At 62.2% G+C, this 40,650-nt stretch carries 37 protein-coding genes and 1 tRNA gene; 22 read left to right on the forward strand and 16 right to left on the reverse strand.

Translation table 11 applies throughout. The annotated features are described in order from the left end of the window. Together RUW20_RS13790 and RUW20_RS13795 are read right to left on the reverse strand one after the other, a co-directional pair. Positions 1–646, reverse strand: a 646-nt coding sequence (locus RUW20_RS13790) for a TonB family protein (protein ID WP_313952842.1), incomplete at its 3' end; no start/stop codon positions are given. Between the two features lie 280 nt (positions 647–926). Further along, positions 927–1,331, reverse strand: coding sequence for a DUF4332 domain-containing protein (locus RUW20_RS13795; RefSeq protein WP_313952809.1), 405 nt, complete (start codon positions 1,329–1,331; stop codon positions 927–929). 284 nt (positions 1,332–1,615) lie between these two features. On the opposite strand from RUW20_RS13795, the gene thpR reads away from it, so the two are divergent. The 5 genes from thpR to RUW20_RS13820 all read left to right on the forward strand — a co-directional run bounded on the left by thpR (position 1,616) and on the right by RUW20_RS13820 (position 5,109). Continuing rightward, positions 1,616–2,107 (forward strand): RNA 2',3'-cyclic phosphodiesterase, encoded by a 492-nt coding sequence (gene thpR / locus RUW20_RS13800; RefSeq protein WP_313952843.1) that lies wholly within the window; start codon positions 1,616–1,618, stop codon positions 2,105–2,107. Positions 2,108–2,275: 168 nt separating this feature from the next. Further along, positions 2,276–3,211, forward strand: coding sequence for a DMT family transporter (locus RUW20_RS13805; protein ID WP_313952810.1), 936 nt, complete (start codon positions 2,276–2,278; stop codon positions 3,209–3,211). Between the two features lie 294 nt (positions 3,212–3,505). Further along, the gene (locus RUW20_RS13810; protein WP_313951496.1) at positions 3,506–4,087 is read left to right on the forward strand and encodes an SCO family protein; all 582 of its coding nucleotides are present in this window, start codon (positions 3,506–3,508) and stop codon (positions 4,085–4,087) included. 17 nt (positions 4,088–4,104) lie between these two features. Continuing rightward, on the forward strand, positions 4,105–4,527 hold the full coding sequence (locus RUW20_RS13815) for a DUF1318 domain-containing protein (RefSeq protein WP_313952811.1): 423 nt from the start codon (positions 4,105–4,107) through the stop codon (positions 4,525–4,527). A gap of 132 nt (positions 4,528–4,659) precedes the next feature. Further along, entirely contained in the window at positions 4,660–5,109 is a 450-nt protein-coding gene (locus RUW20_RS13820) for a copper chaperone PCu(A)C (protein WP_313952844.1), read from the forward strand. Between the two features lie 45 nt (positions 5,110–5,154). Here the strand turns inward: RUW20_RS13820 and RUW20_RS13825 are convergent, their stop codons facing one another. From RUW20_RS13825 to RUW20_RS13835, 3 genes are all read right to left on the reverse strand, one after another. After that, positions 5,155–6,075: a COX15/CtaA family protein gene (locus RUW20_RS13825; protein WP_313952812.1), complete on the reverse strand. Its 921-nt coding sequence runs from the start codon at positions 6,073–6,075 to the stop codon at positions 5,155–5,157. Beyond that, positions 6,075–7,124, reverse strand: a complete 1,050-nt coding sequence (locus RUW20_RS13830; RefSeq protein WP_313951499.1) for a COX15/CtaA family protein — start codon at positions 7,122–7,124, stop codon at positions 6,075–6,077. Before RUW20_RS13830 ends, RUW20_RS13825 begins: the two co-directional genes overlap by 1 nt. A 188-nt stretch (positions 7,125–7,312) precedes the next feature. Further along, positions 7,313–8,326, reverse strand: a complete 1,014-nt coding sequence (locus RUW20_RS13835; RefSeq protein WP_313952813.1) for a TRAP transporter substrate-binding protein — start codon at positions 8,324–8,326, stop codon at positions 7,313–7,315. 86 nt (positions 8,327–8,412) lie between these two features. Between RUW20_RS13835 and RUW20_RS13840 the strand changes: the two genes are divergently transcribed. Both RUW20_RS13840 and RUW20_RS13845 read left to right on the forward strand, forming a co-directional pair. Then, positions 8,413–10,521 (forward strand): PAS domain S-box protein, encoded by a 2,109-nt coding sequence (locus tag RUW20_RS13840; protein WP_313952814.1) that lies wholly within the window; start codon positions 8,413–8,415, stop codon positions 10,519–10,521. Next, a complete protein-coding gene (locus RUW20_RS13845) occupies positions 10,518–11,117 on the forward strand; it encodes a response regulator transcription factor (protein ID WP_313951502.1) in 600 nt (199 codons plus the stop codon). Before RUW20_RS13840 ends, RUW20_RS13845 begins: the two co-directional genes overlap by 4 nt. Before the next feature lie 6 nt (positions 11,118–11,123). On the opposite strand, the gene tilS is transcribed toward RUW20_RS13845, so the two are convergent. From tilS to RUW20_RS13870, 5 genes are all read right to left on the reverse strand, one after another. After that, complete coding sequence (tilS, locus tag RUW20_RS13850; RefSeq protein ID WP_409559369.1) at positions 11,124–12,473, reverse strand: tRNA lysidine(34) synthetase TilS; 1,350 nt, start codon at positions 12,471–12,473, stop codon at positions 11,124–11,126. A gap of 67 nt (positions 12,474–12,540) precedes the next feature. Then, positions 12,541–13,509, reverse strand: coding sequence for an acetyl-CoA carboxylase carboxyltransferase subunit alpha (locus tag RUW20_RS13855; protein WP_313952816.1), 969 nt, complete (start codon positions 13,507–13,509; stop codon positions 12,541–12,543). A gap of 288 nt (positions 13,510–13,797) precedes the next feature. Further along, positions 13,798–15,408: a TRAP transporter large permease gene (locus RUW20_RS13860; protein ID WP_313952817.1), complete on the reverse strand. Its 1,611-nt coding sequence runs from the start codon at positions 15,406–15,408 to the stop codon at positions 13,798–13,800. Between the two features lie 18 nt (positions 15,409–15,426). After that, positions 15,427–16,107: a TRAP transporter small permease gene (locus tag RUW20_RS13865; protein ID WP_313952818.1), complete on the reverse strand. Its 681-nt coding sequence runs from the start codon at positions 16,105–16,107 to the stop codon at positions 15,427–15,429. A 180-nt stretch (positions 16,108–16,287) separates the two neighbouring features. Further along, entirely contained in the window at positions 16,288–17,277 is a 990-nt protein-coding gene (locus RUW20_RS13870) for a DctP family TRAP transporter solute-binding subunit (protein ID WP_313952845.1), read from the reverse strand. A gap of 1,067 nt (positions 17,278–18,344) precedes the next feature. On the opposite strand from RUW20_RS13870, the gene pyk reads away from it, so the two are divergent. The 3 genes from pyk (at position 18,345) to RUW20_RS13885 (ending at position 21,605) form a co-directional block, all read left to right on the forward strand. Further along, complete coding sequence (pyk, locus tag RUW20_RS13875; protein ID WP_313952819.1) at positions 18,345–19,757, forward strand: pyruvate kinase; 1,413 nt, start codon at positions 18,345–18,347, stop codon at positions 19,755–19,757. 180 nt (positions 19,758–19,937) lie between these two features. Beyond that, on the forward strand, positions 19,938–21,101 hold the full coding sequence (locus RUW20_RS13880; protein ID WP_313952820.1) for a fatty acid desaturase: 1,164 nt from the start codon (positions 19,938–19,940) through the stop codon (positions 21,099–21,101). A 12-nt stretch (positions 21,102–21,113) separates the two neighbouring features. Beyond that, positions 21,114–21,605 (forward strand): disulfide bond formation protein B, encoded by a 492-nt coding sequence (locus RUW20_RS13885; RefSeq protein ID WP_313952821.1) that lies wholly within the window; start codon positions 21,114–21,116, stop codon positions 21,603–21,605. A 12-nt stretch (positions 21,606–21,617) separates the two neighbouring features. Here the strand turns inward: RUW20_RS13885 and dut are convergent, their stop codons facing one another. Both dut and coaBC read right to left on the reverse strand, forming a co-directional pair. Further along, a complete protein-coding gene (dut, locus tag RUW20_RS13890) occupies positions 21,618–22,079 on the reverse strand; it encodes a dUTP diphosphatase (protein ID WP_313952822.1) in 462 nt (153 codons plus the stop codon). After that, the gene (coaBC, locus tag RUW20_RS13895) at positions 22,079–23,272 is read right to left on the reverse strand and encodes a bifunctional phosphopantothenoylcysteine decarboxylase/phosphopantothenate--cysteine ligase CoaBC (RefSeq protein ID WP_313952823.1); all 1,194 of its coding nucleotides are present in this window, start codon (positions 23,270–23,272) and stop codon (positions 22,079–22,081) included. The genes dut and coaBC overlap by 1 nt, the downstream gene beginning before the upstream one ends. Positions 23,273–23,515: 243 nt before the next feature. Between coaBC and RUW20_RS13900 the strand changes: the two genes are divergently transcribed. The 3 genes from RUW20_RS13900 (at position 23,516) to miaA (ending at position 27,865) form a co-directional block, all read left to right on the forward strand. Then, positions 23,516–24,970, forward strand: coding sequence for a catalase (locus RUW20_RS13900; protein ID WP_313952824.1), 1,455 nt, complete (start codon positions 23,516–23,518; stop codon positions 24,968–24,970). Positions 24,971–25,109: 139 nt separating this feature from the next. Further along, the gene (gene mutL, locus RUW20_RS13905; RefSeq protein ID WP_313952825.1) at positions 25,110–26,915 is read left to right on the forward strand and encodes a DNA mismatch repair endonuclease MutL; all 1,806 of its coding nucleotides are present in this window, start codon (positions 25,110–25,112) and stop codon (positions 26,913–26,915) included. Then, positions 26,912–27,865 carry a tRNA (adenosine(37)-N6)-dimethylallyltransferase MiaA gene (miaA, locus tag RUW20_RS13910; RefSeq protein WP_313952826.1) on the forward strand — a complete coding sequence of 318 codons (954 nt, stop codon included), beginning with the start codon at positions 26,912–26,914 and terminating at the stop codon, positions 27,863–27,865. The genes mutL and miaA overlap by 4 nt, the downstream gene beginning before the upstream one ends. Positions 27,866–27,907: 42 nt before the next feature. On the opposite strand, the gene RUW20_RS13915 is transcribed toward miaA, so the two are convergent. The 4 genes from RUW20_RS13915 to mutM form a co-directional block, all read right to left on the reverse strand. Further along, positions 27,908–29,137, reverse strand: a complete 1,230-nt coding sequence (locus RUW20_RS13915; protein WP_313952827.1) for a glycosyltransferase — start codon at positions 29,135–29,137, stop codon at positions 27,908–27,910. 62 nt (positions 29,138–29,199) lie between these two features. Beyond that, on the reverse strand, positions 29,200–30,111 hold the full coding sequence (locus tag RUW20_RS13920; RefSeq protein WP_313952828.1) for a PEP-CTERM sorting domain-containing protein: 912 nt from the start codon (positions 30,109–30,111) through the stop codon (positions 29,200–29,202). A gap of 312 nt (positions 30,112–30,423) precedes the next feature. After that, the gene (locus RUW20_RS13925; RefSeq protein WP_313952829.1) at positions 30,424–32,379 is read right to left on the reverse strand and encodes a dynamin family protein; all 1,956 of its coding nucleotides are present in this window, start codon (positions 32,377–32,379) and stop codon (positions 30,424–30,426) included. Between the two features lie 90 nt (positions 32,380–32,469). Then, positions 32,470–33,297 carry a bifunctional DNA-formamidopyrimidine glycosylase/DNA-(apurinic or apyrimidinic site) lyase gene (mutM, locus tag RUW20_RS13930; protein WP_313952830.1) on the reverse strand — a complete coding sequence of 276 codons (828 nt, stop codon included), beginning with the start codon at positions 33,295–33,297 and terminating at the stop codon, positions 32,470–32,472. A gap of 98 nt (positions 33,298–33,395) precedes the next feature. Between mutM and RUW20_RS13935 the strand changes: the two genes are divergently transcribed. The 9 genes from RUW20_RS13935 to RUW20_RS13975 all read left to right on the forward strand — a co-directional run. After that, complete coding sequence (locus RUW20_RS13935; protein ID WP_313952831.1) at positions 33,396–35,162, forward strand: tetratricopeptide repeat protein; 1,767 nt, start codon at positions 33,396–33,398, stop codon at positions 35,160–35,162. Between the two features lie 47 nt (positions 35,163–35,209). Further along, positions 35,210–35,794 carry a lipoprotein insertase outer membrane protein LolB gene (gene lolB, locus RUW20_RS13940; RefSeq protein WP_313952832.1) on the forward strand — a complete coding sequence of 195 codons (585 nt, stop codon included), beginning with the start codon at positions 35,210–35,212 and terminating at the stop codon, positions 35,792–35,794. After that, positions 35,791–36,648, forward strand: coding sequence for a 4-(cytidine 5'-diphospho)-2-C-methyl-D-erythritol kinase (gene ispE / locus RUW20_RS13945; protein WP_313952833.1), 858 nt, complete (start codon positions 35,791–35,793; stop codon positions 36,646–36,648). Before lolB ends, ispE begins: the two co-directional genes overlap by 4 nt. Before the next feature lie 106 nt (positions 36,649–36,754). Continuing rightward, positions 36,755–36,831 (forward strand) — tRNA-Gln (locus RUW20_RS13950). Positions 36,832–36,921: 90 nt separating this feature from the next. Continuing rightward, positions 36,922–37,872 (forward strand): ribose-phosphate pyrophosphokinase, encoded by a 951-nt coding sequence (locus tag RUW20_RS13955; protein ID WP_313952834.1) that lies wholly within the window; start codon positions 36,922–36,924, stop codon positions 37,870–37,872. 79 nt (positions 37,873–37,951) lie between these two features. Continuing rightward, on the forward strand, positions 37,952–38,596 hold the full coding sequence (locus tag RUW20_RS13960) for a 50S ribosomal protein L25/general stress protein Ctc (protein WP_313952835.1): 645 nt from the start codon (positions 37,952–37,954) through the stop codon (positions 38,594–38,596). A gap of 90 nt (positions 38,597–38,686) precedes the next feature. Beyond that, positions 38,687–39,262, forward strand: coding sequence for an aminoacyl-tRNA hydrolase (pth, locus tag RUW20_RS13965; RefSeq protein WP_313952836.1), 576 nt, complete (start codon positions 38,687–38,689; stop codon positions 39,260–39,262). 10 nt (positions 39,263–39,272) lie between these two features. Further along, complete coding sequence (gene ychF, locus RUW20_RS13970; protein ID WP_313952837.1) at positions 39,273–40,364, forward strand: redox-regulated ATPase YchF; 1,092 nt, start codon at positions 39,273–39,275, stop codon at positions 40,362–40,364. A 130-nt stretch (positions 40,365–40,494) separates the two neighbouring features. Continuing rightward, on the forward strand, positions 40,495–40,650 hold a 156-nt coding region (locus RUW20_RS13975; RefSeq protein ID WP_313952846.1), incomplete at its 3' end, for a type II toxin-antitoxin system CcdA family antitoxin.

Consider the following 40,650-nt stretch of genomic DNA (forward strand, 5'->3'; position numbering starts at 1 on the left):
GGGCGGCTTCGTCCAGACGCCGGAAACCACTCGACTGCTTGATCTCGACGCTCGTCGGCAAACCCTGCGCGCTGACCCTGATCCGCAGCAGCACGCGCCCTTCCTCACCCAGTCGCCGTGAGGATTCCGGATAGACCGGCGGAGGATTGCGCAGGTAATCGACGTCGAAACGGGCCGCGACCACCACCGGCGCCGGCACGGCAGGCGAGTCTGCCGGTCCCGCTGCGGGTTGTGGCTCGACAGTGAAGGCAGTCGTCGCTGGCGCGGTGGCGGTTGCCGCCAATATCGGCGGGGGTGTTGGCGACGCTTTCTCCACTGGTACTGCGGACGCCCGAGAAGGCTTGGCTCGCCGGATCTTTTTTTCTGGCCGCTCGACCCTTGGTGTGGGATCGACCTTTGGCGGCAACTCGACTACCTGGGGCTTTGCGACTTCTGGCCGCCGCGCGACAAGCTCAAGCACACGCACGGTAAGTACCGGCAGGGCTTCCGCCGGCGCGCTGCGCCCAACCGTCCCGAAGGCCAGGAAAAGGCCGAGCAAATGTACCCCCAGCACCACCAAGACGCACAACGCCAGCCGCCAGACGGGCTGCCTGTGTTCGCCCGGAAGCTCGAAGTAGGTGGAAACGGCGTGCGCCTGACCCGACATTTCGCTCAACTCTGTCCTGTTTCAGCTAGCACCAAAGTGTGCGCGAAAGGGCGCTATTGTATGTCGCCCCGCCCGTCTCCGGATGCGGCATTTCGTCTCATTGGACCGGCCCACCGGCTGCGCGGTGAAGTCGCGCGCCAACATCACCTGCTTTGATCCAGGTCGGTAAGCAAGTAGCCGTGGCCGCTCCTGCAGCATCACCTAAAACAGCCCCGTCGGGGCTGTTTTCACGTCGTGCGCAACACGGTAGAAATCAGAACCGGTTCCTGGCTTCGCCGCCCTAATGCGTAACGACCCGAGGCAATTCCTTGGCCCGCGCCACCCAGTCTTGCACTTGCGCCGCCGTTGGAAGCTTGCGAACCAGGTCCTTTTCCCCGTTCAACTCGGCCATTTTTGCGTGCAGATTCTCCGCGTTTCTCTGCGCCAATTCAGGAACGGTATCGACACCCGCACACTCCAGCAGATCTGCATACTGCGTGCTGACACCCGTGATTCGCGACAGGTCGGCGCGATTCACCCAATTGAGAATCAGCTTTTCGCTGATTCCCGATTTCTCGGCAATTTCCTTGCGGCCACTCTTCTGGCAACATGTTTTCAAGAGGCTTTCCAGAGAACCGACGCCCGCCTCTTCGAGTTTGGCTGCGTAAGCTTGCCCAATGCCTTCGATTTCAGACAGTTTCGCCATATTTGTCTCCTCGGTCTGTTTTGATGAACGGCACGGATGCCACTACCTGCCCTTCTTTCCTCGCCAGCGGGGCCCGTCGACTGCGACGATGGCGTTCAAGAAATGCAAAGCGCTTGGCGTCTCGACAAAGGCCGCCGGATCGCAGCGGCACCGTGACCGTACCATTGGCATTGTAAAGTGAGGGCTTCGCTTGTCAAACCGCCGGGCAGACGCCAACAAAGGTAGCCGCTATCGCCAATCCACCATCCGTCTCCACGCTGCCCGAACTGCCCGGTCAGGCGCGGCTGTTTCTCGCACTGTGGCCAGCGCCAGACGAACGCGCACAGCTCGTCCATTATCTGCAGCAATGGACGTGGCCCAGGGAATCGTCCCCGATCACAGCCGATCGGCTCCATCTCACCCTGCACTTCCTCGGTACGGTGGCGCGCGAACGCGTGGCGGAGCTGGCCGCCCGACTGCAGGTGCCGACTACCGCTTTCGAACTGTGCCTGACGCGTGCCGAAATCTGGCCGCGCGGTCTCGCGGTGCTGCAGACGAGCGAGCCCTCCGCAGCGTTGATTGAGCTCCATGTCCGCCTTGCGGAAGCGCTACGAGCCATTGATCTGTCGGTGGAAGCACGTCGGTTTCGCCCACACGTGACGCTGGCGCGACGGGCGGCGGGAGCCAGCCCCCCGGCCGAACCAGCCCGACTGCACTGGCGGATAAGCAGCTACTGCCTGGTCGAGTCGGTCTTGGGCGCCGGCGGTGGCTATCACGTCGCACAGCACTACGGCTAAACAGCCCCGCGGATTCGACGGCCTTTTTGCCCCCCAACGCGCACTGGGACACGCGGCTCAAACGGCAGAGCGGTCCTTTCGCGCAAACCGGTTCAAACGACCGAAAATGCTGCACAATGGCGGCCTTTTCTCGCGCCGCATGCGTCTTGGCGGCAGGAAGTTACCGAAATGTCGCACCGTCGCGCGGTCGCCCTGATGGTATTGGTCACCCTGCTGTGGAGCATGGCCGGCGTAGTCTCCCGCCATCTGGACACGGCCGGGAGCTTCGAGGTCACTTTCTGGCGCAGCCTGTTCAGCGCGCTGGCGCTGAGTATTGCGCTGACCCTGATGCGCGGACCACGACTGTGGCGTGACCTGCTGCACGCACCTTGGCCAGTGTGGTTCTCGGGTGTCTGCTGGTCGGTGATGGCGACCGCCTTCATGCTGGCCATCACCCTGACCACCGTTGCCAACGTGCTGGTGATGATGGCCATCGGACCATTGATCACCGCCCTGTCAGCGCGTGTTTTCCTGCAGCACCAGCTGCCGATCAGAACCTGGGTGGCTATCGCAATGGCCGGTGTGGGCATCGGCTGGATGTTCGGGCAGGAGGCTCGGACGGGGCTGTCGCTCACCGGGACGCTGGTCGCACTGGCCATTCCCCTGGCCGCCGCACTCAACTTCACGATACTGCAGCACGTCGGCCATGGCCGCACTGACCCGGCAAAGCCCGGCCACCAGGACATGTTGCCGGCATTGCTGATCGGTGCCGTACTGTCGTCGCTGTATACCGTGCCGTTCGCCTATCCCTTCCAGGCATCGGCTCACGACCTCGCACTGTTGGCCCTGCTGGGCTCCGTTCAGCTGGCCCTACCCTGTATGCTGCTGGTCCGTCTGTCACGCGAACTGCCGGCGCCGGAGATTGCCCTGCTCGGTCTGCTCGAAGTGGTGTTTGGGGTCAGCTGGGCGTGGCTCGGCGCCGGCGAAAATCCGGGACCCAATACGCTGACCGGCGGCGCGCTGGTTCTTGGCGCGCTGGTCGCCAACGAGGCCCTGGCGATGAGGGCGACCAGAGTGAAGCGACAGCCAGACCCGGAAAGCGTAGGCCACCGATCAGAACGATGATCCTTCGACTGAGCCGTGTCCGTACGAAACTCCCGAGCAGTCGCCAATCGGGGGTATCCTTGGGCTGCCGCAGCAGAATGGTGGACAAGGATTAACCTGTATCAAGGCGAGCGGCCGTCGGCGAGCCGACAATGCCAGGCGACATGCACCGCGGCAGACGCCGGCAGTCGCCGACCCGTCCCTCGGGCAGGAACGCTTGCTCCCAATTCGCTCTGACCGCTTCCCGAGCAAGGCATGGGCCCACCTTCCCGGGCATGCCAACGCGCCAGTTTTCGCTGCAAACGATCGACGACCATGAAAATACTCTCGACCCTGATCCTGTCCTTCACCCTGCTGCTCGCAGCCTGTTCACAGCCGGTGGTTTTCAGGTCGACCGACATTACCGGCGTCGACTGGGGAAAGAACCTCGCCCTCACCGACCACAACGGCCAGCCACGTCAGCTGGCCGACTTCAAGGGCAAGGCGATCATCGTCTTTTTCGGATACACGCAGTGTCCGGACGTATGCCCGACCACGTTGCTGGCAATGCGCGAGGCACTGAGCCGTCTCGGCGAAGATGCCAAACGCGTGCAAGTGCTGTTTGTGACGCTCGACCCGACGCGTGACACCGCTCAGCTATTGTCCGAATACGTCACCGCCTTCGACCCCGGCTTCATCGGCCTGCACGGCGACCAAGCCGCCATCGCTGCAGCCGCGAAGGAGTTCAAGGTCTTCTACGCGAAACAGGCAGGCAGTACACCAGACAGCTATACCATCGACCATTCCACCGGCAGCTTCGTTTTCGATCCGCAGGGGCGGCTACGGCTTCTCGTTCGCCACGGCGAGAGCCCCGACAGCGTTGCCTCCGATCTGAAGCTGCTGCTGGCCGGCAATTGACTACCAGGAAACATGACATGAAACGCTTCCTCTTGCTGTTCGCCTTTCTTTCCCTGCCCGTCGCCGCCGCTCCGACCAGCGCGCAGATCAATCTGGATATCGGCACCCCGCCGGTGATCATCGTCAAGCACACCCTGGCGCAGAGGACCTCGCGGCTGGTCCGTTTTTACGACGTCGGGATCATCGGGCTGGGTAACGATGGCATGATCAAGATTCATGACGGTAGCCACCTCAACCTGGCGCAACGACAGATCGCCGAAAAACTCATCGACCAGGAAAACCCCGATCGTAACTCGCTGATCTACGCCATCGCCGAAGCACACGGTGGCCAGGACGCCGAACCGGTGGTCCGCGAGGCTCAGATCAAGCGATGGCAAGCGCAGTTCCATTCCGGCTGGTGGATCGAAGACGCTCAAGGCAACTGGATGCAGAAGCCGTAAGCCCGCCGTTGGCCTCCCTGCCCTGGCGAGTGCGGCATCTTGTCGCACAAGGCGGCACGGGCCGCCGTTTATAATCTAGCCCCCTGAACGACCAAGGAGTACGGATTGAAAGCAACGCGAACCCAACTGGCGATGGCCTTCGTGCTCGGCCTGTCTTCGGCGGCCGCACTCGCCGCCGATATCGAGATCAAGGATGCATGGGTACGAGGCACGGTGACCGGCCAACAGGCTACCGGGGCTTTCCTGGAAATCACCAGCAAGTCAGGCGCGACGCTGGTCGGCGCGGCCAGTCCGGCTGCGGACATCGCCGAGATCCACGAAATGAAGATGGACGGCGGGATGATGAAGATGCGCGCCGTCGAACGCCTTGAGCTGCCTGCCGGCAAGCCGGTGCAACTGGCACCTGGCGGCTACCACGTGATGCTGATGAAGCTCAAGCAGCCGCTGAAGAAGGGTGATTCGGTGACGCTGACGCTGCAGATCGAGGGTCCGGACAAGAAGGTCGAAGCCGTGCCGATCAAGGCCGAGGTGCGTGACCTGACCGCGGCGGCATCCCCGGCCAGCGAACACAACAAACACTGAGCAGCGAAGGCTGGCGCGTGGCAGCGAGCACGCGCCAACGAGTATCTACCGGCGCTGCAGCAGCGAGCTCGATGTCGCTAGCAGTGCCGCGGTACAGACACCATGGCCGACTGCCAGCCACAGATTGAAACCGCTGCTCACCGTCAGCCCCCCGAGAGCGACTTCGGCGGCCAGCAGAAGCAGCAGCGTCACCGCCGCCTTGCGCGTCTCCTCGTCACCAAGCGCCTGCAGCGACGCCGCACCAAGCAGCAAGAGGGTGCCAAGCGCAGCCCAACGGTGCAGCAGATGCAGGCCAATCCCGCCAGCGTCGCCCGCCGGTGGCACAGCTGCCAGCGTGGTGAACGGCGTCAGCGCTGCCCAGATGGTCGCGGCCGGCCACCACCGCCCGCCGCAATCAGGCAAGGAAACGCAAGTCAGCGCGGCGTACCCGGCGCCAATCAGCGCGCCGAAGACAACCGTCAGCGACAGCATCGCCACCCCGAGACGCAGCACCGGGGCTGGCGCGCGCTCGGACCGATATTCGGGTCGGCTGGCCAGCACCACTCGCCACGAAAAGGTCACCAGACCAAAACCACCGATGATGTTGAGGAAGCCGACCAGCACCAGCCTCGGATCCGAACTCCAGAATCCGAGCGCCGAGAGCACCAGAACCAGCAGCACCAGCAGCGTCGCTGGAAGCGCGGCTGGTCGGATGGACGGGCGCCGCAGGCACAACCAGAGCAGGTAACACGCCAGTAACAGGAATACCGAGGCCGTGGCGCGATGCAATAGCCGCAGAGGAGAGAACGGCTGTGCCTGGGGTTCGCCGCTCAGCAGCCGCCCGTAGCAGGCCGGCCAATCGGCACAACCCAGCCCGGCCCCGTCAAGACGAAGGTAGGCGCTGAGCAACACCACCAACAGCGACAGCGCGGTCAGCAGCAGTGCTGTCCGGCGAATTTGCCGCAGCCGCAAACCCTGGCCAGTCATCAAGTAGCGAGGCTCGCGACACGCTCCACGCGAAGTTCATGATTCACCCACAGCAGAAGGCCGAGAACGACCATCGCGCCTCCCTGATGCGCGGCACCGAGGCCAACCGGAACAGCCAGCAGCAGAGTCGTAATACCGAGCGTGATCTGTACGAACAGCACCACCATCAGCAGTGTCGCGGCCTGACGTGCGCCGGTTGAAACGGCAGCCGTCCTGATCTTCCACCAGAACCACGGCACCAGAAAGGCCAGCAGCCATGCCCCCAGGCGATGGTCGAACTGGACCAGCGCCATATTGTTGAAGAAGTTGAGGTACCACGGATCGATGATGAAACTTTCCGGTGGCAGGATGTGCCCGTTCATCAACGGAAAAGTATTGTAGGCCTTGCCGGCGCGGATGCCGGCGACAAACCCGCCACTGACGACCATGTAGGCAACCAGCATCAGCAGCCAGAAACCGATGCGTTGCAGGCCCTTGAGCGTCGCATCGGTGGTCGCACGGGCGCGCTCGGCGAGCAGCCCGAGGGCCAGCCAGAACATCGCCACGAAGATCAGGAAAGCCAGAGACAGATGCGCGGTCAGCCGATAGTGACTGACCCGCGGGTCATCGACCAGCCCGCTCTTGACCATGTACCAGCCCATCGCCCCTTGCATGCCACCGAGCAGGAAGATCCCCAGCAGCTTCGGCAGCAGCGACCGTTTCACCTTGCCTCGCCAGCAGAACCAGATGAACGGCAAGAGGAAGACGACGCCGATCAGGCGTCCGAGGACGCGGTGCCAGTACTCCCAGAAGAAAATGCCCTTGAACTCGTCGAGCGACATCTGATGGTTCACCTGCTGATACTCCGGCGTCTTCTTGTATTTGTCGAAGGTTTCGTCCCACTCGGCCTGATTGAGCGGCGGGACGACACCGACGATCGGCTGCCACTCGACGATCGACAGACCGGAATGGGTCAGGCGAGTGACGCCACCGACCACCAGAATCGAAAAGACCATCGCGCTGCAGATCAGCAACCACAGCGCGACTTGACGACGAGCGACGATATCCATACCAGAAACCCGGATCAGAGAGAAAGGACGAAGCGCGAATTATAGGCTCTTTGATCGGGTCCTCGACCGGTACAGACGCTGCTCTCAGGGCAAGCGCATCGACCTACAATACCCTTGTCATGGCCCGGACGATCCGTCCGGAATCATCGGGAGATCGAGAACCGCGGCCAACAGAGACCGGCCCTGGCTTATAGCCTGGCCGGATCGAAACCGGTCTCCCGATACACCGATTGCAGGAGATCCTTGCCGATACGCGACTCCATCTCCTTGTGTACCGGTATCAATGCCTTCTTGAAGGCCTGGCGCTGCTCGGCGGTCGGCACATGGACCTGCATTTTGCCGCTCTTTCTCACCGCCTCGAGATCCTTGTCGTTCTGCTCCTTGGCGATATCGTTGGCGTATCTGGTCGACTCCTTCATCGCCGTTTCCAGCTGGTCACGAACATCCGCCGGCAGACTATCCCAGAACCGCTTGTTGACCACCACCGCGTAACCCAGATAGCCATGTTCGGTCAATGCCAAATACTTCTGGACTTCAAACATCTTCTGCGTGTACAGATTGGAAATCGGGTTCTCGGTGCCATCGACAATACCGGTCTTGAGCGCCTGATAGACTTCCGAGAAGGCCAGCATCCGGGGTATCGCCTTGAGCGCCCGCATCTGCGCGTCAAGTACGCTTGAGGGCTGTATGCGCATCTTCTTTCCCTGCAGGTCATCCGGTATCAAGATCGGCGTGTTTGCCGAAAACGACTTGAACCCGTTGTCCCAGTACGCCAGGCCGATGATTCCCTTGGGCTCAAGCTTCTTGAACAGACCCTGCCCGATCGAACCCTTGGTCACCTTGTGCAGTTCGGCGTAGCTGTCGAAGATGTACGGCAGATCGAAGACTTCGAAGTCCCTTACGCCCAGCGGCGCGAACTTGGCCAGCGAGGGAGCAAGCATCTGCACGACACCGAGTTGCAAGGCTTCCATTTCCTCCTTGTCCTTGTACAAGGTCGAGTTCGCGTACACCTCGACCCTGACCTTGCCCCGGGTCAGTTCTCCCGCTCGCTTGGCAAAGAACTCGGCGGCGAGTCCCTTGGGAGTATCGACCGCCACGACGTGGTTGAACTTGATGACGATAGGGTTCTGCGCAAGGGCCACGAAAGGCATCGCGGCGAGAGCGGAGGCGACCAGGCCGAATAGCAGATGGATAACTTTCACGTTGCCTCCTCGATCGAGAACTGTTGACCACCGTCGCTGGACATCAAGCGATGCTCTGCCTGCGTGCATGAACAGGGCAGAAACCGATGCTGACTAGTATCGTGGAAATGTGCAATCTGCTGCAAATGGAGGGCGCCGCGCTGGCCCGTTCTGACGGACAATGCCCCCTCGCGTCGTCATTTTGGGTACCATCGGCCGCCATGAAAGAGGCATCGCTCCCCTACCAGCATGACCGCCGACGACCCGTTTCGCCGAACTGGTCGCACTGGTACCTCTCGATCCTCAAAATGGCCGTCGGTCTGCTGCTGATCCTGCTGATCGCCCTGCTCTGGCTGTTGCGTCAGAACGAGATCGATGAACAGCGCTCGACCCTGATTGCCGACGTCCTCTGGCTTGAGCAAAGCGTCCGCTTTCAGCTTGAGGGACAGTTGGAACAGCTGCGCCAACTCGCTCTCGACCTGAACCGGACGGACGACCAGAACGCCCTGTTCGCCCTTCGCGCCGGCCACATCCTGGAGCACAGCCCGGAGCTCCAGAAGTTGCTCTGGCTGGATGCCTCGGCCCGACCGGTCCGCGGCATCCCGACGCCGATCCTGCCACGCAGCGGGGAGGACATGTCTGGCGATGTTCATCTCAAACGCGCAATAGAACTTGTCCGCCTGGGTAACCCCGTCTACAGCGAGGCTTATCGGACGCCGGAGCAGGCCCAGTTCGAAATCTATGTGCCGATCTTCGACGGCGGCGAGTATCGCGGTACGCTGCTCGGTGTCTATTCGCTCGATGGGCTGCTCAAGCAACAGGTACCCTGGTGGTTCGCCGAGAAATACCAGGTGCGTGTTCTTGACAATAGCGGTGACTCGCTCGCCAGCAAGTCGAAGATCGACGCTGCATCGACCACACTGAGCTACCCGGTCAGCTTTGACCCACCCGGCTACGGCATGGTGCTTCAGGTCACCGCCTACCGCGGCGCCGATAATCTGGCGCAAACGCTGATTGCTGCGCTGATCATCATTCTCGCCGCGGCGGTATTCTGGAGCTTGTGGGCCGTACGCGGACTGATCCAGCGACGCCTCTTCGCCGAGCAGGCACTACGTTCGGAGTACGCGTTCCGCAAGGCCATGGAAGACTCGCTGACGGTCGGCATGCGCGCGCGCGACTTGAACGGTCGCGTGACCTACGTCAACCCCGCATTCCTGGAGATGGTCGGCTTTGACGCCGACGAGCTGATCGGCAGAGAGCCGCCAATGCCTTACTGGGCGCCGGAGGAAATGGAGAGAACCCTGCTGCTGCATCAAAGCGTGCTCGAGGGCAAGCCCCCCCTGGAGGGTTTCGAGATCCGTCTGATGCGCAAGGACGGCAGCCGTTTTGACGCGCTGGTCTACGAAGCGCCACTGATCGAAGTAGATGGCACGCAGACCGGCTGGATGGCGTCGATCATTGACGTCACCGCGCGCAAGCACGCCGAGGAGCTCGCCCAGCAACAACAGGAGAAACTGCAGGTCACCTCGCGCCTGGTGACCATGGGCGAGATGGCTTCGACGCTGGCCCACGAACTGAACCAGCCGCTGGCCGCGATCACCAGCTACAACGCCGGTTGCCTGAACAAGCTCGAATCCGGTGACTTCACTACCGCGCAGCTGAAGGAGGCGCTTGGCAAGCTGGCGGTACAGGCGCAGCGCGCCGGTCTGATCATCCGCCGGGTACACGATTTCGTCCGCAAGAGTGAACCCAAGCGCGCGCCCTGCGATCTTGCCGAAGTCGTTGACGACAGCATTGGCTTCATCGAAGGGGCTGCCAAAGCGCGCGGCGTCCGCATTGTGCGCGAGATTCAGGGCATGCGACCCGAACTGATGGCTGATCAGGTAATGCTCGAGCAGGTGTTGCTGAACCTGATGCGCAACGGTATCGAGGCCATGCGGCACACGCCGGCGGAGCTACGGCGGCTGACGATCAAGCTCAGCCAGCTGGACAACCATCAGATGGAGATCAGGGTCATCGACCATGGCCCGGGAATCCCCCCGGAGGTCGAAGAGAAGCTGTTCACCCCCTTATTCTCGACCAAGGCCGAGGGCATGGGTATGGGACTGAATATCTGCCGCTCGATCATCGAGTTCCACCACGGCCGCCTGTGGGTCGAAGCCAACCCGGAAGGCGGCTCGATTTTTGTCATCACTCTGCCGATTGGTCTGCAATGAACCCACACGCCTACCTTGTCGACGACGACGACGCAATCCGCGATTCACTCGGCTGGTTGCTCGAGTCACGCGGTGTCGCTTGCCTGAGCTACCCGTCTGCCGAAGATTTCCTGGCTGCCTGGAACCCCTCGCTCACCGGCTGCGTCCTGCTCGACATCCGCATGGACGGCATGAGCGGACCGGAGCTTTTTAACCTGCTATGCGAGCGCGGCAGCACGCTGCCGGTGATCTTCCTGACCGGTCACGGCGACGTCCCGATGGCCGTCTCGGCACTCAAGCAGGGAGCTTTCGATTTCGTCGAAAAGCCGTGCAACGATAACGAACTGGTCAATCGCGTCATCGAAGCCCTGAAGCTCGATGCAAACCAGCGCCTCGCAGCGTCGGACGCCGATTCGGTGAACGCCTCGACCAGCCGGCTGACGACGCGCGAGCGGCAGGTGATGGAGCGGGTTCTGGCGGGCACCCTGAACAAGGTGATTGCCGATGAACTTCAGATCAGTATGCGCACGGTCGAGGTCCATCGCGCCAATCTCTTCGAAAAAATGGGCGTCAGAACAGCCGTCGAACTCGCACAACTGCTGGCTGGCAAACGCTGACTGCGATCACCCCTCGCTGCTGCGGCAGCCGCCACTACCACCGTCGACGCAACGCCCGGTGTGAGCGAAGACGGCTGGCGGGCCATCGACTTTCTCCCAGGCCGGCACTATCCCCTCCTCGCCCGGCGGGCAGGCAAACGCGACATCGACCCCCAGCCCGCCCACCCAGGCTAGCCGCTCGCCACACCACAGCAACGGCAGGCGGGCCCGCTCCCAAGGCGGCACGGCGGCTTCCTGTAACAACTTGCGCAATGGCTTTCCCGGCCGCCGCGGATCGGCTTGCAAACGCTCGCCACCCCGCCGTGACTGCAGGCAAACGCGAGCCGCGGCGAGCAGACAACGACTGACTCCCGCACCCGTCGTGCGCACGAACGACACCCGGTCGCCACCCCACGGCAAAGCCTCTTCGCCATGCCAGGATAGCGCGGACGCCGGAACCGCTGGGGGATGTGCAAGGATATGCAACTCTCCCCGGTAGACATGCATCGCCCCGTCCGGGTTGGCAACACAGGTTTGCGAGTCGGCAGAGACCGTTGCCAGCTGCCGCAGGGCCTCATCGAGCCAACGCGCCTCGGGAGCGCGAAAGCCGGCCGCCAGTAACTCGAAACGCAAGAGGTTTCGCGCTCGCGGCGGACTCAGCGCATTGAAGCGCGCGACGTCGATGCGCCCGCTGATACTGGCCGCTGCCTCCCGATCGACCGTCGCCAGCTCCTCAAGCAGCGCTGCCGCCTCGGCAAAATGACGCGCAGCCCGAGCCAGTGACAGCGCAGCTCCGGGAAAGTGCTCTTCGATTCGCGGCATCACTTCGCGCCGCAAGTGGTTGCGGCGATAGTGTGCATTGGCGTTGCTTTCGTCCTCGGTCCACTGTAGCGAATGCTTTTCAGCATAATGTGCGATTGCCGAACGAGGCAAGGCAAGCAGTGGACGAATCAGGCGTGGGCCGCTCGCCTGAGGCCGCTCGGCCGGCATCCCGGCGGCACCGCTGACGCCCGCCCCGCGCAACAACCTGAACAGGACGGTCTCAGCCTGGTCATCGCGATGGTGCGCCAGGGCCAGCCAGTCGGCGGGGCGGCCAGCAAACACCGCATGACGCAGCCGCCGGGCAGCCGCCTCAAGCCCCTCACCACTGGCACGAGGCACCTCCACCCGAACGACCTCGAGTGCGACGTCCAGGCGTCGGCAGAAGTCGGCACAAAATTCTGCCCAAGCGTCGGCATTGACACTCAGACCATGGTGGACATGAACCGCCGACAGCTCAAACAGGAGCCCCGCACGGCGCTGGCGCGCGAGCGCGTGCAGCAGCACGACAGAGTCGAGACCACCGGAGAGACCAACGCAAAGCCGCGCGCGCGGCAACAGGCGGGCTTCAAGAAACGCCGAAAGCGTCTGCGGGATTCGCTCCGCGCTTCCCGCCCGGGTGACCTCAGCGTCCCGTCTGCTCTTTGACCCGGCCATAGGCCATCAGGCGGTCAAGGCGTCCAGCGAGCAGGTCGCGAGTCGGCATCGGGGCAAGCCTCTTCAGTGCCTCCTGCAAGGCCTGTTTCAGGCTTTGCCCTGTCGCTGGATAATCACGATGCGCACCGCCAACCGGCTCATTGACGATCCTGTCGATCAAACCCAGGGATTTCAGGCGTGGCGCGGTAATGCCCATGATCTCTGCGGCCTCGCTCGCCTTTTCGGCACTCTTCCAGAGAATCGTCGCGCAGCCCTCGGGAGAAATCACCGAATAGGTCGAATACTGCAGCATCTGCACCTCGTCGCCAACACCAATGGCCAAGGCGCCGCCCGACCCACCCTCGCCGATGACCGTGACGATGATCGGCACCTTCAATTCAGCCATCACGTAGAGATTGTGGCCGATCGCCTCGGACTGGCCACGTTCTTCGGCGTCGATACCCGGGTAGGCACCGGGCGTATCGATGAATGTCAGTACCGGAATACGGAACTTCTCGGCCAGTCGCATCAGGCGCAGCGCCTTGCGATAACCTTCCGGGCGCGGCATGCCGAAGTTGCGAAAGATCTTGTCCTTGGTATCACGCCCCTTCTGGTGGCCGATAACCATGACCGGTTCACCGTTGAATCGGGCTAGTCCACCAACGATCGCGTGATCGTCGGCAAACGCACGGTCACCGTGCAACTCCTCGAAATCGGTAAAGATCAGCGACAGGTAGTCCAGCGTATAAGGCCGTTGCGGGTGGCGCGCCACTTGCGAAACCTGCCAGGCGGAGAGCCTGGCGTAAGTGTCCTTGGTCAGGCTCTGGCTCTTCTTCTCCAGGCGGCTGATCTCGTCGGAAATATCGACGGCCGAATCGTCCTGCGCGAAGCGCAACGCTTCAATTTTGCCTTCGAGATCGGCAATCGGTTGTTCGAAGTCGAGGAAACTGGTTTTCATCAAGCCCAACCGTAGGTGACAGTATGCTGATAATTCGAGCGCGGTATTCTAACCTGAAAGCCAGCGCCTGTTTTTGTTTGGCTGACCGCACGCTCGGTAGATCAGTAGTCAACAGGGATGGAATCGTCGCGCCCCAGGTCGGTCGAAGCCTGCCGCCAAGAGGAAGGAGTCATGCCAGATCCTACCGATGACCGCTGCCGCCAAGCTAGAAACCATGCCGCCGCCGACCCATTGCAGGTCGGCGGCGGACAAGTGCTGCGTGCGGACGGCGCGAAGCCGCCGAACTACCTACTTGATTACCAGTTCCGGTCCCATCAGGGCATACGGCAACGCTGTCGAGAGCCAAGGCACGTAGGTCACCAGGACCAGGAAGATCATCAAGACCCCGACGAAAGGCATTGCTGCCTTCACCACCGTTGCCAGGCTCATGTTGGTGATACCCGAGGTCACGAACAGGTTCAAGCCGATCGGCGGCGTGATCATGCCGATTTCCATGTTCACCACCATGATGATGCCCAGGTGAATCGGGTCAACGCCCAGCTCCATGGCGATCGGAAAGACCACTGGCGCGACGATCACCAGCAAACCGGACGGCTCCATGAACTGGCCTCCGATGAGCAGCAGAATGTTCACTGCAATCAGGAAGGTGAACCAGGTGAACCCGGCTTGCAGCATCCACGCCGTGATCTCCTGCGGAATTTGTTCCGCCGACAGGGTATGGGCAAACAACATGGCGTTGGCGATGATGAACATCAGCATCACCGTGGTACGGGTACCGTGCAGCATGGTCGCACGCGATTCGCTGCCAAACAGCGCCGGAAAGAAATTCCTGGCCAGCAAACCCAGGTTTCGACCCCAGATGCCCAGCCCACCCGTAAAACACGCCGCTATCGAGCCATGCGCACCGCCAACCTTGACCAGATAGCCGACAAAGATGGTGAGCGACATGCCCAGCCCCCAGATGGCCCGGATTTTCCCGGTTGCTTCCATGCCGTCGGTGGCGAAGAAAGAGAGGATCATCCAGACCATGAAGAAGGACACCGCGTAGACGCCGGCATTGAAACCGACGCGTGCCGCCTGGCTGTCCGACTTGGCCACCCATGGCGTCTCCTTCAGCGGACCCATGTCACGATAGACGAACAGCGCGACAAGAATGGAGTAAACGGCGGCGACGACGGCGGCTTCTGTCGGCGTGAATACGCCGCCATAGATCCCCCCCATGATTATCACCACCAGAAACAGACCCCATCCCGCTTCCTTGGCGCCATCCAGGATCGCGCCGAAACCGCGCCATTCTTCCTTGGGCAGGCCCTTGACCCGGGCAACGATGTAGATGGCCCCCATCAGCATCAGACCTGCCACCAATCCCGGAATGACGCCGGCCAGGAACATCCGGCCGACGGAAACGTCGGTTGCCGCCGCGTAGACCACCATGACGATTGACGGCGGAATCAGGATGCCCAGCGTACCGGCGTTACAGATGATGCCCGCCGCAAACTCCTTCGAATAACCCACCTGACGCATGCCGGCAATGGCGATGGTACCGATCGCCACCACCGTCGCAGGCGATGAACCGGACAACGCGGCAAACATCATGCAGGCCAGCACCGACGCCATGGCCAGACCACCCTGGAAGTGCCCGACACTGGCAATTGCAAAATTGATCAGCCGCTTGGCGACGCCACCGGTCGACATGAATGACGAAGCAAGAATGAAGAACGGAATCGCCAGCAGCGTGTAGTTCTGCCCTGAGCCAAAAAGCTGGATGGCAACCGATGACAGTGAGTCGTGGGAGAAGAAGGCGACGAAGAGAATCGACGACAAGCCCAGAGAGACACCGACTGGCACGCCGATAAACAGCAGCCCAAGCACCATCGCAAAAAGAAAGAGAGAGTTCATCCTAGGTTCCTTAGTCGTTTAATCTTTCAAGATGTGCTTGTTCTCTTCGACCATGTCTTCTGCTTCATGGCCGCTGATGAGAAGCTTGCGGCGGCCGGTTGCAATATCGACAAAAGCCTGCACTGACCGGAATGCCATCAGCGCCAGACCAACCGGCAGAATCAGCAACAACAGCCAGCGGTGAATACGGGACTGGATACCAAAGGCATCTTGGACGAATCCCGGATAGTGCAATTCTTCCGAGCCGATGCCGATCTTGTACATTTTCAGCCAGTAGTCGATGGCGCCACCCTTGGTATCGACACCGAACCAGGCCAACCAGGAAGAATCCAGGAGCACCAGGCCGTAGAGCATGCAGCAGGCTGCGCCGAACAACGACAGCGCCTTGGTCATCGGTGAGGGAACGGCCTTGATGATGATGTCAACACCCAGGTGCAGGCTGGTTCTCAGGCCGTAACCCATCCCCAGCATGATCAGCCAGGAGAACATCGTCGTATTGAATTCCAGAGCGGCGGACCAACCGGTATTGAATCCGTAGCGGGCGATCACCTGGAAAAAGGACACGGCCATGATCGAGGTGATCACCAGAACGAGAAGCGACTCCTCGGCGTGCGACATCGCCTTCGGGAATTTCTTTTCGAGCGCCCAGAGAACTACGATGAAGATTAAGAGGTAAACGTGAAACCAGTAAGCTCCCATGGCAAACACCTTTAGTCATGTTCTTGAACGAATGTCATCGCGCCGAACGAAGCGATCTCGCGACCGACTGCAGCGCAGAGAAAAACCTCTGGGAATTCAGGCGATCCGATTGATGACGTTTTTTCTTGCGGGTCCAAGGAAAAGGGCCAGAAGAAACCTGGCCCTTTTCTACCTGCTCGGTTATGAACCAGCCGCAGCCTTGATGGTGTCTGCGCCGATCTCTTTCTCGAACTTCTTCCAAACCGGAGTCATGGCTTCCACCCACTTCTTGCGTTGCTCGGGCGTCAGCTTGTTGACCTTGCCGCCCGCCTTGATGATGTTATCGCGGTTCTTCGCTTCGTCCGCTTTGACTGCCAGGTTGGTTTCGTTGGAAACTTCGTCGACGATCTTCAGGAACTGATCGCGAACAGCAGGCTTGAGGCTGTTGAGCCACTCGGCCGAAGTCAACAACATGTACGCCAGCAATTGATGGTTGGTCTCCGTCGTGCTGTTCTGGACCTCGAAGAACTTCTGGGTATAGATATTCGACCAGGTGTTCTCCTGACCATCGACAACCCCGGTCTGCAGCGCGCCGTAGACTTCGGCAAAGGCCATCGGCTGCGGCGAGGCACCCATGGCTTCGATCATCGCCTTGGCCACGTCGGAGGTCTGCACCCGGAACTTCATCCCTTTGGCGTCGGTGGGCAGGATCAGGGGCTTGTTGGCCGAGAAGTACTTCATGCCGGACATCCAGTAACCCAGGCCGACAAAGCCGACGCCTTCCATCGACTTGAGCAATTTCTTGCCTTCGGGCGAGTTGGTAAAGCGGATCGCCTGGTCAATGTCGACAAAGATGAACGGCAGGTCGAAGACGCCAAGCTTGGGCGTGTAGGAGCCAAACTTGGACAGCGAGGGCGCCAGCAGCTGCACATCGCCGACCAGCAACGCTTCAAGCTCCTTGCTGTCACCGAACAGTGTGCTGTTTGGATAAACCTCGATGCACAGCTTGCCTTTCATCTCTTTATTGACACGTTCTGCCAGGTGATTGGACGCCACTACCTTGGGATGCGTCGAGCCGCCAGTCACGTGGCTGAGCTTGGCGATAACTTCGCCCTTCTCACATTTCGCCAGGGCGGATGGTGCGGCAAAGGCCATGGCCAGGGCGGTCAGGGCAACGCTGATCTTTTTCATGTGCTTCATGGAGTCTCCTATCCAGAATTACTACTACATATGAATTTATCGTCTTGTTTATAAGACAAGGTTGGTACCTTGTGGCGCAAAGGACAAACATCTTGCCGTCGTGAGTGCGAGCAACTTCGCCTTTTGCATCCTCATTCAATGTCGTTTTTCCCGCCTTGCATGCTCGCAGGAGGCTGTGCTGCCCCCCTCTCGCACGTATGGCGTCATACGATCATCGAGTGGGCACTGAAGACCGGGGTCGGTCTGCGCCCAACTCGCAAGCGCATGGATCACGAGGACAAGCTGTCGGTCACCCGACGTCACTCTGATCAACCTCGGCTTTCGGTTCCAAGCAGATTCTAACAAGTCCTGTTTCGCTTTCAAGAGGATTCTGACAAGTCCTGTTTCGATTCCAAACCGATTCTGACAAGTCCTGTTCGCAACGGCCATTGTGGATTTCCGTAATGGCGTCCACTGTGGCAGCCCGTCAGCGAAAGCGGAGCCTTGCCTGGTCGTGCCGGCGAAGACAACTTGCGTCCGACCGGCGAGATGAAAATGCACCGTTTCCCGGAGACGTTCGAGGCACCGGGCGCGCCAGGCAGGAAATCCGGGGGAAGATGGCCGGCTGCTGCCAGACGCGTCGCGGTTGGCGCTGACGAGAAGCAGAAATATGCATTAAGCAAGCTCCTGGTCACGCACCGGGCGCCCGTGGCCCCGACGAGCGTGGAAAGAGCCCACGGCGATCCGCATCTCGCGCGGCAATTGACCCGCCGATCAAGTGCCGGACCAACTCGAGCACGTAGTCATCACTGCAAGCTTGCAGCCCCACGACGCGGTGGGAACTCGCTCGTCCGCCGCCCAACGTCCGATAAAACAAGCGGAAAGCCCGCCAACGACCAGCCCCACCGCCTCTGCCAGTCCGCTTGCCTGTAAATCCGGAAATTCCTCCGGAAGGCTCGGCAGATGATCCCTGATTGACGACGGTTGCGAGCGCTCCCTATACTGCCGGCCGGCCCGTTGAACTTCCCGCCCCGGTCCGGAACCAAGAACAGGCTGTCGAAGCGATTGAGGAGTACCTGATGCGCCGAACGAAAATCGTGGCCACGATCGGCCCCGCCACAGCCGCACCGAAGACCCTGCGGCAACTGCTGGAAGCCGGCGTCGATGTCGTGCGACTCAACGCTGCCCACTCGGACATGCTAACGCACAGCAACAACGCGCGCCTGGTTCGCGAGGTTGCGAATGACCTTGGCCGCAGCGTCGGGGTCCTGGTCGACATGCCCGGCCCGAAGATCCGTACAGGTCTCGTGGCGGGTGACGAAGTCGAACTCGAGTCTGGCCAGGAGTTCGTCCTGATCGGCACCGACGGTGGCATCGGCGATGCGCATCACGTCGCCACGACCTTGCCCGACCTTGCCCAGTGGGCACGCCGAGGCGACGAAGTCTACCTTGCCGACGGCGCGATCGTCCTGCGCGTGCTGGAACCGGTTGGCAGCGACGTGCGGACAGAAGTGGTTCGTGGTGGCACGCTGCGCTCACGCAAGGGGATGCACCTGCCGCGCGCCGAAGCCCATGTCGAGCCCTTCACCGCCCGCGATGCCCTGGCGCTCGAAATGGCGATTGCGGCGAAAGTCGACTTTCTCGGCCTGTCGTTCGTACGCCACGCCGACGACGTCGAGCGAGTGCGTGCGATGCTCCCGAAGCGCGGCATGCGGCCAGCGCTGGTACCCAAGATCGAAACGGCGGCGGCGGTCGATAACCTTGCGGGCATCATCAACGCCGCCGACGCGGTGATGGTCGCACGCGGCGATCTCGGTATCCAGATGCCGGCGCGGCGCGTACCCCTGCTGCAGAAGGAGATCATCCGCGCCTGCAACATGGCTGGAAAGCCGGTGATCACCGCCACCCAGATGCTCGAGTCGATGACGCGCTCGCCGTTGCCGACGCGCGCCGAGGTCAACGACGTCGCCAACGCCGTACTCGACGGCACTGACGCTTTGATGCTTTCGGAAGAGACCGCGGTCGGGCTGTTCCCGTGCCAGACCGTGCGGATGATGAGCGAAGTCGCGGAGTCGGCCGAAGGCTGGCCGCACGAGCGCGTCGATCCCGCCTCGATCGCCGGCGCCGATGCCGATCGGGTGGCCTGGGCGGTGGCCCACGCTGCGGTCCAGGCGGCAGAAGACCTCGGTGTCGCGGCGATCCTCTGCCCGACGCGCAGCGGTCTGACCGCACATCGCATCGCGGCTTTTCGACCCAGGGTACCGATCGCCGGCATCTCCACGGCCCCGCCGGTCCTCGGTGGGCTCTGTCTGGTATGGGGCGTACAACCGCTGCTGGTCCCGGAGAACATTGAGGGAGAACAACTGCGGCTTGCCATCGCCGCCGCACGCGTCGCCGGAATGGTGCGCGACGGCGACCTGGTGGCAGTGGTCTTCGCATCGACCGGACCACGTGCCGGCAGCACCGACAGCGTGCGCATTGTCCGCGTCTGACGGCGTCTGAGACAGGCCAGCGAGAACACCATCCGCCGAACGGGCAGAAGTGACGCGGGTCAGGGTCGAATCCTGATCGGCGATGGGCAGTGGAACGATGCCCTACACCCTGCGCAACGGCGTTTGGTGCATGGCTGGAATTGCCTTAGAATTCAAGGTTCGATCTTTTGAGGGTGATTCATGTACGCTGGATTAGTCGATTGGCCTTGGTGGGCCTACGTGCTGGCAACGTTGGCTTTGACCCACGTGACGATCGCCTCGGTAACCATCTTTCTGCACCGGCATCAGGCGCATCGAGCGCTGGACCTGCATCCGCTGGTCGCCCATTTCTTTCGCTGCTGGCTGTGGTTGACCACCGGCATGGTGACCAAAGAATGGGCCGCCATCCATCGCAAGCACCACGGCAAGTGCGAAACGCCTGACGACCCACACAGTCCCCAGGTTTACGGCATCCATCGTGTCCTCTGGACCGGGGTGTTTCTCTACGTGAAGGAAGCCAGGAACACCGAAACCCTGCAGCGCTACGGCCATGGCACCCCGAACGACTGGATCGAGAATCACCTCTACACGCCTTGGCACAAACTCGGCGTGGTGATCCTGCTGGCCATCGATGTGGCCGTGTTCGGCGTGCTTTCCGGGCCGCTGATGTGGATCGTGCAGGTGGCCTGGATTCCGTTCTGGGCGGCTGGAGTGATCAACGGTCTCGGCCATTTCTGGGGCTACCGCAATTTCAGCACGCAGGATGCCAGTACCAATATCTCTCCTCTGGGCATTCTCATCGGCGGCGAGGAACTTCATAATAATCATCACGCGTTTCCAACCTCGGCCAAGTTGTCCAACCGCTGGTACGAGTTCGACATCGGCTGGCTCTATATCCGGACATTGGCTGCGCTGGGCCTCGCGCACGTCAAGAAGGTGGCCCCGATACCGCGTTTGGGCACGCTGCGACCAGAGGTCGATTTCGACACCTTGCAGGCGGTAATTGCCAACCGTTACGACGTGCTTTCGCGCTACACCCACTCACTCAAGCAGGTCTATCGCGAGGAAGTCGGCAAACGGCAGGATGCCAGGCGCTTCAAGGGTCTCAAACCCTGGCTGGCCGAGGACTCCAGCGACGTCCCGCAGGAGTTGCGCGGGCGGCTCGAATTGCTGCGTGGCGAGAGCCGCGCGCTGCACACCCTCTACGCCATGCGCCAGGAGCTGGTGGCGGTCTGGGAGCGCTCGAATGCGTCACGTGAGCATCTTCTCAAGAACTTGCAGGACTGGTGCGAGCGGGCCGAAAACTCGGGTGTCCGCCAGTTGCAGGAACTATCGATGCGCTTGCGCAGCTACGTGCCCAGCTGATCGATTGCAGTGATGCGCGTTTCGCTGCGAGCCCGTTTTGGCCTGCTGGCGCTGGCCACCCTGGGCCTGACGGCGACCGGCGTCATGATCGGCGAAGTGATGCGGCTGCAGCCCTGCCCCTTGTGCATTTTTCAGCGGCTGCTCTATCTCCTGATCGCCATTTTTGCGCTAGGCGGCGTCCTGCTACCCGGCTGGTCTCGTCTTTGGGGACTACTCGTCGGCTTGACGGCAACGGGTGGCCTGGGAACCGCGGCGTACCAGAGCTGGCTGCAGTTTTTCCCCGATGCCAGCCTGGCCTGCGGTTCCGGCGAGCCGACATTGATCGAGCAAGTGGTCAACTGGTTTGGCGTACGCTGGCCCGAGCTGTTCCTGGCCACCGGCTTCTGCTCGAGCAAGGATTGGCTGTTTCTCGAGCTGTCGATGGCCAACTGGTCGGTCTGGTGTTTCCTGGTACTGATGGTCGTCGCCGCGCACCTGGTGATCACCACGGGAAGCCGGCGCTAGAGGCGGCCTGACTCAGGAGCGGCCGGTGCTACCGAAACCACGGTCGCCGCGCGAGCTGGTAGCGAAATCGTCGACCACGTTGAAAACTACCTGCAAGACTGGAACCACCACCAGTTGTGCCAGGCGGTCGAGCGGTCGCAGCGTGAACGGTTCCTGGCCGCGGTTCCAGGTCGACACCATGATCTCGCCCTGGTAGTCGGAGTCGATCAGGCCGACCAGATTGCCCAGAACGATGCCGTGTTTGTGGCCAAGACCCGAGCGCGGCAGGATCATCGCCGCCAATCCCGGATCGGCGAGATGAATCGCCACCCCGGTCGGAATCAATACCGTTTCCCCCGGCCGGATTTCTACCGGAGCAGCGATACACGCCCGCAGGTCCAGTCCGGCCGAGCCGGCGCTGGCATAGTGCGGGGGGTTCTCGCGCAAGCGCGGATCGAGCAGCTTGACGTCAACCGGAAGCGCCAGGTTTGCCATCAGCGCTTGCCGAGCAGGACCGCGATCCGTGCCACCAGCTGACGCGCCAGCTGCAACTTGGGCGCGGGCGCTAGCGGGTGCTGGCCGTCGTCGTCGAAAAGAATAAGTGTGTTCTCCTCACCACCGAAGCCATCCTGGATGAGATTGCCGACGACCAGCGGGACCTTCTTGCTGCGCCGCTTGCTCTCCGCGTATTCGGCGAGATTCTCGCTTTCCGCGGCAAAACCGACGCACAGGGGCGGCACCGGCAGCGCCGCAACTTCGGCAAGGATGTCCGGGTTCTCTACCAGTTCGATGGTCGGTGGCGACGAGCGCTGGCCCTTCTTTATCTTCTGCTCCACAAATCCGGCCGGCCGGTAATCGGCGACGGCCGCGACGGCGACGAAAACCTCGTTTTCGGCGACGTGACGAAACACCGCATCGTGCATCTGCAGGGCACTGGTCACCGCGATACGCGTCACGCCTGCCGGACACGGCAGGCAGACCGGGCCGGAGACCAGGGTCACCTGTGCGCCGGCCTCGCAAGCCGCGCGGCTGATCGCGTAGCCCATTTTCCCGGTCGACATATTGGTGATGCCGCGCACCGGATCGATGGCCTCGAAGGTCGGGCCGGCGGTCAGCAGGACGCGTTTGCCAGCCAGCAGCTTGGGTTGAAAATGCGCGATCAGTTCGGCCAGAACTTCTTCGGCTTCGAGCATCCGCCCCTGCCCGGTCTCGCCGCAGGCCTGATCGCCAGAGGCCGGACCGATGATGCACACGCCGTCTCCGCGCAAGGCCGCAATGTTCCGGCCGGTCGCCGGGTTATCCCACATCTGCCGATTCATGGCCGGGGCCACCAGCAGCGGACAGTCGCGAGCCAGAACCATGGTGGTCAACAGATCGTCGGCCAGCCCGTTGGCCAGCTTGGCGAGAAAATCAGCCGAGGCAGGGGCAACCAGTAGCACATCGGCCTGACGCGACAAATCGATGTGCGCCATGTTGTTGGCAACCCGTGGATCCCACTGGTCGGAGAACACCGGCTTGCCGGACAATGCCTGAAAAGTGACCGGTGTGACGAAGCGTGTCGCTGCCTCGGTCATCGCCACCTGTACCGTCGCGCCCTCCTTGACCAGCAGGCGAACCAGTTCTGCCGCCTTGTACGCCGCAATGCCGCCCGTAACGCCAAGGACGATGCGTTTTCCTACTAGTTCCATGCGCTGTGCTCTTGAGCTCGTTCGGAGTGTCTCGCGGCACATTCTACTTGAGATTGGGAGAAGGCGATCAGCGACCACGCGCCAGCACCAACCATCGAGCGCCGCGTTATCATAGCTATAATAAATCGTTCACATACTCATAATCAATTATATCAATTGGCCAGGCATACCTAGAATGGGGCTATCGGGTGTCCGGAACGCCATTTGGTGGCCGCGAAAGCCTGATCGAAAGGAAAACCACTGATGAACATCAAGAAACTCACCACTGCCGCCGGCGCGCCGGTTGTAGATAACCAGAACACCATGACCGCCGGCCCGCGCGGCCCGGTGCTGCTGCAGGATATCTGGCATCTCCAAAAGCTCGCGCACTTCGACCGCGAAGTGATCCCCGAGCGCCGCATGCACGCCAAGGGTTCGGCTGCCTACGGCAGCTTCACCGTCACCCACGACATCACCAAATACACGCGCGCCAAGATATTCTCCGAGATTGGCAAGAAGACCGAGCTCTTCGCCCGCTTCAGCACCGTCGCCGGCGAACGTGGCGCCGCTGACGCCGAGCGGGATATCCGCGGCTTCGCTGTCAAGTTCTACACCGAAGAAGGCAACTGGGACCTGGTCGGCAACAACACGCCGGTATTCTTCCTGCGCGACCCGCTCAAGTTCCCCGACCTGAACCACGCGGTCAAGCGCGACCCACGCACCAATATGCGCAGCGCCACCAACAACTGGGATTTCTGGACATCGCTGCCCGAAGCGCTGCACCAGGTGACCATCGTCATGAGCGACCGCGGCATTCCCGCCAGCTACCGCCACATGCACGGCTTCGGCTCACACACTTTTAGCCTCATCAATGCCGCCAACGAGCGCTACTGGGTCAAGTTCCATTTCCGTACCCAGCAGGGGATCAAGAACCTCAGCGACGCCGAAGCCGAAGCCATCGTCGGCAAGGACCGCGAGAGTCACCAGCGTGACCTGCTCGAGAGCATCGACAAAGGCGACTTTCCGAAGTGGACGCTGTACGTGCAAGTGATGCCGGAGAAGGACGCATCGGCGGTTCCCTACCACCCCTTCGATCTGACCAAGGTCTGGCCGCACAAGGATTACCCGCCGATCGAGGTTGGCGTCATGGAGCTGAACCGAAACCCGGAAAACTACTTCGCCGAGGTCGAACAGGCGGCTTTCGACCCCGCCGCCGTGGTTCCCGGAATCAGCTTCTCGCCCGACAAGATGCTGCAAGGTCGCCTGTTTTCGTATGGCGACACGCAGCGCTACCGGCTCGGTATCAATCACCACCAGATACCGGTCAACGCCCCACGCTGTCCCTTCCACAGCTACCACCGAGACGGCGCAATGCGCGTCGACGGCAACCACGGTGGCACGCTCGGCTACGAGCCAAACAGCTACGGTGAGTGGCAGGAACAACCCGACTACCGCGAACCACCGCTGTCACTGGAAGGTGCCGCCGATCACTGGAATCACCGCGAAGATGGTGATTACTACTCCCAACCGGGCGCGCTGTTCCGCCTGATGAGCCCCGAGCAGCGGCAGATTCTGTTCGACAACACCGCGCGAGCGATGGGTGATGCGCCCGAAGAAATCAAGTTCCGGCACATCGGCAATTGTCTCAAAGCCGATCCGGCGTATGGGGCAGGCGTCGCCAGTGCGTTGGGGATCCCGCTGCACAAGCTACCCCAGTAGCTATCGAGCAAGCTTTCTCGCGCAGCGACTCGGCGTCCGCAGGACCAAAGCTTCCTCGCACGCGGCCGGACAGAGTCGGGAACAAGCCGGCGATGGTCAACACGACATGCCGGCTTGACCGGCGTGGGATAATTGCGTGATGCCTACAACACCCGCTATCCACCTGCTTCCGGATCTGCTGATCAGCCAGATCGCCGCTGGAGAGGTTGTCGACCGGCCCGCCTCCGTGCTCAAGGAACTGCTCGAGAATGCGCTCGACGCGGGCAGCTCGTCGATCCAGATCCAGCTCGAAGAAGGCGGGGTCAAGCTGATCCGCGTTGGCGACGATGGTTGCGGCATCGCAGGCGACGAACTGGCGCTCGCCCTCACCCGCCACGCGACATCGAAAATCAGCTCACTCGACGATCTCGAACGCGTCGGAACGCTTGGCTTTCGCGGCGAAGCGCTGGCTTCGGTCGCTGGCGTCGCCCGTGTCACGCTGACCAGTCGCCGGCAGGGCGACCATGCGAGCGAAGCCCATGCCTGGCGGTTAGGTGCCGAACCTGGGGCAGCACCTGAACCCGCCGCCCTGGCTGCCGGCACGGTAGTCGAGATGCGCGACCTCTACTACAACACGCCGGCGCGCCGCAAATTCCTCAAATCCGATGCCACCGAGTTCGCCCATTGTGCCGAGGCAGTCAAGCGTATTGCCCTGGCGCACCCCGACGTCGCCTTCACGCTTTCGCACAACGGCCGCGTCAGCCTGCACCTGAAGCGCAGCGACGCCCGCGGCCGCGCCGGTGCCGTCCTCGGCGACGACTTCCTTGCCGAGGCGCGCCCACTCGACGTACGCGCCGGGCCGTTGCGCGTGTCTGGTTTCTGCGCGCTCCCGGCCTACTCGCGAGCGCGCAATGACGCCCAGTACTGCTACGTCAACGGCCGCTTCGTACGCGACAGACTGCTGATCCATGCCCTGCGCGAGGCTTACCAGGATCAGCTGCACGGCAGCCGTTTCCCGGCCTACTGCGTCTTCCTCGAAATCGACCCGGCCACCGTTGATGTGAATGTGCATCCACAGAAGACCGAAGTTCGCTTTCGCGATACGCGCGCCGTGCACCAGTTTGTTTTTCATGCCGTACAGCGCCTGCTGTCAATTCCGCTGGCGTCCACCGCCGACGGCCACGGACAGGCCGTCGGCGCAGACCCGTCTGACGGAAAAGGCCTTGCAACCGCCTTTACTACGCGTGCACCGTACCAGGGATCGCTGCACGTCAGCGAACCCGGTGCAACGCGCGCCTACCTGGATTTTGTCAGCACCGCACGCGCTGCTGATGGCGTCCAATCGGGCGCACTGCCAAATCCGTCAGCTACCGAGGCCGCGGTGCCAGCACTCGGCTACGCCCTCGCGCAATTGCACGGCGTCTACATCCTGGCGCAAAACAGCCACGGGCTGGTCGTCGTGGACATGCACGCGGCGCACGAGCGAATCCTCTATGAAAAGCTCAAGGCGGCCTTCGCCGACAGGCAGATGGCAACCCAGGCTTTGCTGATTCCAGCGGTCTTCGGTGCTGAAGCCGTTGACATCGCCGCTGCCGAGGAACACGCCGAAGCGCTGCAGCAGCTCGGTTTCGATCTGGCGCCCTTGGGTCCACGACAACTCGCCGTGCGGCGCGTTCCGGCGCTGCTGCAGGCAGCCGATCCGGCGACGCTGGCGCGAGCGCTGCTCGACGAACTCCGCGAGCATGGCGTCAGCCAGCTATTGACCACGCGCCGCAATGAGTTTTTGGCCGGCATGGCCTGCCACGGCGCGGTGCGCGCCCGCCGCCTGCTGTCACTACCGGAGATGAACGCGCTACTGCGGCAAATGGAAGAAACAGAACGCGCCGATCATTGCAACCACGGCCGTCCGACCTGGACCCAGCTGACGATCGCCGACCTCGACCGGCATTTCCTGCGCGGCCGATGAACGAATCCCCGGAAAATCCCGCGCGTCCACCGGCGATCCTGCTGATGGGCCCCACCGCCAGCGGCAAGACAGCGGTGGCCATGGCATTGGCACGCCGCTTTCCCGTCGAGCTGATCAGCGTCGATTCGGCGCAGGTCTTTCGCGATATGAATATCGGTACGGCCAAGCCCGACGCCGCGACCCTGGCCAAGTTCCCGCATCACCTGATTGACCTGATCGCTCCGACCGAAGCCTATTCGGCGGCGCGTTTTCGCACCGACGCGCTGACGGTGATGGGGGAGATCACGGCACGCGGCAAGGTGCCCCTCCTCGTCGGTGGCACCATGCTGTATTTCAAGGCGCTGATCGAAGGTCTGGCCGATCTGCCGCCGGCCGACCCGGCCACGCGCGCGGCAATCGATCAGGATGCAGCCAGCCGCGGCTGGCCGGCGCTGCACGCCGAACTCGCGCAGGTCGACCCGGCCACGGCGGCCCGTCTGCACACGACCGATGCGCAGCGTATCCAGCGCGCGCTCGAGGTTTTCCGCCTTGCCGACCGCCCACTATCCGACCTGATCGCCGCCGGCAAGACGCAGGCGCCGCCCTACCGCTTGCTGTCGATCGGTCTGCTGCCTGCAGACCGCGGCGTCCTCCACCAGCGCATCGCGGAACGTTTCGCCGCCATGCTCGACGCAGGGCTGGAAGCCGAAGTGGGTGGGCTGCGCAACAAGTACCCCCTGCGAGTCGATCTCCCCTCGATGCGCTGCGTCGGTTATCGGCAGGTGTGGGAAGTACAGGATGGCCTGGCGCCACGCAGCGAACTGCGCGACCGCGGCATCTACGCCACCCGCCAGTTGGCCAAGCGGCAGATTACGTGGCTCAAGAACACGCTGCGCCCACAGATCGTCGATTGCCTCGCCACTGACGCCGATCAGCGCGTCACAAGATTGCTCGACCACATCTTTCGCTGAGCACACCGGCAAAAAACCGAGAAACCGACACCTCGGCCTCGGCTAGCGGGAACGGTCGCACGCGCTGGCGTGGGCACTGCCGGCAAGCAGCGCTTCACAGCCCTCGACGACCCGGCCCACGGCAAGCGACTGGTCGGCGCTGGACAACTGCGCGGCGTAGTCGGCAGCGCGTGCCGCCAGGCTGTCGTCGTCCAGCAGTCGCTTGAGCAGTTTCGACAAAGTGGCAGGATTGCCATCGAGTGCCAGCATGACCGCGGCGCCAAGCGCCTCCACCCGATGGCTGGTCATCGTCTGCTCCATCTGCATCGGCAGGAGCAGTAGCGGCTTGCCTTTGTCGAGCGCAATGTCGCTCATGCCACCCGCGTGACAGATGATCGCCGCGCATTGCCTGACCACTTCACTCATCAACAACGGTGTCGCACTGAATGCGACGTGCCCGGATTCATGGCGCTTGCGCAACTGCTCGGGCAAGCCTGCCACGTAGATCAGATAGCGCCCCCGGCTCTTACCAATGGCGCCGAGAACCGCATCGAGATGCTGGTAGTCCGCTTTCAGGTAGGCGAAGACCGGCGGCGCGTCGCCTGTTGGCCAGAGCGGTGCGCTACCCATGCTCAGGCTATTTATCGGACCAATATAGTTGCCATCGGGTCGCTCACCATAGACGTCGAGTTTCGCTCTCGCACAGAGGTAAGTCGCCTCGGCTTCAAACAGATCGGCCACCTGGGCAATGAGCGGCGCGCCCAGATCCTTGAGCACCGTGTTGCAGTTGCGTGTCGTCCGTTCTTCGGTTTCCGCCAGGCGCAGATGCTCGCCCGCGCCATTGGCCCACCAGCGGTAACGCGGCAAGGGACAAACGCGCGGCGGAATGGCAAAAGTGTTGCCCAGGATCAACCGTGGAACGCCCAGACCACGGGCAGCAAGCAAGGCCGTCGGCGCGTGGTCGAAGACCATCAGGTCGGCTTGCAGCAATTCCCACAGCGAGCGCCAGGCGCGGGCCATTGACAGCAGCCCGTCGGGTTTGAGAAAGCCGAAGCGATAGAGCGTTTCGGTGAAGTTGAGGTCGGGCGGCAAACCGTGTACGGGCGTTAGCCACACCGGAGCCTGCAGGAACTCGATCCGATGCGGACCAAGAACCGCCTCAGCCCGCGAAATATCACGCAGAATGAGGACCGGCCGATGCCCTTGTGCCCTCAGCTGCAGCGCGATCGGCAGATAGCGCCCGACGTGCCCCAAGGCAGCGCCCAGTTCCCAGTTCAAAGCGATCGTCGCCATGCAGGCTCGACTCCAAAAAAGCAACGGGCGCGAAGCGCCCGTTGCTTGGCTTCAATCACCCCCTAGCTGCTGCGCGGCCTGCGACGTCGCCAACCGAGCCCAGCCAGCCCCAGACCGACCAGAGCGAGCGTAGCAGGTTCCGGCACCTGCGCCGCGGTAACGACAAAGCCCACGCCAGGGATCGGCGTCTCGTTAAGGCTGTCGGGGTCGCCAAGCGACGCGTACGACGATCCGGTACAACTCCCGCCATAGACGTCGGCGGCCCCGTAACCGTAACCGCCGTAGCCGTTGCAACCCGAGCCAATGGCGTAGTTGCCGTAAGCGTGGCTGACCAGATCATAATCGACGGTGGTCGACTCCCCGTTATTGAGGATACCGAGGTCGATGTTGAAGGAAGTTCCGCCCCAGGAATAGTAAGAACCGGATTGCGACGCTCCGTTGAGCTGGGTTCCACCCTCCGTCAAGGCACCGTTGCTTTCGATCTTGGCGCTGCTGTTGAACAGATTTGTCGAGCCGTCGCGGGTAATGTTTACCAGATACTCGGCGTAGCCGTCACCACCCGAACCCAGGTCGGTCCCCATGCTGCCGTAGTAAATGAAAAAGTTGAACGCGTAGTGTTGTGCGACTCCGCTGTCATTGGTGATGCTCCACGAGCGAATGAAGTGACCGGTGCTGTCAAACGCTCCGGTGCCTTCGGCGCCGGCACGGTAGGGACCGTTTGCGTGGCCCCAGGCTGAAGCACTGCTGCTCGACGTCCCGTTGCTGTCGTTTGCATCGATAGAGGCGTACGGCAAAGTGGTCACCGGGCCGACGACGACAGCAGAATTGCCGGTAACCTGTGCCGTGCCCTGGGCACTGAGGCCATCGACGACGGTCGCCGCCGCCGGCAAGGCGATCAGCATTCCCAGGCTGGCCAGGATCACTGCGAGTTGTTTGGCTGCGGGAAGCTGCGGACGCAGCAAGGATCGTTGCATGACTATTCCTCTACGATTGGGGTTGAGCACTAAGCAGCGCTTTTGGTTAGCCAGAGTTCGCTTATGCCCTTGGCCAATGCAAGGGCTTGTGCGTCACTCCTGCGCGCACTAAAGCAAACAACGTGCCATACCATACCCATCCGGAGACAACGACTTACTATTCAGACATTTGCGTTTACGACTATTACAGAATATCGCCTTCTGGCGACTGATGCGAGTGGCATCTGTAAAGAAAACCGACACCAGAGCACACCCTGTTGGTTCGACGGTGGGGGCAAGGCTGGAACCCGGCCCGCCGGGGCCGCGTGCCGTTCACGCCGCGCAGCGTATTCCCTGGCGAGCTACCGTCTGTTGCAGAACGCCGTAGAGATCCTGGCCGATCTCGTCGAGTTCCCGCAGTTGCAAAACGAGATTGTTGTCGACGTGGGTCAGATCCTCGATGCGCTCCTCCAGCGTGTCGGTTGCCTGGTGGATCCGCTTGATGCTTTCGAGTCGGCGCTTCAGGTGAATCTGATGCTCGCGGATCTGAACTTCCAGCGGTGCCATGATCGATTTCAGCCATGACTCGGCGTCACGATTGGCGTACTCGAAAGTTTTGCGCACCTGGACCGCCACCTCCTCGAAGAAGCGGTGGGTTACCTGGGACTTTTCGTGTGTCAACAACTGTAAAGCGCTGTTGATGTGGGCGCTGCACCAATGATCGAGACGATTGATTTCCCTCTCGTAGCGCTTCAACGAGAACGGTGCTGGCGTGCCGAGCTTGAGGCCGTGTTCAATGATGAACTTCTTGTAGATCACCTCCATCATGCCGAGAATCTCGGCGATCTCGCCCCTGGAGCGAGAGAGGTTGTCGCGCGAAACATCAAAGAAATGCTTCATCGCGCCCGATAAGGTCGTGGAAAACGTCGCGTTGACCATCGTCTCGCGCGTCGTGCTGGTCAGCAGGCGCAGCGAATCAAGTCCGAGATGGGCGAAAAGATTGTTGCTCAGGCGCGAGAAGACACTGCGTACAGCGTAGTAGCGCTGCAGCCCGGCTTCAAACTCCTCCTTCTCGACACGCACCTTGCCCATCATGTACTCGACAACGCCTTTGTTCTTGCCGCGCAGTTCGGTGAGTTCCGAGACCTGTTCGCGCAGACCGGCGAGACGCGACTCAAGCAGGCGGCGCGCACGCAGATGACAATCGGCAAACTCGCTGTCGGTATTGTCGCGAACGATTTCCTGCTTGGCGGGAATCAACTCTTCGGAAAGCGCATACTCAAGCTCGGGCAAGCGGCTGCGCTTGAGCAAGGCGGCATCGTCGTTGATCTTGCCAACCAGTGCTTTCTGGGCTGAGACCGGGAAGATTTGAGTCTCCGGCAAGTCAAGTGTCCACGCGCAGGTACCCACCTGGCTGGCAATCTCCGCGTCGATTTCCTGCGCTGACTTGAGTTCGTCCCACAGGCTGTCGATCTTGTTCAAAACGACGATACGGCCTTTCTTGCGGCCACCCGGTGTGCCAATGTGGTCGCGCCAGACGGTCAGATCGGACTGCGTGACGCCGGTGTCGGCAGCCAAAATGAAGAGCACCGCATGCGCGTTGGGAAGCAGTGACAGGGTCAGCTCCGGTTCGGTACCGATTGCGTTCAGTCCCGGGGTGTCGAGAATGACCAGTCCCTGCTCCAGCAAAGGATGCGGAAAATTGATCATCGCGTGGCGCCAGCGCGGGATCTCGACGGTCCCTTCTTCGTCGACACGAAACAGCGCCGAGTCGTCGTCGCTGATCGTGAAGCCGAGCTTTTCGGCCGTCTCGCGGTCAACCCGGGTAACGTCACTGACATGGCGAAGCGCGTCCTGCATCGCCTCGGCGGAAGCGATATCGAGCGGGACCACAGTCCACTCGTCGGGAAAGCCCTTGTACTCCCTGATACTGACGGTGGACTCGCGGCTACCGATCGGCAGCAACTCGATGGCCGGAGGCTTGGCCGGATCGAACACCAGCTCGGTCGGGCACATGGTCGTGCGACCCGGTGTCGAAGGCAGAATGCGGTTGCCGTACTCGGCGAAGAAGATGGCGTTGATCAGTTCCGACTTGCCGCGCGAGAACTCGGCGACAAATGCTACGTTCAGGCGATCTTCACGCAGCTTTTCGAGCAGCAGGGCGAGCCGCCGGGTGGTCTGGGCGTCGGCAAGTTCGTTCTTGATCAGCCAGAGACCGAACTTCTCGAGGCTTCCGGAGAGCTCGGTGCGCCATTCGCTATAGGCAGCCAAGTGTTGAGCAAGCGTCATGACCAGTTCCAGCGCAAGGGACGAGTTTTTACTCTATCACAAAGTCCAGAGCAATCAGTGACATGGGTCCGGGGTCCTGCTACCCGGCAATTAACGCTGACAAGCGGGGCAATAGAAAGTCGATCGACCGCCCTGACGGACCACGCGCACCGGCCGTGAGCAAGTCGTACAAGGTTCGCCGCGACGGTCATATACAACGCAGGAAAGCTGGAAACAGCCAGCGCCCCCGTCACTGTGCACATAGTCGCGCACAGTGCTACCGCCGGCGGCGATCGCCGCCTCGAGCGTTGCGCGGATGGCGCCCGCCAACACGCGGTAGCGTTCCTGGCTGATCCGGCAGGCGGCGCGCAGGGGCGAAATACCGGCGCGAAAAAGGCTCTCGGCGGCATAGATGTTGCCGATTCCGACCACCAGGTGACTGTCCATCAACAACGGCTTGATTGGCATCCGCCGCCCGCGGGTGGCGGCATGCAGCCAGTCCCCGTTGAAACCGTCAGAGAGCGGTTCAATCCCGAGCGCGGCGAGCGCCGGATGCTCTTCAACATGCGGGCCTTCGTGCCAGAGCAGCGCGCCGAAGCGACGGGGATCGCGCAGGCGCAGAACGGTACGCCTGAACAGCAGGTCAACGTGGTCATGTTTCTGTGCGGGAGTATCCCGCGGCACCAGGCGCAGACTGCCCGACATGCCGAGATGGAGCAGCAGCCAACCGCCACCGCGGGCGCTCGCGCAATCGAAGAGCAGATACTTGCCGCGCCGCACAATCGCGTCGACGCGCAAACCGGCAAGCCGCAAATCGAGCCCGACAGGGATCTCGTGCCGCAGCCTCGGCGTGCGCACGATGGCGCCAACAATCGATTGCCCGGGCAGATAAGGGAGCAATCCCTGGCGGCTCACTTCAACTTCCGGCAGTTCTGGCATTGCTGCTACCGTGAAAAGTCCATAACATGCGCAGCAAGAATTATGGCGCAAACTCTCCCCGTCAGCTCTTGCAACTGTGTGCAGCACGCAAGGAAATCATGAAAGCGATCAAAAGCACCCTCCTCTGCGCCGCCCTGGCGCTTGTGCTCGGCACGCCCGCGCTGGCGGCCGGAGAGCCGACGCCTGGCAAGCAGGAAAAACCGGCCAAGCCGGCCAAGCGCGCACCAAAGCGTAGTGCGCTGCTGCCGGTGGTGCCGCACCCGGACGCTACGGACAGTAAGGAACTGACCGGGCAAGTGGTCTATCAGGTCCTGCTCGCCGAGGTTGCCTTGCAGCGAGGCAGGACCGACTTTGCCAGCCAGGCCTACGCCGATCTGGCCGTGCGCACCCGCGATCCGGCAGTCCTCGAGCGAGCGATAGAAGTGGCCGGGTACGCGCGCCGTTTCGACCGCGTGCTGCAGCTCGCGCGCTTGTGGGTACAGATCGAGCCCGAGTCGAAACGTGCACAGCAGGTGCTGGTCGGCGTGATGGTCATGTCCAACCAGCTGGACGATCTTGCCCCGCAGTTGATCAGCATGCTTCAGGCAGACAAGGACGCACTGCCGGCGAACCTCCTGGCCTTGAACCGGATGTTTGCCCGCAGCCCCAATCGGCAGTCGGTTCTTCAGCTGATCGTCAAGGTCACCGCGCCCTTCCCGGACCTTGCCGAAGCCCATTATGCCGTCGCCGTGGCGGCCAACGCCGCGAACGAGCACGAGCGCGCCGAGGCCGAAGCGCGGCGAGCCCGGGTGTTACGCCCGGATTGGGAAATCGGCGCCCTGCTGCAGGCCCAGCTACAGGCTCGAGAATCGCCCACCGAGGCGATCGCCACGCTGCAGGAGTTCGTCGAAAAATATCCGAACGCGCGCGACGCCCAGCTCCATCTGGCACGGGCCCTGGTGGGTGAAAAGCGCTACGCGGAAGCCAAGGTTCTGTTCGAGCAACTACTGCTCGCCTACCCGAACCACCCGGACGTTGTCTTTCCCGTGGCCATCCTCGCACTCCAGGAAAACGACCGGACGCTTGCCGAGGCGCAGCTCAAACATCTGGTGACGCTGGATTTTCCCGACAAGAGCGCGCCCTATTACTATCTTGGCCAGCTTGCCGAGGAACGCCAGAACAGCGACGAAGCACTGGCCTACTATCGGCAGGTTGGCCTGGGCGAGCACTTTCTCCCGGCGCAGATTCGCAGTGCCGGCATCCTCTTGCGGCAGGGCAAACTCGATGATGCGAGAGCCCAATTGCACCAGGCCGCTGCCACCAATCCGCAGCTGAGCATTCAGATGCTGATCGCCGAAGCGGCACTACTGCGCGACGCCAAGCAGACCGAGGCGGCGCTCGCCTTGCTGGAAACGGCACTGGAAGAGCAAACCGACCAGCCCGAGTTGCTTTACGAGTCTGCGCTGCTGGCCGAGAAACTCGAGCGCACGGAACTAATGGAAAGCCGCCTGCGCAAGCTGATCGAGCTGCAACCGGATAGCGCCCAGGCCTACAATGCCCTCGGCTACTCCTATGCCGATCGCAACACGCGACTGCCCGAGGCTCGTCAGTTGATCGAACAGGCATTGAAGCTGGCGCCCAATGACCCCTTCATCCTCGACAGCATGGGTTGGGTGCTCTACCGACAGGGTGATCTTGAGGGCGCCATGACCCACCTCCAGCGCGCTTACGCCCAGCGCCAGGACCCGGAAATCGCGGTGCACATCGCGGAGGTGTTGTGGTCAATGGAGCGCAAGGACGAAGCGCAAGGCAGTTTGCGCGAAGCGCTGAAAAAACATCCGGAAAACAAGGAGCTCCAGGAGGCGCTGAAGAGGTTCTCGCCCTGAATTGGCAGCTTGGCCAAACGAGCGCCGTTCTCGTATTGACGCGGGCGATGCGGCCCCTGGCACTTCTTTGTCTCCTGTCGGGACTGGGTGGCTGTGCCGCCCTGCAGCCCTCCGCCATCGCCCCGGCCGCCCTGCAGCGTGACCAACTTCAGACCTTTGCGCTGACCGGCCGCTTTTCCTTGCGCCAGGAAGACAAGAGCACCATCGGCCGGCTGAACTGGCGTCATGCCGAGGCCAGCGACGAACTGCTGCTCTCCTCGCCACTGGGACAAGGCATGGCCGAGATCGTCAGCGACGCCAGCGGCGCTCGCCTCACCGGCAGCGACGGCGACACCCACAGCGCAGAAAATGTCGATCAACTGCTGCAGTCAGTCCTCGGCTACGCCTTGCCATTGCGCCAATTGACCGACTGGGTACGGGGCAGGAACCCGGACGGCGGTCTGCTGACGGTCGACGCGCTTGGGCGTCCGTTACGCCTGCGTCACGCAGCCTGGCGCATCGACTACGAATACGACAGTGACGATCCGCAAGCCCTGCCCGGCCGCCTCTTCGTCGAGCGCGACAGCGTCTTCGAACTGCGCTTGCGCATCGAACAGTGGCTACCGCTGCCGGCGGAGAGTGCGGCGCGATGAGCCTGCACCAGCGCTGGAATTGGCACAGCGCCTATCCCGCGCCGGCCAAGCTCAACCTCTTCCTGCATGTCGTCGGCCGGCGCGCCGACGGCTACCACTTGCTGCAAACCGTTTTCCGTTTTCTCGGCCACAGCGACAGCCTGCGCTTTTCCCAGCGCGCCGATGGCGCGGTGCGCCTGGCGACACCACTGCCGGGAGTGCCGCCTGACAGCGACCTGACCGTGCGCGCCGCCCGCCTGTTGCAGGCGGTGAGCGCCTGCCGGCAGGGCGTCGACATCAGCATCGAGAAACGCCTGCCCATGGGCGGTGGCCTGGGCGGTGGCAGCTCCGATGCCGCTACCGTCCTGTTGGCGCTCAATCATCTCTGGCAACTCAACTTGCCTCGCCAGCGGCTACAGGAAATCGGCCTCGAACTGGGCGCCGACGTACCGGTGTTCATTTTCGGACGCAACGCGTTTGCCGAGGGCATTGGCGAAACGTTGCAAGCCGTCAATCTTGCCCCCAGCTGGTACGTGGTTCTCGAACCACCGGTGCAGGTCGCCACGGCAAGCGTTTTCGGCGCCCCGGAACTCAAGCGCGACGCTGTTCCGATCAGCGCCCGGCAATGGTATCCGGGGTTCGGCGGCAACGACCTCGAGGCCGTGGCAGCCGCCCGCTTCCCGGCGATTGCCGAGCACCTTGCCTGCCTGTCGGCTTGTTCGCCGGCCCGGATGACGGGTTCCGGCGCCTGTGTTTTTGCCGAATTCGCAGGACGCGAGCAGGCGGATCGCGCCCTGGCGCAGCTTCCCGAAGGCTTTCGTGGCTGGGTAGCTGCAGGTCTCGATGATCATCCGCTGCTGGCGCTGGCAAGCTGATTTCGCAGATACCAACAACAGATTTATTGTCCCTACGCTTCTTTTCCTGACGAATCCTCGGTATAATGCGCGCCTCGTTCGCCAGCTAGGCGATGCGAGCGACAGCTGGGGAGTCGCCAAGTTGGTCAAGGCACCGGATTTTGATTCCGGCATTCGAAGGTTCGAATCCTTCTTCCCCAGCCATTCCATTTCTGGCGAGGCGGGCAGGCTACCTTACCTGCCCGTATTGCTTTATATACGGCGCTGCTGATCGGGCGCCTCTGGAAGTACACCATGGCCTACGACAGCCTGATGGTATTCACCGGCAACGCCAACCCCGCGTTGGCCGCCGAGGTCGTCAAGCGCCTCAACATCTCGCTGGGGCGCGCGCAGGTCGCCCGCTTTTCTGACGGCGAGATCAGCGTCGAAATCCAGGAACACGTGCGTGGCATGGACGTCTTCATCCTGCAATCGACCTGCGCGCCGACCAACGAGAACCTGATGGAACTGCTGGTCATGGCCGATGCGCTCAAGCGCGCCTCAGCGGCCAGGATCACCGCGGCCATCCCGTATTTTGGCTACGCCCGCCAGGATCGCCGTGTGCGATCGGCGCGGGTACCTATCGCTGCCAAGCTGGTTGCGGATCTGCTGACCGCAGCAGGCGTGCACCGGGTATTGACCATGGATCTGCACACCGAGCAGATTCAGGGCTTCTTCAACATCCCGGTCGACAACATCTATTCGCTGCCGATCATGCTCGGCGACGTCTGGAAGAAGGACTTCGACCATCTGATGGTGGTCTCCCCCGACGTTGGCGGTGTCGTCCGCGCGCGGGCGCTGGCCAAACGTCTCGAATGCGATCTGGCAATCATCGACAAGCGGCGGCCGAAAGCCAATGTTTCCGAGGTGATGAACATCATCGGCGAGGTCCAGGGTCGGACCTGTGTAATCATGGACGACTTGGTCGATACCGCCGGAACCTTGTGCAAGGCGGCTACCGCGCTCAAGGAAGACGGCGCCCGCCATGTCGTCGCCTACTGCGTGCACCCGGTACTCTCGGGCAAGGCGGTCGAGCGCATCAATGCTTCCGATCTCGACGAGCTGGTGGTGACGGACACCATACCCCTGCGCGAAGACGCCCGGAACTCACCACGTATCCGGCAGCTGTCGGTTGCCGAGATCATGGCCGAAACGATTCGTCGAATCAGCAACGAGGATTCGGTGTCCTCGTTGTTCATCGAATAAGACGGCGAGCGCCGTCTGAAGGATTTCCAACCCCTCGCCTGGTCGCGGGCGGGGTTTGTGTTTCAACCAGGAGTTGTCCATGAAGTATGAAATTGAAGCGCGCAAGCGCACTTTGCAGGGGTCCGGAGCGAGCCGCCGCCTGCGCCGCGAAAACAGGGTCCCGGCCATCGTCTACGGTGGCACGGCCGATCCGCTGATGATCGACATCGACCACAACGAAATCCTGCTCAACCTGCGCAAGGAAGGCTTTCGCTCGTCGGTTCTGACGCTCAAGCTCGATGGCAAACGCCAGCAAGCCTTGCTGCGTGACGCCCAGCTGCACCCCTGGAAGCCGCTGGTCCTGCACTGCGACTTCCTGCGGGTAGACGCCACCCACGCCATCCACCAGCGCATCCCGCTGCACTTCCTGAACGGCGATATCGCCCCCGGCGTCAAGCTCGAGGGCGGCGCAGTCGCCACGGCGATCAACGACATCGAAGTGAGCTGCCTGCCGCAAGACCTGCCGGCGTTCATCGAAGTGGACCTCCAGGCACTCGCGATGGGCGACTCGATCCACATTTCCGAACTCGTCTTCCCGGACAAGGTCACGCCGGTGGTTTCCGGTGACGACCAGGTCGTCGTCTCGATCATCGCTCCCAAGGTTGCTGAGGAGGAGGTCGAAGGCGAAGAAGAGGCCGGCGCTGAAGTGGCGGCCGAGGCAGACAAGGACGACAAGGCCGAATAGGCCAGAGCCCAGGCGCCCAGCCAGACCCAGGCCGCCGTCCGGCACCGAGTGCCCGCGGCGGCCTTTTCTTTTACCGGTGCAATCAATGTCATGCTCCCACCCCGTCTGATTGTCGGCCTCGGCAACCCTGGCGGCCAATACGAGGATAACCGGCACAACGTCGGCTTCTGGTTTGTCGACCAGCTGGCCGCTCGCCTGCACACGCCACTGGCGCCGCAGGGAAAGTTTTTTGGCCGGGTCGCCCGGCACGGAGAGCTGTGGCTGTTGCAACCGATGACCTTCATGAACCTGTCCGGCCAGGCAGTCGCCGCGCTGGCCCGTTTCTACAGGATCACCGGCGACGAGACACTGGTGGTGCATGACGACCTCGACCTCGAACCGGGCAGCATCCGCCTCAAGCGGGGCGGCGGCAACGGCGGCCACAACGGCCTCAAGGATATCCAGGCGCGCCTGGCAACGCCGGATTTCTGGCGGCTGCGACTGGGCATCGGTCATCCCGGCGAACGCGCCGAAGTCATCAACTACGTCCTCAAAGCACCCCGGCGTGAAGAGCAGGAGCTGATCGACCGCGCCCTCGACCGCTGCCTGCTGGCCTGGCCGGAGCTGGCCGCCGGCGACTACGGCGCAGCGCAACGGCAACTGCACGTCAAGACCGTCTCACCATAGGAATCCGAGCATGAGCCTCAAATGCGGAATCGTCGGCCTGCCCAACGTCGGCAAATCGACCCTCTTCAATGCCCTGACCAAAGCGGGCATCGCCGCCGAAAACTACCCTTTCTGCACCATCGAGCCCAATGTGGGCATCGTTGAAGTGCCGGATCCACGCCTCGCCCAGCTGACCGCCATTGTCAAGCCGCAGCGCGTGCAGCCGGCGATCGTCGAGTTCGTCGATATCGCCGGGCTGGTCGCGGGCGCCTCGAAGGGGGAGGGCCTGGGCAACCAGTTCCTGGCCAACATCCGCGAGACCGACGCCATCGTCAATGTCGTGCGCTGCTTCGAAGACGAAAACGTCGTCCATGTCTCTGGTCGCGTCGACCCGCTGTCGGACATCGAAACGATCATGACCGAGCTGGCGCTCGCCGATCTGGCCGCCGTCGAGCGCACGCTCAACCGCGAGAGCAAGAAGGCCCGGTCGGGGGACAAGGAAGCACAGCATCTGGTTGTCGTGCTCGAACGCCTGCTGCCGCATCTCAACGAAGGCAATCCGGCGCGTACGCTGGCCCTTTCCGCCGACGAAAAAGAGCTGCTCAAGCCGCTCTGCCTGCTGACCATCAAACCGACGATGTACGTCGGCAACGTGCTCGAAGACGGTTTCGAGAACAACCCGCATCTCGACCACCTGCGCGCCCATGCCGCCAAGGAAGGCGCGCCGGTGGTCGCCCTCTGTGCCAAGATTGAAGCCGAACTGGCCGATCTCGACGATGAGGATCGAGACGCCTTCCTCGCCGACCTCGGACTCGAAGAGCCCGGTCTGAACCGCCTGATCCGCGTCGGCTACCAGTTGCTCGGCCTGCAGACCTACTTCACCGCCGGCGTCAAGGAAGTCCGCGCGTGGACCATCCACGTCGGCGATACCGCACCGCAAGCCGCCGGCGTCATCCACACCGACTTCGAACGCGGCTTCATCCGCGCCCAGACCATCGCCCTCGCCGACTTCATCACCTACAAGGGGGAGCAAGGGGCCAAGGAAGCCGGCAAGATGCGCGCCGAGGGCAAGGAATACGTCGTCAAGGACGGCGACGTGCTGAATTTTCTGTTCAACGTCTGAGCGACTTCACGAGGTTGGCCAGAGCGGCGGCTGTTCGGCCTGAGGTGGTTAGCGGCGTCGCTCAGACCCCTTGCCTTGCGCACCATGATGCGCATAGGCTCTGCGCATCGTCACCACCAGGATGCCCTTCATGCAAGCCGCCCACGATACGCACGCACGCAAAAAGACGACCACCCTCAGCATCAACGCGGACCTATTGAGCAAAGCACGGTCGATGAACATCAACCTCTCCGCCAACCCGGAATCACCGCCCCCCATGTTCGAGCAAGCCCTCAGGAATATCGAC

Source organism: Accumulibacter sp. (assembly GCF_032229525.1).
Classification (GTDB): Bacteria; Pseudomonadota; Gammaproteobacteria; order Burkholderiales; family Rhodocyclaceae; genus Accumulibacter.

Bases quoted from the DNA above. Each gene is read 5' to 3' on its own strand.
- dut (WP_313952822.1), bottom strand. From the start codon at position 22,079: ATGGCAAACCTGGCGCTTCCGGTTGACGTCAAGCTGCTCGATCCGCGC.
- RUW20_RS13795 (WP_313952809.1), bottom strand. From the start codon at position 1,331: ATGGCGAAACTGTCTGAAATCGAAGGCATTGGGCAAGCTTACGCAGCC.
- pth (WP_313952836.1), top strand. From the start codon at position 38,687: ATGCTCCCACCCCGTCTGATTGTCGGCCTCGGCAACCCTGGCGGCCAA.
- RUW20_RS13810 (WP_313951496.1), top strand. From the start codon at position 3,506: ATGAAAATACTCTCGACCCTGATCCTGTCCTTCACCCTGCTGCTCGCA.
- mutL (WP_313952825.1), top strand. From the start codon at position 25,110: ATGCCTACAACACCCGCTATCCACCTGCTTCCGGATCTGCTGATCAGC.
- RUW20_RS13805 (WP_313952810.1), top strand. From the start codon at position 2,276: ATGTCGCACCGTCGCGCGGTCGCCCTGATGGTATTGGTCACCCTGCTG.
- mutM (WP_313952830.1), bottom strand. From the start codon at position 33,297: ATGCCAGAACTGCCGGAAGTTGAAGTGAGCCGCCAGGGATTGCTCCCT.
- RUW20_RS13960 (WP_313952835.1), top strand. From the start codon at position 37,952: ATGAAGTATGAAATTGAAGCGCGCAAGCGCACTTTGCAGGGGTCCGGA.
- RUW20_RS13825 (WP_313952812.1), bottom strand. From the start codon at position 6,075: ATGACTGGCCAGGGTTTGCGGCTGCGGCAAATTCGCCGGACAGCACTG.
- RUW20_RS13830 (WP_313951499.1), bottom strand. From the start codon at position 7,124: ATGGATATCGTCGCTCGTCGTCAAGTCGCGCTGTGGTTGCTGATCTGC.
- pyk (WP_313952819.1), top strand. From the start codon at position 18,345: ATGCGCCGAACGAAAATCGTGGCCACGATCGGCCCCGCCACAGCCGCA.
- miaA (WP_313952826.1), top strand. From the start codon at position 26,912: ATGAACGAATCCCCGGAAAATCCCGCGCGTCCACCGGCGATCCTGCTG.
- RUW20_RS13955 (WP_313952834.1), top strand. From the start codon at position 36,922: ATGGCCTACGACAGCCTGATGGTATTCACCGGCAACGCCAACCCCGCG.
- RUW20_RS13925 (WP_313952829.1), bottom strand. From the start codon at position 32,379: ATGACGCTTGCTCAACACTTGGCTGCCTATAGCGAATGGCGCACCGAG.
- RUW20_RS13860 (WP_313952817.1), bottom strand. From the start codon at position 15,408: ATGAACTCTCTCTTTCTTTTTGCGATGGTGCTTGGGCTGCTGTTTATC.
- RUW20_RS13815 (WP_313952811.1), top strand. From the start codon at position 4,105: ATGAAACGCTTCCTCTTGCTGTTCGCCTTTCTTTCCCTGCCCGTCGCC.
- coaBC (WP_313952823.1), bottom strand. From the start codon at position 23,272: ATGGAACTAGTAGGAAAACGCATCGTCCTTGGCGTTACGGGCGGCATT.
- RUW20_RS13935 (WP_313952831.1), top strand. From the start codon at position 33,396: ATGAAAGCGATCAAAAGCACCCTCCTCTGCGCCGCCCTGGCGCTTGTG.
- lolB (WP_313952832.1), top strand. From the start codon at position 35,210: ATGCGGCCCCTGGCACTTCTTTGTCTCCTGTCGGGACTGGGTGGCTGT.
- RUW20_RS13900 (WP_313952824.1), top strand. From the start codon at position 23,516: ATGAACATCAAGAAACTCACCACTGCCGCCGGCGCGCCGGTTGTAGAT.
- ychF (WP_313952837.1), top strand. From the start codon at position 39,273: ATGAGCCTCAAATGCGGAATCGTCGGCCTGCCCAACGTCGGCAAATCG.
- RUW20_RS13820 (WP_313952844.1), top strand. From the start codon at position 4,660: ATGGCCTTCGTGCTCGGCCTGTCTTCGGCGGCCGCACTCGCCGCCGAT.
- ispE (WP_313952833.1), top strand. From the start codon at position 35,791: ATGAGCCTGCACCAGCGCTGGAATTGGCACAGCGCCTATCCCGCGCCG.
- RUW20_RS13870 (WP_313952845.1), bottom strand. From the start codon at position 17,277: ATGAAAAAGATCAGCGTTGCCCTGACCGCCCTGGCCATGGCCTTTGCC.
- RUW20_RS13855 (WP_313952816.1), bottom strand. From the start codon at position 13,509: ATGAAAACCAGTTTCCTCGACTTCGAACAACCGATTGCCGATCTCGAA.
- RUW20_RS13880 (WP_313952820.1), top strand. From the start codon at position 19,938: ATGTACGCTGGATTAGTCGATTGGCCTTGGTGGGCCTACGTGCTGGCA.
- RUW20_RS13915 (WP_313952827.1), bottom strand. From the start codon at position 29,137: ATGGCGACGATCGCTTTGAACTGGGAACTGGGCGCTGCCTTGGGGCAC.
- RUW20_RS13845 (WP_313951502.1), top strand. From the start codon at position 10,518: ATGAACCCACACGCCTACCTTGTCGACGACGACGACGCAATCCGCGAT.
- RUW20_RS13920 (WP_313952828.1), bottom strand. From the start codon at position 30,111: ATGCAACGATCCTTGCTGCGTCCGCAGCTTCCCGCAGCCAAACAACTC.
- RUW20_RS13885 (WP_313952821.1), top strand. From the start codon at position 21,114: ATGCGCGTTTCGCTGCGAGCCCGTTTTGGCCTGCTGGCGCTGGCCACC.
- RUW20_RS13865 (WP_313952818.1), bottom strand. From the start codon at position 16,107: ATGGGAGCTTACTGGTTTCACGTTTACCTCTTAATCTTCATCGTAGTT.
- RUW20_RS13840 (WP_313952814.1), top strand. From the start codon at position 8,413: ATGCTGACTAGTATCGTGGAAATGTGCAATCTGCTGCAAATGGAGGGC.